Source organism: Pantoea sp. BL1 (genome assembly GCF_000963985.1).
Taxonomy (GTDB): Bacteria; Pseudomonadota; Gammaproteobacteria; order Enterobacterales; family Enterobacteriaceae; genus Pantoea; species Pantoea rwandensis_B.
Map to the genome: position 1 here is coordinate 1 of NZ_JZRH01000016.1, position 57671 is coordinate 57671.

50 protein-coding genes (1 of these 50 running past the window's edge) are annotated in these 57671 nt (G+C 54.5%); 29 read left to right on the forward strand and 21 right to left on the reverse strand.

From position 1 onward, the window contains the following. The first annotated feature begins 108 nt into the window (after positions 1-108). The 15 genes from murE (at position 109) to mutT (ending at position 18472) form a co-directional block, all read left to right on the forward strand. On the forward strand, positions 109-1596 hold the full coding sequence (gene murE, locus VH86_RS09340; protein ID WP_045832748.1) for a UDP-N-acetylmuramoyl-L-alanyl-D-glutamate--2,6-diaminopimelate ligase: 1488 nt from the start codon (positions 109-111) through the stop codon (positions 1594-1596). Further along, the gene (gene murF, locus VH86_RS09345; RefSeq protein ID WP_045832749.1) at positions 1593-2954 is read left to right on the forward strand and encodes a UDP-N-acetylmuramoyl-tripeptide--D-alanyl-D-alanine ligase; all 1362 of its coding nucleotides are present in this window, start codon (positions 1593-1595) and stop codon (positions 2952-2954) included. Before murE ends, murF begins: the two co-directional genes overlap by 4 nt. Continuing rightward, positions 2948-4030: a phospho-N-acetylmuramoyl-pentapeptide-transferase gene (mraY, locus tag VH86_RS09350; protein WP_034829683.1), complete on the forward strand. Its 1083-nt coding sequence runs from the start codon at positions 2948-2950 to the stop codon at positions 4028-4030. The genes murF and mraY overlap by 7 nt, the downstream gene beginning before the upstream one ends. Positions 4031-4032: 2 nt before the next feature. Next, positions 4033-5349, forward strand: coding sequence for a UDP-N-acetylmuramoyl-L-alanine--D-glutamate ligase (gene murD, locus VH86_RS09355; protein WP_045832750.1), 1317 nt, complete (start codon positions 4033-4035; stop codon positions 5347-5349). After that, positions 5349-6563 carry a cell division protein FtsW gene (gene ftsW, locus VH86_RS09360; protein WP_038649075.1) on the forward strand — a complete coding sequence of 405 codons (1215 nt, stop codon included), beginning with the start codon at positions 5349-5351 and terminating at the stop codon, positions 6561-6563. Before murD ends, ftsW begins: the two co-directional genes overlap by 1 nt. Beyond that, a complete protein-coding gene (gene murG / locus VH86_RS09365; protein WP_045832751.1) occupies positions 6560-7618 on the forward strand; it encodes an undecaprenyldiphospho-muramoylpentapeptide beta-N-acetylglucosaminyltransferase in 1059 nt (352 codons plus the stop codon). The genes ftsW and murG overlap by 4 nt, the downstream gene beginning before the upstream one ends. Before the next feature lie 69 nt (positions 7619-7687). After that, positions 7688-9163: a UDP-N-acetylmuramate--L-alanine ligase gene (murC, locus tag VH86_RS09370; RefSeq protein WP_045832752.1), complete on the forward strand. Its 1476-nt coding sequence runs from the start codon at positions 7688-7690 to the stop codon at positions 9161-9163. Next, the gene (locus VH86_RS09375) at positions 9156-10076 is read left to right on the forward strand and encodes a D-alanine--D-alanine ligase (protein ID WP_038649068.1); all 921 of its coding nucleotides are present in this window, start codon (positions 9156-9158) and stop codon (positions 10074-10076) included. The genes murC and VH86_RS09375 overlap by 8 nt, the downstream gene beginning before the upstream one ends. 1 nt (position 10077) lies before the next feature. After that, the gene (gene ftsQ, locus VH86_RS09380) at positions 10078-10917 is read left to right on the forward strand and encodes a cell division protein FtsQ (protein ID WP_045816937.1); all 840 of its coding nucleotides are present in this window, start codon (positions 10078-10080) and stop codon (positions 10915-10917) included. Further along, positions 10914-12170 (forward strand): cell division protein FtsA, encoded by a 1257-nt coding sequence (gene ftsA / locus VH86_RS09385; RefSeq protein WP_013507861.1) that lies wholly within the window; start codon positions 10914-10916, stop codon positions 12168-12170. The genes ftsQ and ftsA overlap by 4 nt, the downstream gene beginning before the upstream one ends. Positions 12171-12241: 71 nt before the next feature. Beyond that, positions 12242-13396: a cell division protein FtsZ gene (gene ftsZ, locus VH86_RS09390; protein ID WP_034829667.1), complete on the forward strand. Its 1155-nt coding sequence runs from the start codon at positions 12242-12244 to the stop codon at positions 13394-13396. Positions 13397-13497: 101 nt separating this feature from the next. Next, positions 13498-14415 (forward strand): UDP-3-O-acyl-N-acetylglucosamine deacetylase, encoded by a 918-nt coding sequence (gene lpxC, locus VH86_RS09395; protein ID WP_034829665.1) that lies wholly within the window; start codon positions 13498-13500, stop codon positions 14413-14415. A 268-nt stretch (positions 14416-14683) separates the two neighbouring features. Then, on the forward strand, positions 14684-15184 hold the full coding sequence (gene secM / locus VH86_RS09400) for a secA translation cis-regulator SecM (RefSeq protein ID WP_197080208.1): 501 nt from the start codon (positions 14684-14686) through the stop codon (positions 15182-15184). A gap of 75 nt (positions 15185-15259) precedes the next feature. Continuing rightward, positions 15260-17965, forward strand: coding sequence for a preprotein translocase subunit SecA (gene secA / locus VH86_RS09405; protein ID WP_045816935.1), 2706 nt, complete (start codon positions 15260-15262; stop codon positions 17963-17965). A gap of 111 nt (positions 17966-18076) precedes the next feature. Further along, complete coding sequence (gene mutT, locus VH86_RS09410; protein WP_034829661.1) at positions 18077-18472, forward strand: 8-oxo-dGTP diphosphatase MutT; 396 nt, start codon at positions 18077-18079, stop codon at positions 18470-18472. A gap of 29 nt (positions 18473-18501) precedes the next feature. Here mutT and yacG read toward each other — a convergent pair whose 3' ends face one another. The 3 genes from yacG to coaE are packed head-to-tail and all read right to left on the reverse strand — an operon-like array spanning position 18502 to position 20063. Next, positions 18502-18699, reverse strand: a complete 198-nt coding sequence (yacG, locus tag VH86_RS09415; RefSeq protein ID WP_034829659.1) for a DNA gyrase inhibitor YacG — start codon at positions 18697-18699, stop codon at positions 18502-18504. 7 nt (positions 18700-18706) lie between these two features. After that, entirely contained in the window at positions 18707-19450 is a 744-nt protein-coding gene (zapD, locus tag VH86_RS09420; RefSeq protein ID WP_045832754.1) for a cell division protein ZapD, read from the reverse strand. 4 nt (positions 19451-19454) lie between these two features. Beyond that, the gene (gene coaE, locus VH86_RS09425; protein ID WP_045832755.1) at positions 19455-20063 is read right to left on the reverse strand and encodes a dephospho-CoA kinase; all 609 of its coding nucleotides are present in this window, start codon (positions 20061-20063) and stop codon (positions 19455-19457) included. A 219-nt stretch (positions 20064-20282) separates the two neighbouring features. On the opposite strand from coaE, the gene VH86_RS09430 reads away from it, so the two are divergent. Then, entirely contained in the window at positions 20283-21323 is a 1041-nt protein-coding gene (locus VH86_RS09430; RefSeq protein ID WP_045832756.1) for a GMP reductase, read from the forward strand. Between the two features lie 124 nt (positions 21324-21447). Here the strand turns inward: VH86_RS09430 and hofC are convergent, their stop codons facing one another. From hofC to nadC, 4 genes are all read right to left on the reverse strand, one after another. Beyond that, positions 21448-22647 (reverse strand): protein transport protein HofC, encoded by a 1200-nt coding sequence (gene hofC / locus VH86_RS09435; protein WP_045832757.1) that lies wholly within the window; start codon positions 22645-22647, stop codon positions 21448-21450. Next, positions 22640-24028: a type II secretion system protein GspE gene (gspE, locus tag VH86_RS09440; RefSeq protein ID WP_045832758.1), complete on the reverse strand. Its 1389-nt coding sequence runs from the start codon at positions 24026-24028 to the stop codon at positions 22640-22642. The genes hofC and gspE overlap by 8 nt, the downstream gene beginning before the upstream one ends. Further along, a complete protein-coding gene (ppdD, locus tag VH86_RS09445; RefSeq protein WP_045832759.1) occupies positions 24028-24471 on the reverse strand; it encodes a prepilin peptidase-dependent pilin in 444 nt (147 codons plus the stop codon). The genes gspE and ppdD overlap by 1 nt, the downstream gene beginning before the upstream one ends. Before the next feature lie 178 nt (positions 24472-24649). After that, complete coding sequence (gene nadC / locus VH86_RS09450; protein ID WP_045832760.1) at positions 24650-25546, reverse strand: carboxylating nicotinate-nucleotide diphosphorylase; 897 nt, start codon at positions 25544-25546, stop codon at positions 24650-24652. Positions 25547-25727: 181 nt separating this feature from the next. Between nadC and ampD the strand changes: the two genes are divergently transcribed. Continuing rightward, positions 25728-26279 (forward strand): 1,6-anhydro-N-acetylmuramyl-L-alanine amidase AmpD, encoded by a 552-nt coding sequence (gene ampD / locus VH86_RS09455; protein WP_045816802.1) that lies wholly within the window; start codon positions 25728-25730, stop codon positions 26277-26279. A gap of 16 nt (positions 26280-26295) precedes the next feature. Next, the gene (ampE, locus tag VH86_RS09460; RefSeq protein WP_034829634.1) at positions 26296-27150 is read left to right on the forward strand and encodes a beta-lactamase regulator AmpE; all 855 of its coding nucleotides are present in this window, start codon (positions 26296-26298) and stop codon (positions 27148-27150) included. Here ampE and VH86_RS09465 read toward each other — a convergent pair. The 3 genes from VH86_RS09465 to aroP form a co-directional block, all read right to left on the reverse strand. Next, positions 27132-28085, reverse strand: a complete 954-nt coding sequence (locus tag VH86_RS09465) for a family 43 glycosylhydrolase (protein ID WP_045832761.1) — start codon at positions 28083-28085, stop codon at positions 27132-27134. The two genes, ampE and VH86_RS09465, sit on opposite strands and share 19 nt — an antisense overlap. Then, on the reverse strand, positions 28082-29488 hold the full coding sequence (locus VH86_RS09470; RefSeq protein WP_045832762.1) for a glycoside-pentoside-hexuronide (GPH):cation symporter: 1407 nt from the start codon (positions 29486-29488) through the stop codon (positions 28082-28084). Before VH86_RS09470 ends, VH86_RS09465 begins: the two co-directional genes overlap by 4 nt. Positions 29489-29650: 162 nt before the next feature. Next, positions 29651-31006, reverse strand: coding sequence for an aromatic amino acid transporter AroP (gene aroP, locus VH86_RS09475; RefSeq protein WP_045832763.1), 1356 nt, complete (start codon positions 31004-31006; stop codon positions 29651-29653). A gap of 513 nt (positions 31007-31519) precedes the next feature. On the opposite strand from aroP, the gene pdhR reads away from it, so the two are divergent. The 4 genes from pdhR (at position 31520) to lpdA (ending at position 38580) form a co-directional block, all read left to right on the forward strand. Continuing rightward, positions 31520-32284, forward strand: coding sequence for a pyruvate dehydrogenase complex transcriptional repressor PdhR (gene pdhR, locus VH86_RS09480; protein ID WP_034829622.1), 765 nt, complete (start codon positions 31520-31522; stop codon positions 32282-32284). 128 nt (positions 32285-32412) lie between these two features. Further along, positions 32413-35079, forward strand: a complete 2667-nt coding sequence (gene aceE, locus VH86_RS09485; protein WP_034829620.1) for a pyruvate dehydrogenase (acetyl-transferring), homodimeric type — start codon at positions 32413-32415, stop codon at positions 35077-35079. Positions 35080-35093: 14 nt separating this feature from the next. After that, on the forward strand, positions 35094-36980 hold the full coding sequence (gene aceF, locus VH86_RS09490; protein WP_045832764.1) for a pyruvate dehydrogenase complex dihydrolipoyllysine-residue acetyltransferase: 1887 nt from the start codon (positions 35094-35096) through the stop codon (positions 36978-36980). Between the two features lie 175 nt (positions 36981-37155). Then, positions 37156-38580 carry a dihydrolipoyl dehydrogenase gene (gene lpdA, locus VH86_RS09495; RefSeq protein ID WP_038650261.1) on the forward strand — a complete coding sequence of 475 codons (1425 nt, stop codon included), beginning with the start codon at positions 37156-37158 and terminating at the stop codon, positions 38578-38580. A gap of 145 nt (positions 38581-38725) precedes the next feature. Here the strand turns inward: lpdA and VH86_RS26340 are convergent, their stop codons facing one another. Together VH86_RS26340 and VH86_RS09500 are read right to left on the reverse strand one after the other, a co-directional pair. After that, positions 38726-38872 carry a Hok/Gef family protein gene (locus VH86_RS26340; protein WP_139810742.1) on the reverse strand — a complete coding sequence of 49 codons (147 nt, stop codon included), beginning with the start codon at positions 38870-38872 and terminating at the stop codon, positions 38726-38728. A 271-nt stretch (positions 38873-39143) separates the two neighbouring features. After that, positions 39144-40052 carry a LysR family transcriptional regulator gene (locus VH86_RS09500; RefSeq protein WP_045832765.1) on the reverse strand — a complete coding sequence of 303 codons (909 nt, stop codon included), beginning with the start codon at positions 40050-40052 and terminating at the stop codon, positions 39144-39146. 98 nt (positions 40053-40150) lie between these two features. Between VH86_RS09500 and VH86_RS09505 the strand changes: the two genes are divergently transcribed. The 3 genes from VH86_RS09505 to yacL all read left to right on the forward strand — a co-directional run bounded on the left by VH86_RS09505 (position 40151) and on the right by yacL (position 44518). After that, on the forward strand, positions 40151-41146 hold the full coding sequence (locus VH86_RS09505) for an aldo/keto reductase (RefSeq protein WP_038649032.1): 996 nt from the start codon (positions 40151-40153) through the stop codon (positions 41144-41146). 237 nt (positions 41147-41383) lie between these two features. Continuing rightward, a complete protein-coding gene (acnB, locus tag VH86_RS09510) occupies positions 41384-43981 on the forward strand; it encodes a bifunctional aconitate hydratase 2/2-methylisocitrate dehydratase (RefSeq protein WP_072050598.1) in 2598 nt (865 codons plus the stop codon). Between the two features lie 174 nt (positions 43982-44155). Then, positions 44156-44518, forward strand: a complete 363-nt coding sequence (yacL, locus tag VH86_RS09515) for a protein YacL (RefSeq protein ID WP_038649027.1) — start codon at positions 44156-44158, stop codon at positions 44516-44518. 289 nt (positions 44519-44807) lie between these two features. Here yacL and VH86_RS09520 read toward each other — a convergent pair whose 3' ends face one another. The 6 genes from VH86_RS09520 to VH86_RS09545 form a co-directional block, all read right to left on the reverse strand. After that, on the reverse strand, positions 44808-45851 hold the full coding sequence (locus tag VH86_RS09520; protein ID WP_045832767.1) for a cyclase family protein: 1044 nt from the start codon (positions 45849-45851) through the stop codon (positions 44808-44810). Then, a complete protein-coding gene (locus VH86_RS09525) occupies positions 45848-47185 on the reverse strand; it encodes an MFS transporter (RefSeq protein WP_045832768.1) in 1338 nt (445 codons plus the stop codon). Before VH86_RS09525 ends, VH86_RS09520 begins: the two co-directional genes overlap by 4 nt. 70 nt (positions 47186-47255) lie before the next feature. Next, positions 47256-48575, reverse strand: a complete 1320-nt coding sequence (locus VH86_RS09530; protein ID WP_045832769.1) for an MFS transporter — start codon at positions 48573-48575, stop codon at positions 47256-47258. Between the two features lie 150 nt (positions 48576-48725). Continuing rightward, the gene (locus VH86_RS09535; RefSeq protein ID WP_045832770.1) at positions 48726-49679 is read right to left on the reverse strand and encodes a phosphoglycerate dehydrogenase; all 954 of its coding nucleotides are present in this window, start codon (positions 49677-49679) and stop codon (positions 48726-48728) included. Between the two features lie 54 nt (positions 49680-49733). Beyond that, positions 49734-50618, reverse strand: a complete 885-nt coding sequence (locus tag VH86_RS09540; RefSeq protein ID WP_045816812.1) for a dihydrodipicolinate synthase family protein — start codon at positions 50616-50618, stop codon at positions 49734-49736. A 17-nt stretch (positions 50619-50635) separates the two neighbouring features. After that, positions 50636-51784 (reverse strand): iron-containing alcohol dehydrogenase, encoded by a 1149-nt coding sequence (locus VH86_RS09545; protein WP_045832771.1) that lies wholly within the window; start codon positions 51782-51784, stop codon positions 50636-50638. 189 nt (positions 51785-51973) lie between these two features. Here VH86_RS09545 and VH86_RS09550 point away from each other — a divergent pair, with 189 nt between their 5' ends. Genes VH86_RS09550 through VH86_RS09560 form a run of 3 tightly spaced genes read left to right on the forward strand, consistent with a single transcriptional unit; the run spans position 51974 to position 54986 of the window. Continuing rightward, positions 51974-53245, forward strand: coding sequence for a four-carbon acid sugar kinase family protein (locus tag VH86_RS09550; RefSeq protein WP_045832772.1), 1272 nt, complete (start codon positions 51974-51976; stop codon positions 53243-53245). Then, positions 53238-54218 (forward strand): D-threonate 4-phosphate dehydrogenase, encoded by a 981-nt coding sequence (locus VH86_RS09555; protein ID WP_045832773.1) that lies wholly within the window; start codon positions 53238-53240, stop codon positions 54216-54218. The genes VH86_RS09550 and VH86_RS09555 overlap by 8 nt, the downstream gene beginning before the upstream one ends. 6 nt (positions 54219-54224) lie before the next feature. Further along, positions 54225-54986 carry a DeoR/GlpR family DNA-binding transcription regulator gene (locus VH86_RS09560; protein ID WP_038649008.1) on the forward strand — a complete coding sequence of 254 codons (762 nt, stop codon included), beginning with the start codon at positions 54225-54227 and terminating at the stop codon, positions 54984-54986. Positions 54987-55098: 112 nt separating this feature from the next. Here VH86_RS09560 and speD read toward each other — a convergent pair whose 3' ends face one another. The 3 genes from speD to VH86_RS09575 form a co-directional block, all read right to left on the reverse strand. After that, complete coding sequence (gene speD / locus VH86_RS09565; RefSeq protein WP_038649007.1) at positions 55099-55908, reverse strand: adenosylmethionine decarboxylase; 810 nt, start codon at positions 55906-55908, stop codon at positions 55099-55101. A 5-nt stretch (positions 55909-55913) separates the two neighbouring features. Continuing rightward, positions 55914-56777: a polyamine aminopropyltransferase gene (gene speE, locus VH86_RS09570; protein WP_038649005.1), complete on the reverse strand. Its 864-nt coding sequence runs from the start codon at positions 56775-56777 to the stop codon at positions 55914-55916. Positions 56778-56885: 108 nt separating this feature from the next. Then, positions 56886-57233 (reverse strand): YacC family pilotin-like protein, encoded by a 348-nt coding sequence (locus tag VH86_RS09575; protein WP_045832774.1) that lies wholly within the window; start codon positions 57231-57233, stop codon positions 56886-56888. 177 nt (positions 57234-57410) lie between these two features. Between VH86_RS09575 and cueO the strand changes: the two genes are divergently transcribed. Continuing rightward, on the forward strand, positions 57411-57671 hold the start of the coding sequence (cueO, locus tag VH86_RS09580) for a multicopper oxidase CueO (RefSeq protein ID WP_045832775.1). The gene runs 1362 nt beyond the window's last position; only the first 261 of its 1623 coding nucleotides appear in the window; it begins with the start codon at positions 57411-57413; its stop codon lies off the right edge, out of view.

Consider the following 57671-nt stretch of genomic DNA (forward strand, 5'->3'; position numbering starts at 1 on the left):
TGTTTGGCGCCATCATGGGCGGTGTATTACGCACCATGAATATTGAACCGGATGCGCTGCCGACAATTGATAAAGACGAGTTGGTGAAGAACAGAAGTGAGGAACCAAGTGACCGATCGTAACCTGCGCGATTTACTGGCCCCGTGGGTGCCGGGCGCGCCGGCGCGTCCACTCCGTGACATGACACTGGATAGCCGCGCTGCGGCTGCTGGCGATCTGTTTATCGCCGTGGCGGGCCATCATGCTGATGGACGTCGTTTTATTCCGCAGGCTATTGCTCAGGGCGTCGCGGCAGTGATTGCCGAAGCCGAAGGCGAAGCCAGCGATGGAGATATCCGCGAGATGCACGGCGTCCCGGTTATCTACCTGGCGCAGTTGCAGCAGCGTCTCTCTGCACTGGCCGGGCGCTTTTATCAGCAGCCTGCGGAAAAACTCAAATTAATCGGTGTCACCGGCACCAACGGAAAAACCACCACCACGCAGCTAATGGCGCAGTGGGCCAATCTGCTGGGTGAAACCGGTGCCGTGATGGGCACCGTGGGTAATGGCTTATATGGCCAACTGGTGGCCACCGAAAACACCACCGGTTCCGCAGTGGATGTACAACATGTATTGAATGATCTGGTGGAGCAGGGTGCCACGCTGGCCGCGATGGAAGTCTCTTCTCACGGCCTGGTGCAGCATCGCGTGGCGGCATTGCCCTTCGCGGCTGCCGTGTTCACCAATCTGAGCCGCGATCACCTGGATTATCACGGTGATATGCAGGGCTACGAAGCCGCCAAATGGCTGCTGTTCTCTGAGCATCAGGTTGGCGAAGCCATTATCAACGCCGATGACGAGGTCGGACGCCGGTGGCTGGAAAAACTGCCAGATGCCGTTGCCGTCACCATGAATGACAACTTGCAGCCTGGCTGTCGTGGGCGCTGGCTGAAAGCCACAGCGGTGAATTATCACGATGGCGGTGCGCACATCCAGTTCAGCTCCAGCTGGGGCAACGGTGAATTTGATAGCCGTTTGATGGGCGCATTCAATGTCAGCAATCTGCTGCTGGCACTGGCCACCTTGCTGACGCTCGATTATCCGCTGGAGGCACTGGTATCAAGCGCTGCACAGCTGCAACCGGTATGTGGCCGTATGGAAGTGTTCACGGCACCAGAAAAACCCACAGTGGTGGTGGATTATGCCCACACCCCTGATGCGCTGGAAAAAGCGCTGGAAGCCGCGCGCTTGCACTGCAAAGGCAAGCTGTGGTGCGTATTCGGCTGTGGCGGTGATCGCGACAAAGGCAAACGTCCACTGATGGGCGCGATAGCTGAACAGTTCTCTGACATCGTGGTGATCACTGATGACAATCCGCGCAGCGAAGAGCCGAGCGCGATTGTGAATGACATTCTGACTGGCTTGCTCGATCCCGGCCGCGCCCGCGTGGTTGCAGGACGTGCGCAAGCGGTCACTAACGCTGTGATGCAGGCCAATGCTGATGACATCGTGCTGGTGGCGGGTAAAGGCCATGAAGATTATCAAATCATTGGTAACCGTCGTCTGGATTACTCCGATCGCGACACCGTCGCCCGTTTACTGGGGGTGATGGCATGATTCCGGTTTCTTTGAAAACATTGGCTGAAATCAGCGGCGGTCAACTGCATGGCGTTGATTTGACACTGAATGATGTGACCAGCGACACGCGCAAAGTTGCTGATGGCAGCCTGTTTGTCGCACTGGTCGGTGAGCGTTTTGATGCGCATGACTTTGCTCAGGATGCTATTGCCAAGGGTGCCAAAGCGCTGCTGGTGAGTAAGTACTTGCCTTTAGATGTGCCACAAGTGGTGGTCGCTGATACGCGTATCGCCTTTGGTCAGCTCGGCGCCTGGGTGCGCCAGCAATCGAAGGCGCGCGTGGTAGCCCTGACCGGTTCATCCGGTAAAACCTCCGTCAAAGAGATGACCGCTGCCATTTTGCGTCAGTGTGGTGAAACCCTCTATACCGCTGGCAACCTGAACAACGACTTCGGCGTGCCGATGACGTTGCTGCGTCTGACTCCAGAACACGAGTTCGCGGTGATTGAGCTGGGTGCCAATCATCAGGGCGAAATTGCGTACACCACCGATTTAGTGCGTCCCGAAACGGCCCTGGTGAATAACCTGGCTGCAGCGCATCTGGAAGGCTTTGGTTCACTGGCCGGTGTGGCGAAAGCGAAAGGTGAAATTTTTGGCGGGCTACCGGTACACGGCACTGCCATCGTCAATGCGGACAGCAACGACCTCGCTAACTGGCAGTCACAGTTTGTCGATAAAACGCTGTGGCGCTTCTCACCCCAGCCGATGGCGGATGCAGAATTCCGTGCCAGTGAAATCGTGCTGCGCGCTGATGCCACGCTGTTTACTTTGCATACGCCGCGCGGGGATATCGATGTTGCGCTGCCGCTGCCAGGCCGCCACAACATCGCGAACGCACTTGCTGCTGCGGCGCTGGCACTGTCTGTTGATGCCCCGCTAAGCGCGATCCAAACCGGTTTGAAAACATTGCAGCCCGTAGCGGGCCGTCTGTTCCCGATACGTCTGGCAGATAACCAACTGCTGCTGGATGACAGCTATAACGCCAACGTCGGCTCGATGACGGCGGCCGCACAGGTACTGGGCGATATGCCGGGGTTCCGCGTGATGGTAGTCGGTGATATGGCCGAACTGGGCGATGAAGCGGAAGCTTGCCATCAGCAGGTGGGTGAAGCCGCCAGGGCAGCAGGTATTGATTGTGTTCTGAGTACCGGCACTTTGAGTCGGTTGATCGGTGAAAGTAGCGGCAAAGGCGAGCATTTCGCCACGAAAGCCGAGCTGACTGAACGTTTACGCGCATTGCTGTCCCAACATCAGGACATCACTATTTTGGTTAAAGGCTCACGTAGCGCCGCCATGGAGCAGGTCGTCGAGAGCTTACAGGAGAAAGGAACATGCTAGTCTGGCTGGCCGAACATTTGGTCGCACTTTATTCCGGCTTTAACGTCTTCTCGTATTTGACGTTTCGCGCCATTGTCAGCCTGCTGACCGCCCTGTTCCTGTCACTCTGGATGGGCCCACGTCTGATCGCCTGGCTGCAGAAGCTGCAGATTGGCCAGGTGGTGCGTAACGACGGTCCTGAATCGCACTTTAGTAAGCGCGGTACGCCAACCATGGGCGGCATCATGATCCTCACTTCCATCACCGTATCGGTGTTGATGTGGGCGTATCCATCCAACCCTTATGTGTGGTGCGTGCTGGCGGTGCTGATTGGTTTCGGCATCATCGGTTTTGTGGATGACTATCGCAAAGTGGTGCGCAAAGACACCAAAGGCCTGATTGCCCGCTGGAAATACTTCTGGATGTCGGTGATTTCCCTTGGCGTGGCTTTTGCGCTTTACGCTGCGGGTAAAGGTACACCGGCCACACAGTTGGTGGTGCCGTTCTTTAAAGACATCATGCCGCAGCTTGGATTGTTCTATGTGCTGCTGGCTTACTTTGTGATTGTCGGCACCGGTAATGCGGTCAACCTGACTGATGGTCTGGATGGCCTGGCGATTATGCCTACCGTCTTCGTGGCAGCAGGTTTTGCGCTGGTGGCATGGGCGACCGGTAACGTGAAGTTTGCTGAGTATCTGCATATTCCGTATCTGCGCCATGCCGGTGAATTAGTGATTGTCTGTACCGCGATTGTCGGTGCAGGTCTTGGCTTCCTGTGGTTCAACACCTACCCGGCTCAGGTCTTTATGGGCGATGTGGGTTCACTGGCACTGGGTGGCGCGCTAGGTACCATCGCCGTGCTGCTGCGCCAGGAATTTTTGCTGGTGATCATGGGCGGCGTGTTTGTGGTTGAAACGCTGTCGGTGATCCTGCAGGTGGGATCGTTCAAGCTGCGCGGCCAACGCATTTTCCGCATGGCGCCGATTCACCACCACTATGAATTGAAGGGCTGGCCGGAGCCGCGCGTCATTGTGCGCTTCTGGATTATTTCACTGATGCTGGTGCTGATTGGCCTGGCAACGCTGAAGGTACGTTAATCATGGCTGACTATCGGGGCAGAAAAGTCGTCATCATTGGACTCGGCATCACTGGCCTGTCCTGTGTTGATTTCTTCCTCGCGCAGGGCGTGACGCCTCGCGTGATGGATACCCGTGTGTCTCCGCCTGGCCTCGACAAGTTGCCTGAGGCGGTTGAACGCTATGTGGGCGGTATCAACAGCGACTGGTTGCTGGCGTCTGATTTGATCGTTGCCAGTCCAGGCATCGCGCTGGCGCACCCTGCATTAAGTGAAGCTGCGGATGCCGGTATCGAAATCGTCGGTGATATCGAACTGTTCTGCCGTGAAGCTCAGGCTCCGATTGTCGCGATCACCGGCTCGAACGGTAAAAGCACTGTCACCACGCTGGTGGGTGAAATGGCCCGTGCAGCAGGTTGGCAGGTTGGCGTGGGTGGTAACATCGGTTTACCGGCGTTAACCCTGCTGAAGTCTCCGGCACAGTTGTATGTGCTGGAACTTTCCAGCTTCCAACTTGAAACCACCTACAGTCTGCAAGCAGCGGCTGCCACCATTCTCAACGTGACGGAAGATCATATGGATCGCTATCCGCTGGGCATGCAGCAATACCGTGCCGCCAAACTGCGCATTTATGAAAATGCCCGCGTCTGTGTGGTCAATGCCGATGATGGTATGACCATGCCCGTGCGTGGTGTTGATGCACGATGTGTCAGTTTTGGCATTAATCTGGGTGATTATCACCTGACCCAGCAGCAAGGCAGCACCTGGCTGCGGGCGCAGGGCGAAAGAGTGCTAAACACTGATGAAATGACTCTGGTGGGCCAGCACAACTACACCAACGCACTGGCGGCGCTGGCGCTGGCAGATGCGGTGAATATCCCGCGCGCTTCCAGTCTGAAAGCGTTCACCACTTTCACTGGCCTGGCGCACCGTTTTCAGCTGGTGCATGAGGCGAACGGTGTGCGCTGGATCAATGACTCCAAAGCCACCAACGTCGGCAGCACTGAAGCGGCACTCAATGGTTTGCAGGTGAAAGGCACCTTATGGCTGCTGATGGGCGGCGATGGCAAATCTGCTGATTTCAGTTCGCTGACGCGCTTTTTGCAGGGCGACAACGTACGTCTCTATTGCTTTGGCCGCGACGGCGATGCGCTCGCTGCATTGCGCCCTGAGATCGCTACGCGTACAGAAACGATGCAGCAAGCCATGGAGCAGATTGCCCCTCAGGCGAAGGCGGGCGACATGGTGCTGCTGTCACCGGCCTGCGCCAGCCTCGATCAGTTCCGTAATTTTGAACAGCGCGGCGATATCTTCGCGCAACTGGCGAAGGAGCTGAGCTGATGCGCATTCCGGGTGCCAGTATTGCCAGCTTCCTCTCCGTGCGTTTACGCGATTGGGTGATGGGTGGCCGCGAAAATGATGATGCGCCAGTGGTGCTGTATGACCGCACGCTGCTGTGGCTGACCTTTGGTTTGGCGATTATCGGCTTTGTGATGGTGACTTCAGCGTCGATGCCGGTCGGCCAGCGTCTTAACGAAGATCCGTTCTACTTCGCTAAACGCGACGCTTTTTATATTGCCCTGGCGGTAGGTATGGCGCTGGTGACATTGCGCGTGCCAATGGATTTCTGGCAGCGCTACAGCAACGTGATGCTGATGGCGTCTGTGGCAATGCTGCTGATTGTCTTGGTGGTGGGCAGCTCGGTTAACGGTGCATCGCGCTGGATTGCCTTGGGCCCATTACGTATTCAGCCGGCTGAATTATCCAAACTGTCCCTGTTTTGCTATCTCGCCAGCTATCTGGTGCGCAAAGTAGAAGAAGTGCGTAACAACTTCTGGGGCTTCTGTAAGCCGATGGGTGTGATGGTGGTGCTGGCCGTTCTGCTACTGGCGCAACCGGACCTTGGTACGGTGGTAGTGCTGTTCGTCACAACGCTGGCGATGTTGTTCCTCGCGGGCGCCAAAATGTGGCAGTTCCTGGCGATCATCGGCTCCGGTATTTTTGCCGTGGTGTTGCTGATTATCGCTGAACCCTATCGTATGCGCCGTGTGACCTCTTTCTGGAACCCATGGGAAGATCCCTTTGGCAGCGGCTACCAGCTGACCCAGTCTCTGATGGCCTTTGGCCGTGGCGAATTCTGGGGGCAGGGCCTCGGCAACTCGGTGCAAAAACTTGAGTATCTGCCCGAGGCGCATACCGACTTTATCTTCTCCATCATTGGTGAAGAGTTGGGTTATGTCGGTGTGGTTTTGGCGCTGTTAATGGTATTCTTCGTGGCTTTTCGCGCGATGTCGATTGGTCGCCGTGCTCTGGAGATCGATCAGCGCTTTTCTGGCTTCCTCGCTTGCTCAATTGGCGTGTGGTTTAGCTTCCAGGCGCTGGTTAACGTCGGTGCGGCCGCAGGCATGCTGCCGACCAAAGGTCTGACACTGCCGCTGATCAGTTACGGTGGCTCAAGTCTGATCATCATGTCGACCGCCATCGTGTTTTTATTGCGCATTGATTATGAAACGCGTCTGGCAAAAGCGCAGGCGTTTACCCGAGGTGCTCGATGAGTAGTAAGCGGCTGATGGTGATGGCCGGTGGAACCGGTGGGCACGTGTTCCCTGGTCTGGCGGTGGCACACCATCTGATCGAACAGGGCTGGCAGGTGCGCTGGCTCGGAACCGCTGACCGAATGGAAGCGGATTTGGTGCCGAAGCATGGCATTGAGATCGATTTTATCCGCATCAGTGGTTTGCGCGGTAAAGGTGTCAAAGCACAGTTACTGGCACCCGTACGTATTTTCAATGCATGGCGCCAGGCGCGTCGCATTATGAAGCACTGGCAGCCGGACGTGGTGCTCGGCATGGGCGGATATGTTTCCGGCCCGGGTGGATTAGCCGCCTGGAGTTGCGGTATCCCGGTGGTGCTGCATGAGCAGAACGGCATTGCCGGGCTGACCAACAAATGGCTGGCGAAAATTGCCACCAAAGTGATGCAGGCGTTTCCGGGTGCATTCCCGAAAGCCGATGTGGTTGGCAATCCCGTGCGTACCGATGTGTTGGCCCTGCCGCTGCCGGCTGAACGCCTGAGTGGACGCAGCGGCGCGATTCGTGTGCTGGTGGTCGGTGGAAGCCAGGGCGCACGCATATTGAATCAAACGGTGCCGCAGGTGGCCGCGGAACTGGGTGATGCCATCACGATTTGGCATCAAAGCGGCAAAGGTGCGCTTGAGATGGTGCAGCAGGCTTATCGCGATGCCGGACAGCCGCAGCACAAGGTCACCGAGTTTATCGATGATATGGCGGAAGCCTATGCCTGGGCGGATGTGGTGGTGTGTCGTTCGGGTGCCTTAACGGTGAGCGAAGTCGCCGCCGCAGGTTTACCGGCGATCTTTGTGCCGTTTCAGCATAAAGACCGCCAGCAGTACTGGAATGCGTTGCCGCTGGAGCAAGCGGGCGCAGCCAAAATTTTCGAGCAGCCGCAATTTACCGCGACTGCAGTAGCGGACACGTTGCGCCACTGGGATCGCACAACGCTGCTGGCGATGGCTGAGAAAGCGCGCCAGGTTGCGATTCCTGATGCAACCGATCGGGTTGCGCAGGAAGTGGCACGCGTCGCGAAGTAATTAATAGGTCGGTTTGACCGGCTGTACCTGAATGCAGGTACACATGAGATCAACAGGTAATCGAGACAGATGAATACACAACAATTGGCAAAACTGCGTTCTATTGTGCCCGAGATGCGTCGCGTCCGGCACATTCACTTTGTCGGCATCGGTGGTGCTGGCATGGGCGGTATTGCCGAGGTGTTGGCGAACGAAGGTTATCACATCAGCGGTTCGGATCTGGCGCCTAATCCGGTGACCCAGCATCTGGCCTCGTTAGGTGCGACCATTTATTTCAACCATCGCCCGGAAAACGTGACGGATGCGAGCGTGGTGGTGGTGTCGACAGCGGTGGCACAGGACAATCCGGAACTGGTCGCGGCCCGCGAGCAGCGTATCCCGGTGATCCGCCGTGCAGAGATGCTGGCTGAGCTGATGCGCTTCCGTCATGGTATCGCGGTTGCCGGTACGCACGGCAAAACCACCACGACAGCGATGGTCACCAGTATTTATGCCGAAGGTGGACTGGATCCGACATTCGTGAATGGCGGCCTGGTGAAAGCGGCGGGCACCCATGCGCGTTTGGGCACCAGTCGTTACCTGATTGCGGAAGCGGATGAGAGTGACGCGTCGTTCCTGCATCTGCAGCCGATGGTGGCGATTGTCACCAATATCGAAGCGGACCATATGGACACCTATCAGGGCGACTTCGAGAACCTGAAGCAGACGTTCATTAACTTCCTGCATAACCTGCCGTTCTATGGACGTGCTGTGATGTGTGTGGATGATGTGGTGATCCGCGATTTGATCCCACGCGTGGGCCGTCAGGTCACCACGTACGGCTTCAGCGATGACGCCGATGTGCGCATCGAAAACTATGAACAACGTGGCGCGCAGGGGCACTTTACCCTGATTCGTCAGGACAAGCCGGTGCTGAAAGTGACCCTGAATGCGCCGGGTCGTCACAATGCCTTAAACGCAGCCGCCGCTGTTGCAGTGGCGACGGAAGAAGGCATTGAAGATAACGCGATTTTGGCCGCGCTGGAGAGCTTCCAGGGCACTGGACGCCGCTTTGATGTGCTGGGCGAATTTGATACCGCAGTGGTCAATGGCAATCCAGGCAGCGCGATGCTGGTAGATGATTACGGTCATCACCCAACGGAAGTCGACGTCACCATCAAAGCCGCCCGTGCCGGCTGGCCAAATAAGAAACTGGTGATGGTGTTCCAGCCGCACCGTTACACGCGAACTCGTGATCTTTTCGATGACTTCGCTAACGTGCTGTCACAGGTTGATGTATTGCTGATGCTGGATGTTTATCCGGCCGGTGAAGCGCCGATTCCAGGCGCAGATAGCCGTTCACTGTGCCGCGCGATTCGCCATCGTGGCAAGGTTGACCCGATTCTGGTCTCTGAGCACGATGCGTTGCCGGAAGCGCTGGCCCCGTTGTTGTCAGGTGACGATCTGGTCATCGTGCAGGGCGCCGGCAATATCGGCAAAATCGCCCGCAAACTGGCTGAGCTTGAGTTGCAGCCAGCTGCGAAAACGGAGGTGCGCCATGGCTGAGAAAGTCGCCGTCCTGATGGGCGGAACCTCTGCAGAGCGTGATGTATCGCTAATGTCGGGCAGTGCCGTGTTGGCAGGATTGCGTGAGATGGGCATTGATGCACACGGCGTGGATACCCGTGATGTGTCAGTGCTGGACCTTAAAGCGCAGGGCTTTGAAAAAACCTTTATCGCCCTGCATGGTCGTGGCGGTGAAGATGGCACGCTGCAGGCGGTATTGGAGTTCCTCCAGTTGCCGTATACCGGCAGCGGCGTGATGGCTTCGGCGATCACCATGGATAAACTGCGCAGCAAATTGCTGTGGCAGGGCAGGGGACTGCCATCAGGAAAATTTGTTTGGTTAACGCGCCAGCAGCGGGAATTGGGTTTAGATGCACAAACCCAGGCTGCAATCGATGCGCTCGGCCTGCCGCTGTTTGTGAAACCAAGCTGTGAAGGTTCAAGTGTCGGCATCAGCCGAGTGAACACGTTAGAAGCACTGCCTGCTGCGTTGGATGAAGCGTTTCGCCATGACAATGATGTCTTGATTGAGGCCTTCCTGAGCGGTGCGGAATATACCGTTGGCATTCTGGGTGATGAAATTCTGCCTTCTATCAGAATAAAAACCGCCAGCGAGTTCTATGACTATGAAGCGAAATACATTTCTGACGATACTGAATACTTCTGCCCAAGCGGTTTGAGTGCAGAGCAGGAAGCAGAATTGAAGACGTTAGTATGGGCAGCCTGGCGTGCACTGGGATGCAGCGGCTGGGGGCGTGTCGATGTGATGACGGATGCTGAGGGTAAATTCCAGTTGCTGGAAGTGAATACCTCACCGGGCATGACCAGCCACAGTCTGGTGCCGATGGCCGCGAAGCAGGCAGGATACAGTTTCCCGCAGCTGGTGGCGCGTATTCTGGAACTGGCTGACTGATATGTCTCAGGCGGCGATACGTGTACGAAATCGCGAACCCCAGGAGCGTGCGCGCACCGGGCGTAGCAACGGTGCCCGACTGTTTGGCGTCGTATTCCTGCTGATTGTGTTGGGCATCATGGCCGCCGGTGGGCTGGTGGTGCTGAAGTGGATGAATGATGCGTCGCGTTTACCGCTGTCGAAGCTGGTGGTGACCGGGGAAACGCATTACACCACGCATGATGACATTCGCCAGGCCATTTTGTCGCTCGGTGCGCCTGGCACGTTTATGTCGCAAAACGTGGACATCATCCAGCAACAGATTGAGCGTTTACCCTGGATCAAACAGGTCAGTGTGCGTAAGCAGTGGCCTGATGAGCTGAAGATTAACCTGGTGGAGTACGTTCCGGTGGCTCGCTGGAATGACTCACACATGGTAGACGCCGATGGCGTCTCCTTCAGCGTCCCGGCCAGTCACATCGGTAAAGAAACATTGCCGATGTTATATGGCCCGGAAGGCAGTGAAACAGAGGTGTTGGCGGGCTATCACACCATGAGTGATGTGCTCAAAGCCGGCAAGTTTACCCTGAAGGTCGCGTCGATGACGGCGCGGCGCTCGTGGCAGTTAGTGACCAGCGACGATGTGCGCATCGAACTGGGACGCAGCGACACCATGAAGCGTCTGAACCGTTTTATTGAGCTCTATCCGGAGCTGCTGCAGCAAGGCCAGAGTCAGAACAAGCGCATTACCTATGTCGATTTGCGCTACGACTCCGGCGCCGCAGTAGGCTGGGCAGCGGCCCCGCTGGAGCCACAGGACAGTAATCAGCAACAAAACCAGGCACAGGCTAAACCACAATGATCAAGGCAACGGACAGAAAACTGGTAGTAGGACTTGAAATCGGCACCGCAAAGGTTGCCGCCCTGGTTGGGGAAATTCTGCCTGATGGTATGGTCAACATTATTGGGGTGGGCAGCTGCCCGTCTCGCGGTATGGATAAAGGCGGCGTAAATGACCTTGAGTCGGTGGTGAAATGCGTTCAACGCGCCATCGACCAGGCTGAACTGATGGCTGATTGCCAGATTTCGTCGGTTTACCTTGCTTTATCGGGCAAACATATCAGTTGTCAGAACGAAATCGGGATGGTTCCGATTTCGGAAGAGGAAGTGACTCAGGATGATGTAGAGAACGTGGTACATACGGCGAAATCCGTACGCGTACGCGATGAACATCGTATCCTGCATGTTATTCCTCAGGAATATGCCATTGATTATCAGGAAGGCATCAAGAATCCGGTGGGACTTTCCGGCGTGCGTATGCAGGCGAAAGTGCACTTGATTACCTGCCACAATGATATGGCGAAAAATATTGTTAAAGCCGTTGAACGTTGCGGCCTGAAAGTTGACCAACTGATTTTTGCCGGACTGGCATCCAGTTTCTCGGTTCTGACTGAAGATGAACGTGAGCTGGGCGTCTGTGTTGTTGACATCGGTGGCGGTACAATGGATATCGCGGTTTACACCGGCGGCGCACTGCGTCACACCAAAGTGATCCCTTATGCAGGCAATGTGGTGACCAGTGATATCGCCTATGCCTTCGGCACACCGCCAACCGATGCGGAAGCGATCAAAGTACGCCATGGTTGTGCGCTGGGTTCGATTGTTGGCAAAGATGAAAACGTCGAAGTGCCGAGCGTCGGTGGACGTCCACCGCGCAGTCTGCAACGCCAAACGCTGGCAGAAGTGATTGAGCCGCGTTACACCGAATTGCTGAATCTGGTGAATGACGAGATTCTGCAACTGCAGGAGCAACTGCGCCAGCAGGGCGTGAAACACCACCTGGCAGCAGGCATCGTGCTGACCGGTGGCGCAGCACAGATTGAAGGTTTGGCCGCTTGCGCCCAGCGTGTGTTCCATACGCAGGTGCGTATTGGTCAGCCACTTAACATCACCGGCCTGACGGATTATGCGCAGGAGCCGTATTACTCAACTGCAGTCGGTCTGCTGCATTACGGCAAAGAGTCACACATGAACGGTGATGCAGAAACGGAAAAACGTGCTTCAGTGGGCAACTGGTTTAAACGTATCAATAGCTGGCTGAAGAAAGAGTTTTAATTTTTGAAAAAGGAGATCATGCAGGCAATGTTTATGATCTCCAGGCGACAGGCACATAACGGAGAGAAATCATGTTTGAACCTATGGAATTAACCAATGACGCGGTGATTAAAGTCATCGGCGTCGGCGGCGGCGGTGGCAACGCCGTAGAGCACATGGTACGCGAGCGTATCGAAGGTGTAGAATTCTTCGCTGTAAACACCGACGCGCAAGCGTTGCGTAAGACAGCGGTTGGCCAGACGATCCAGATCGGGACCGGTATCACCAAGGGTCTCGGTGCGGGTGCAAACCCGGAAGTGGGTCGTACCTCAGCTGAGGAAGATCGTGAAGCACTGCGTTCTGCACTGGAAGGGGCAGACATGGTGTTTATCGCTGCAGGCATGGGCGGCGGTACCGGTACCGGTGCAGCGCCAGTCGTGGCAGAAGTAGCAAAAGATTTGGGTATCCTGACCGTTGCGGTGGTGACCAAGCCCTTCAACTTCGAAGGCAAAAAGCGTATGGCTTTTGCTGAACAGGGTATCGCTGAGCTGTCTAAGCATGTCGATTCACTGATCACCATCCCGAACGACAAGCTGTTAAAAGTGCTGGGTCGCGGTATCTCTCTGCTGGATGCCTTTGGTGCAGCCAACGACGTACTGAAAGGTGCGGTGCAGGGTATCGCCGAGCTGATTACTCGCCCAGGCTTGATGAACGTTGACTTCGCGGACGTGCGTACCGTGATGTCAGAAATGGGTTACGCCATGATGGGCTCCGGCGTGGCATGCGGTGAAGACCGTGCCGAAGAAGCAGCCGAAATGGCGATCTCCAGCCCACTGCTGGAAGATATCGATCTGTCTGGTGCTCGCGGTGTGCTGGTCAACATCACGGCGGGCTTCGACCTGCGTCTGGATGAGTTCGAAACCGTGGGTAACACTATCCGCGCCTTCGCCTCTGACAACGCGACCGTGGTAATCGGTACTTCTCTGGACCCAGAGATGAACGACGAACTGCGCGTGACCGTCGTTGCTACCGGTATTGGCATGGACAAGCGTCCAGAAATTACGCTGGTGACCAACAAACCGGCTTCGCAGCCAGTGATGGATCATCGCTACCAGCAGCACGGCATGGCGCCGTTGCCGCAGGAGCAGAAGCCGGCAGCGAAAGTGGTCAACGACCAGCCAGCATCGTCCAATAAAGAGCCAGATTATCTTGATATTCCAGCCTTCCTGCGTAAGCAGGCAGACTAAGAATATCCTGAGAATTGGGATTCTCCGCTCTTTGTGCTAAAGTATTCGCCCGCTGGTAATTTATACTGGCGGTCGGATGGGTAATATTGCGAGATAATGCGATGATCAAACAAAGGACATTAAAACGTATTGTTCAGGCGACTGGTGTCGGTTTACATACCGGCAAGAAAGTCACGCTGACCTTACGCCCTGCGTCGGCTAATACCGGGGTCATCTATCGTCGCACTGACTTGAATCCACCGGTTGATTTCCCGGCTGATGCAAAATACGTGCGCGACACCATGCTGAGTACCTGCCTGGTGAATGATGAAGGCGTACGTATATCGACGGTTGAACACCTGAATGCTGCATTGGCTGGCTTGGGTATCGACAACATCATTGTTGAAGTCGATGCGCCCGAAATCCCGATTATGGATGGCAGTGCCGCGCCTTTTGTCTACTTGCTGATGGATGCAGGCGTCGAAGAGCTGAACAGTGCGAAGAAATTCGTACGCGTTAAGCAGACGGTGCGTGTTGAAGATGGCGATAAGTGGGCCGAGATCAAACCCTATAACGGTTTCTCACTCGACTTTACTATCGATTTCAAACATCCGGCAATTGACTCAAGCTCGCAGCGTTACCAGCTGAACTTCTCGGCTGAGGCGTTTGTTCGCCAAATCAGTCGTGCGCGCACCTTTGGTTTTATGCGGGAAATCGAATATCTGCAGTCTAAAGGCCTGTGCCTGGGCGGTAGCTTAGATTGTGCGATTGGTCTTGATGATTTCCGCGTACTCAACGAAGACGGTCTGCGCTTTGAAGATGAGTTCGTTCGTCACAAAATGCTGGACGCGATCGGCGATCTGTTTATGTGTGGCCACAACGTGATTGGCGCTTTCTCTGCGTTTAAATCTGGTCATGCTTTAAACAATAAATTGCTGCAAGCGGTACTGGCGAAGCAGGAAGCCTGGGAATGGGCAACCTTCGAAGACGAAGCTGAACTGCCACTGGCATTCAAAGCACCAAATTTAGTCCTGGCGTAAGTCAGTCATAAAAACGGCAGTTTCCCTGACACCCTCTCCGGTCAGTGGAAGCTGCCGTTTTTTATTGCCTGTTTTTTATTCCTGCAAGACCGCTCTCAATTCTCTGCTATCACTGGCGAAAGCCTGTACAAATAAACGTGAAATCCCCCGTAAGCCCTTTAATCACTGGTGTCCTGGCCCCACATAAGTGCTATTATCTGGCGCTCATATGAGCAGGTTCGCGGATAACCGCAACGGCTTCATTATTTTATTTAACTGTGGACAGGTTGTGATCGGGATTTTCTCACGCTGGCGACAATTAGGCAGACGCTACTTCTGGCCTCATCTCTTATTAGGGATGGTGGCGGCCAGTTTGGGCTTGCCTGCCTGTGCGCAAAGTGCGGAGTCCACGGCGACAGACTCGCCCATCAGCAGCCTGTTTGTCGGCAATGTTGTTCATTTCGATCATTTAATCCGTCTGCAGGAAAGTGCGCGTCGACCTAATTTCAATGTCGATTACTGGCATCAGCATGCCATTCGCACGGTCATTCGCCACCTCTCATTTAGCATGACGCCACCTGCAGAAGCGGAAGAGAGTCATACAGTCCCGCTAGCGGCACAAAAGCTGGCGTTAATCGATTCGCTGCAGGCGCTACTCACATCGCCAGCTCAACCCGCTATTGCATTAGAGCCGCAGGAAACGCTGCGTCATCGCGAACCTCAAATTCACACTTCTGCTGACTGGCAGGCTGCTATTCATGGCATCCGCGCCGGGCCTGCCATTGCTTAACAGCTAACGATTTTCCACATCCTGTTTTAGATTTTCCAGACCGCATGAATGCGGCTGAATTGAGAAAAATTTATCATGTTAATCAAATTGTTAACCAAAGTCTTTGGCAGCAGTAACGATCGTACCCTGCGCCGTATGCGCAAAATTGTCGATGTCATCAATAAGATGGAGCCGGATTTCGTCAAGCTCTCGGATGACGAACTGAAAGCTAAAACCGACCTGTTCCGTGAACGCCTGAAGAAAGGTGAAAGCCTTGAAAGCCTGATTCCTGAAGCCTTTGCTACGGTACGTGAAGCCAGTAAACGTGTGTTTGGTATGCGCCACTTCGATGTACAGCTGATTGGCGGCATGGTGCTGAATGAGCGTTGCATCGCCGAGATGCGTACCGGTGAAGGTAAAACCCTGACGGCAACACTGCCGGCTTACCTTAACGCACTGAGCGGTAAAGGCGTGCACGTGGTCACGGTGAACGACTACCTGGCACAGCGTGATGCCGAAAACAATCGCGCACTGTTCGAGTTCCTGGGTCTGTCTATCGGTATCAACCTGCCAAACATGCCCGCGGTGGCCAAACGCGCAGCCTATGCTGCGGATATCACCTACGGTACTAACAACGAATACGGCTTCGACTACCTGCGCGACAACATGGCGTTCAGCCCGGAAGAACGCGTCCAGCGTAAACTGCACTACGCGTTGGTGGATGAAGTGGACTCCATCCTGATCGATGAAGCGCGTACGCCGTTAATCATCTCCGGTCCTGCCGAAGACAGCTCTGAGCTGTACACCAAAGTGAATAAAATCATTCCTCACCTGGTGCGCCAGGAGAAGGAAGATTCAGAAACCTTCCAGGGTGAAGGTGACTTCTGGGTCGATGAGAAAGCACGTCAGGCTCACATGAGCGAGCGTGGTCTGGTAAAAGTTGAAGAGCTGCTGGTGAACCAGGGCATCATGGAAGAAGGTGAGTCACTTTACTCGCCAACCAACATCATGCTGATGCATCACGTGACGGCTGCACTGCGTGCGCATGCGCTGTTTACTCGCGATGTCGATTACATCGTGAAAGATGGCGAAGTGATCATCGTCGATGAGCACACCGGCCGTACCATGCAGGGCCGTCGCTGGTCTGATGGTTTGCATCAGGCTGTTGAAGCCAAAGAAGGCGTGGAAATCCAGAACGAGAACCAGACGCTGGCTTCCATCACCTTCCAGAACTACTTCCGTATTTACGAAAAACTGGCCGGTATGACCGGTACTGCTGATACCGAAGCGTTTGAATTCAGCTCGATCTATAAACTCGATACCATCGTGGTGCCAACTAACCGTCCGATGGTGCGTAAAGATATGGCTGACCTGGTCTATATGACCGAGAAAGAGAAGATCGACGCGATCATCGAAGACATCCGTGCCTGTACCGCCAACGGTCAACCGGTGCTGGTGGGTACCATCTCGATTGAAAAATCAGAAGTGGTCTCTAACGAACTGACGCGCGCGGGTATCAAACACAGCGTACTGAACGCCAAGTTCCACGCCAGCGAAGCGGATATCGTGGCACAGGCGGGTCAACCAGCTGCAGTCACCATCGCAACCAACATGGCAGGTCGTGGTACCGATATCGTGTTGGGCGGTAGCTGGCAGGCCGAAGTGGCAGCGCTGGATGAACCTTCAGAAGAGCAGATTCAGGCCATCAAAGAAGCCTGGAAACTGCGCCATGATGCGGTGCTGGCTTCGGGCGGTCTGCACATCATTGGTACTGAACGCCACGAATCGCGCCGTATCGATAACCAGTTGCGCGGCCGTGCGGGTCGTCAGGGTGATGCCGGTTCATCCCGCTTCTATCTGTCGATGGAAGATGCATTGATGCGTATCTTCGCCTCGGATCGCGTATCTAACATGATGCGTAAACTGGGCATGAAACCAGGCGAAGCGATTGAGCATCCGTGGGTCACCAAAGCGATTGCCAACGCACAGCGTAAAGTGGAAAGCCGTAACTTCGACATCCGTAAGCAGCTGTTGGAATACGATGATGTGGCGAACGATCAGCGCCGCGCCATCTACAGCCAGCGTAATGAACTGCTGGACGTGTCTGATGTGTCTGAAACCATCAACAGCATCCGTGAAGATGTGTTCAAAGCCACCATCGACACCTACATTCCGCCGCAGTCGCTGGAAGAAATGTGGGATGTTCCTGGTTTGGAAGAGCGCCTGCGTAACGATTTCGATCTGGATCTGCCGATTGCAGAATGGCTGGATAAAGAGCCGGACCTGCATGAAGAAACGCTGCGTGAACGTATCATGAGCCGCGCGCATGAAAACTATGCGTCGAAAGAAGAAGTGGTTGGCGCTGAAATGATGCGTAACTTCGAAAAAGGCGTGATGCTGCAAACCCTGGATTCATTGTGGAAAGAGCATCTGGCGGCGATGGATTATCTGCGTCAGGGCATCCATCTGCGCGGTTATGCGCAGAAAGATCCGAAGCAGGAATACAAGCGCGAGTCCTTCTCAATGTTCGCGGCGATGCTGGAGTCACTGAAGTATGAAGTGATCAGCACCCTGAGCAAAGTACAGGTGCGCATGCCGGAGGAAGTCGAAGCGATGGAACAGCAACGCCGTGAAGAGGCTGAGCGTCTGGCACAACAGCAACAGCTGAGCCACGTTGATGACGAAACCGCTGCGGCCGCCGCGCTGGCTGCGCAGGGTGGGGAGCGCAAAGTAGGGCGCAACGATTTGTGCCCATGCGGTTCCGGTAAGAAATACAAACAGTGTCATGGCCGCCTGGCCTGATAAACGAGGAGCCTTCGGGCTCCTTTTTCTTTTGGCCGTCGCCACAGAGTTAACATTGCCTGGCGACTGCATTACTATCAGCGCTCATTAATTAAAAGCGGAATTCAGCTTATGAAACACCTGCAAGTCGCAGTGGGCATCATTCGCAATGCCAGCCGTCAGATCTTCCTTGCCCAGCGTGCGGCAAGTTCCTACATGGCGAATAAATGGGAGTTTCCTGGCGGAAAAATTGAACAGGATGAAACCGCTGAACAAGCGTTAAAACGCGAGTTGATGGAAGAGACCGGCATTGAGGTGACAGCCGCGAAGGCGATTGGTCTGGCCGATCATAGCTATGACGATCTGCGCGTCACATTGCACTTCTTCCTGGTGGAAGGATGGAACGGTGAGCCGTACGGCCGTGAAGGACAGCCTCAGCGTTGGGTGGAACAGCGTGATTTAGTCGCGGAAGAGTTTCCTCCTGCCAACCACGAACTTATCGCTCGCCTAGTGGCTGACGAAATTTAAGCGAAGGGGCGTAAGCCCCTTATCTCTTATTAATGCTGTTCTTCGCTCCAGTCATCGCTGTCGGTCAGATCGCTATCGCTGGGAATGCGCTTCTCTTCAGCGGCCCATTCGCCCAAATCAATCAGCTGGCAGCGCTTGCTGCAGAACGGACGCCACGGACTCAGTTCATCCCACATCACATCTTTACCGCAGTTGGGACAAGGTACGGTAATCATCTCTTCCTGCATAACAACCTCAACAACACGCTAATTCAAAATTCAATCGGGCTGGCACTTCACCGCGCTCGCTGTCCAGTGGCAGGAATCGAATGGCATAACGGCTTTTATGGCCTGAAACCTGCGGGTACAGCGCATCTTCGAGGGGGAGCTGGAGACGCAACAAATCCGAACCTTCGGCATTATCCTGGTAAAAACCGTTCAGGCTGGTTTGATGGCGAAATACGCCTGACTGACGCACCAGATCGAGGATCATGGTCAGACTATTGCGCAGAGGAACCAGTGACGCCAGCCAGCCGTTAACCTGCGAATCCCGCTGGGACTGCTGCTGGTGCAGCCAGATATGCAGGCTCGGCAAATCAAAACTGCAGCAGCCACCAGGAATGCTCAATCGCTGGCGTACCAATCCAATCAACCGATCTTCGCGCAACTGCTGACCCATACGTGGTGCCGCATTCAGCTCGCTGGATTGCTGTTTTAATCGATCACGCAGGCTGCTGACGGTGTGTTCGTCCACACCAGGCACATCAAGCCAGGCGCGAAGTTTCTGCTGCTGGCGCTCCAGCTCTTTCAATAGCTCGGTACGCATATCACCGCGCTCAAAGATATCTAACAGATCACCAATGATGCGAAATACCCCTAATGCAGAGACGGAATTCACCACAGGCACCGTTTCATGCAGTTGGTTAAGTAATGACTCCACGCGCAGCCAGGTGCGCATCTTCTCATTCAGCGGGTGTTCAAACAGAACGACTGTACTCATGATGTTAATCCTGTCCGGTTGCTGCCAGGCGTAAATAACGCTGGTGAAGTTCAGCAACGCGCGGCAACGCCTGCTCGGGCGTACCACTGTTATCGATGAGGTCATCCGCACAGGCCAGACGCTGCTCGCGGCTGGCCTGTGCGGCAAGAATATTTTTTGCCTGGCTAAGTGTGATGCCATCACGCTGCTGAGTACGCCGCAACTGCGTAGCTTCATCCACATCAACCACCAGAACCCGGTCAGCCTGATGCTGTAACCCGTTTTCCACCAATAGCGGCACCACCCATAACACATAGGGTGACGTTGCCAATAATTTTAGCTGCTGCGTACGGGCATTGATAAGAGGATGAAGCAGCTGATTTAGCCAGTTTTTTTCTTTCGGCTGCTGAAAAATAATCTCGCGCAGTCGTGCCCGATACAACGCTCCTTCGGCGGTCAATATTGACTCACCATGGCGTTTAACGATCGCCTGCAGGGCGGGTGAACCAGGTTCAACCACTTCTCGTGCAATCACATCAGCATCAATAATATCAACGCCTAGCGCGGCGAAAGCATTGGCAATGGTGCTTTTACCACTGCCAATTCCTCCGGTGAGCGCAACGGTAAAAGGCATAGCGTTCTCTCAGAATTGTCTTCATTGGGCGACCATCAGCCGCAATAAGATGAGAGCATGATCACAATCAATTTTCTCAGCTAAATTTAAGGGATTGTAGCTTAAATAAAGTGAAATTCGCAGTCTTGTCGCGGAACGAATGGCGCGTATGATAACGACACTGGAGCCGTGAGCGCTACCCGAACTGCGGTTCGTCGTCACTAACCAGGACACTCAGCTATGCGTATTGAAGAAGATTTAAAACTGGGCTTTAAAGATGTTTTGATCCGCCCCAAACGCTCCACCCTGAAAAGCCGTTCTGAGGTTGAACTCGAACGCACCTACACTTTCAAGCATTCAGGTCTGAACTGGACCGGCGTTCCGGTGATTGCCGCCAATATGGACACCGTGGGCACATTCACCATGGCCGAAGCGCTGGCGGGCTTCAATGTTCTGACAGCAGTGCATAAACACTACAGCGTGGAAGCCTGGCAGGCATTTATCCAGCGCGTACCGGCTGCAGTGCTCGGGCATGTGATGGTGTCATCCGGTACCTCCGAAGCCGATTTCAGTAAACTCACTGCGATTCTCGCCCTATCGTCACAGCTCAATTTCATCTGCATTGATGTTGCCAATGGTTACTCCGAGCACTTTGTTGAGTTCCTGCAACGAGTGCGTGAAAGTTTCCCAGGCAAAACCATCTGCGCGGGTAATGTGGTGACCGGTGAAATGGTCGAGGAGTTGATTCTCTCTGGCGCAGATATCGTCAAAGTCGGCATTGGCCCCGGTTCCGTTTGCACTACACGTGTCAAAACCGGCGTCGGCTACCCGCAGTTGTCTGCGGTGATTGAGTGTGCAGATGCGGCGCATGGCCTCGGCGGCCAGATCGTCAGCGATGGCGGCTGTTCGGTGCCGGGTGATATTGCGAAAGCTTTCGGCGGCGGGGCAGATTTTGTCATGCTCGGCGGCATGCTGGCGGCGCACGATGAGTGCGAGGGGAACGTCGTCGAAGAGCAGGGCGAGCAGTTTATGTTGTTCTATGGTATGAGCTCTGAATCCGCGATGAAACGCCATGTCGGCGGTGTTGCCCAGTATCGTGCTGCAGAAGGGAAAACCGTTCGTCTGCCACTGCGTGGCCCGGTGGAGGACACCGTGAAGGATATCCTCGGCGGCCTGCGTTCGGCCTGCACTTACGTAGGGGCAGCACGCCTTAAAGAACTGACAAAGCGCACCACGTTTATTCGTGTGGCGGAACAGGAAAATCGGGTATTCACGCGCTGATGGCTGATGGCTGATGGCTGATGGCTGATGGCTGATGGCTGATGGCTGATGGTCAATTATCGAAGGTTGAAGGTTGAAGGTTGAAGGGTGAAAGTTGAAGACAGATGCGCACCGCGCGCATCTGTCAACGAATCGCATCGCCTAAGCCAAATACCGGCAGATACATGGCAATCACTAACGTCCCGACAATTCCACCGATCACAATCATCATCAAGGGCTCGAGCGAAGCCGCCAGTGCATAAGCCCTCATCAGCGTTTGTGCTTCATGCCACTCCGCTAATCGTGCCAGCATGACATCCAGCGCCCCCGCTTCCTCACCGACCCGGATCAGTTGTGCACAGAGTGCGGTGAAAAGCAGATGATGCTGCATAGCCTGATGCAATGGTGAGCCGCCAGCGATATGCCGCTGTAACGCGATAATCGCTTCACGCCACAGTGGCGATCCCAGCGTGACCTCAACGGCTTGCAGGCTTTGTAATAAAGTGAGTCCGGCCTGCTGCGTTAATTGCAGGACGGCGTAAATCTGGCTGAGCTGACCACCGCGCCAGAGTGTTGAAAGTAACGGCAGACGCAATAGCCAGCGATGAACACGTATTTGCCAGTGCACGGAACCACGGTAAAGCCACCTTGCGCCGAACAATATGCACATTATCGTTAGCGCCAGGGGGATCGCCGCCTGTTGTAAAAACGCTGACAGACTCATCACGGCGGCGGTGAAGGCGGGAAGGGGGGCATCAAAACTGGCATACACGGAGACAAATTCGGGCAGCACAAATAGCAACATGCCCACACTCACCGCCAGCGCCACCAGCAAGATAAACAGTGGATAGCGCAGAGCTTTAACCACTTTCTGTCTCAAGTGCTGTTGCTTGCTTTGCTGTACCGCCAACTGGCGACAGCATTCATCGAGCTGACCGGTGAGTTCACCCACTTCCATTAATGCCGGAAACAGCGCAGGGAAGATCTGCGGCCAGGCGCGAAGTGCAGATGAAAATGCCTCTCCGGCCATGACCCGACGTTGCAATTCATTAAGCAGTTCGCGCCAGCCAGCATGCGGGTGCCCCTCAGCCAGCAAGGTCAAACTCTCCGCCAGCGGCAATCCTGCCTTGAGCAAGGTAGCCAACTGACGAACAAGGTCAATTTTGTGCTGCCACTTCCAGTCACGCGTGCGCCAGCATTGTCCACGCTGCCAGCTAACCGGCAGCATACCGCGATCTGAGAGTTGTTGCAGGAGCACTTCCTGACTGGCAACTAATGAGGTTCCTTGCCGTAACGCACCCTGGGTGTCCAGCGCCTGCCAGCGATAATGGTAGAGATTAGCCATCCTCCAATCCCACAACCCGCTGAACTTCTTCAAAGGAGGTGTCACCGCGACTCACAGCCTCCAACCCGGCGGCGAGCAGGGTTTTCATCCCGCCTTCACTGGCCAGTGAGATAATGTGCTCCAGCGGCATATCAGCTGAAATCGCGTTTTGTAATTTGTTACTCATCGGCAGCACCTCAAATAACGCCAGACGCCCGTAATAGCCCGAGAAGCAGTGGTCACAGCCTGGGGCGCGCCAGGTTTGTAAGGTGCCAGGCCAAATGTCGTGTGGCAGATGTGCCAGGGCCTGTGCTGGCTGGCGGCAGTGCTCGCAGAGCCGTCGTACCAGACGCTGCGCGATGACTAACTGTAAGGCCGGGCCGAGCAAGTAACCGGGAATATCCATCTGTCGCAGACGAGTGAGTGTTTCCGCCGTCGAATTGGTGTGCAATGTTGATAGCACCAGGTGCCCGGTCTGCGCCGCTTTAACGGCAATGCTGGCCGTTTCGGCATCGCGGATTTCACCCACCATAATCACATCCGGATCCTGTCGCAGCAGAGCCCGCAGTACACGGTTAAAATCGAGCCCGCTACGCGGTTGGATTTGCGTCTGGTTAATGCCCTCCAAAGGAATTTCAACGGGATCCTCTACACTGCAGACATTTTTATCCGGCACATTCAGAGCGCTTAATCCGCTGTAGAGAGTGAAGGTTTTACCGCTGCCGGTAGGCCCGGTGACCAGTATCAGTCCCTGAGGTTTAGCCAGCGCGTGCTTCAGTAACCGGAGTTGGGCAACCGGCATGCCGAGTTTATCCAGTGTGATCGCGCTGTTTTCACTTTGCAGCAGTCTCACCACGGCTTTCTCACCGTGACTAATGGGTAAAGTAGAGAGGCGAAATGCGGCCTGTTGATCGTCAAGGTTCAGTGTGAATTGCCCATCTTGTGGCAAGCGACGCTCGGCGATATCCAGCCCGCCGAGGATTTTCAGTCTGGCAAGCACCGCAGCCGTTGGTGCATCTGGCAAATGTGACAGCTTGTGCAAAACACCATCAATACGAAATCGGACGCGTAACCCCTGCTGCTGAGGTTCAAAATGCACGTCAGAAGCACGGCGTTGGATCGCCTGACGCAAAATCTGTTCAACGGCATTAATCGCTGTTTCGGTGGCGGCCGGTTCATGCAACGTCGCCGAGTCATCAGGGTTGTGCAGGAGTTGCTCCAGTCGTGCCGCAGGCCAGCACTCGACTTCGACTTTGCACTGGCTGGCGAATTGCAGGGCTTCCAGCAGCAGCGGATCGGGCGTCTCGGCCACTGCGACGCGCAGTGATGTCGCGTCATGCTGAAGCATCACAGCCTGGTAACGTGCACATAATATCTGTAGTGGGGTGTTGGGCTGTGGCATCAGCGCGTGTCCTTATCGGTGAAGCGGAACTGTTCAAGGCAACTGTCACGCAGGCTGGCATTGGTACTGGTGCAACTGCGTTGCCAGTCCAGAGTGCCTTCCGTGGTGTTCCATATTGGTGTCATTTCCACACTCAACTCGGTAAGACTCTCCTGACCCGTTAAGGTGATTGCGCCATTCACGACGCTGAGCGAGGCCACATAGCGCGAACCTTTGGCAGCAGGAATCCCGCCCGTACCCGCCTGGCATTGAGTGGGGCCGCCACGTTCAATTGCGCAGAGTTCCACGGCGGTTTTATAAGGCACCATGGTTTGCAGCATGTCAGTCAGCGCGGCGCGTTGTAGATAATTTTGGTAGCTAGGCAGGCCAATAGCACTAAGAATGGCCACAATGCCAATCACTATCATCAATTCGATGAGGGTAAAACCTTGTTGTCTATCCATTATTCAGCTCCTGGTTGTGGAGCGGCTAAGGTAGAAAACGGCGTCAGAAAGCGATAGTGAGACTGTTTAACGCTGGAAGGCAGGATGTAATGAATCGCAGCGTTTGCAGAAGAAGTAACAGTAAACGGGAAGATAACTCACAAACCGCCGCGCAGAGGCGGCGGTAAGAGGAGGGAAATTAGTGTTCTCGAAAACGCATGGAGAGATCCATAGCGCGCACATGCTTGGTCAAAGCGCCCACCGAAACGAAGTCGACGCCCGTTTTAGCTATCTGCGGCAGTGTTGCTTCCGTGACGTTACCGGAAACTTCCAGCAGGGCACGTTTGTCGGTGAGAAGGACGGCTTCATGCATCATCTCGAAGCTAAAGTTATCCAGCATGATAATGTCGGCACCGGCATCAATCGCATCCTGCAGTTCTTGCAGGCTCTCTACCTCAACTTCAACCGGCACATCGGGATCCAGCCACAGCGCTTTCTCAACGGCTTTGCGAACCGAACCGCTGGCGATAATATGGTTTTCTTTGATCAGGAAGGCATCGGAAAGACCTAGCCGATGGTTACTGCCGCCGCCGCACAATACGGCATATTTCAGCGCTGTACGCAGGCCTGGCAAGGTTTTGCGTGTATCCAGCAATTGCGTTTCGCTGCCATCGAGCAACTCGACATAATGACTGACTTCTGTGGCTACGCCGGAAAGCGTTTGTACGAAGTTCAGTGCGGTCCGCTCAGCGGTTAAGAGCAGACGAGCCGGGCCTTTTAATTCGAACAGCAGCTGATCAGCCACCACGGGCTGGCCGTCTTCAACATGCCAGATAATCGCGACTTTGTTACCCAGTTGGATGAACACTTCTTGTACCCAGCGTTTACCACAAAAAACACCGGGTTCACGCGTGATGATCTGTGCTTCGGCCTGTTTATCTTCCGGCAAGAGTAGGGCGGTGATGTCACGGTTAGCATCCACCTCACCACCTAAATCCTCCTGAAGTGCGCGCGCAACGGCTTCGGGGATGTCCTGTTCAATACGCTTAATCAGTTCCTGACGACGATGATCGGGATCGTAACGACGCGATGCCATGCTTATGCCACTCCATTAATCGGATTTAACTGCGCTCACCTTAGCCTGATTTATGGCCTAATGCCAGTCGTGATAGCTGAAATGTTTAGTATCCTTAACACCTGTCGCCGTTCGCATTAAGTCACAAGCCGAAAAGGGGAAACATGTTATTCTCAGCCTGATTTTGCCTGGGATTTAGAGCATGAAACTGGAAGATGGCTGGATCACCAGCGCGCGCAAAGTGCCCTCGCCGCACTTTAATCAACGACCGGAAAATGAAATTCCCTCGTTGCTGATTATTCATAACATCAGTTTGCCTCCGGGTGAATTTGGCGGCCCGTGGATTGATCAATTGTTTACCGGGACCTTGCCGCCGGATGCCCACCCCTATTTTGCCGATATCGCGCAGCTGCGCGTGGCGGCACACTGCCTGATTCGTCGTGATGGTGAGTTGGTGCAGTATGTTTCGTTTGATCAGCGTGCATGGCATGCCGGTGTGTCGCAATTTGCCGGGCGAGAAAACTGTAATGATTTCTCGATGGGCATTGAGCTGGAAGGCACGGATACGTTGCCGTACACCGACGCGCAGTATAAGACCTTAAAAAAGGTCACGGCCTTGTTGCTTAAGCACTATCCGCTGACGCTGGAACGCATCACCGGACACAGCGATATCGCGCCACAGCGCAAAACCGATCCAGGCCCCGCATTTGACTGGATACGCTATAAAGAGTCTATCAGGCAGGAGAATCCCTGAAACAGCAGGAGCAGGTATGACGTTGTTTAGCTTGTTATTAGTGTTAGGTTGGGAACGCCTGTTTAAATTGGGTGAGCATTGGCAACTGGATCATCGTCTGGAGCCGCTGTTTCGCGGACGCCAGCGATTTTCACTGCTGCGCACGTTAGTGATGACCCTCATCGCGATGCTGATTGTCTGGCTGCTGGTGTGGAGCCTGAAAGGCATTCTGTTTGGCGTGGCACAACTGGCATTCTGGATTGTGGTGGGCTTGTTGTGTATCGGCGCAGGTTCTGTGCGTCTGCACTATCATCGCTACCTGAAAGCCGCCAGCCACGATGATGAAGCGGCGCATCAGGCCATGGCAGCGGAACTGACACTGATTCATGGTGTGCCCGTTGAGTGCAGTGAGCGTGAGTTTTTGCGTGAGCTACAAAATGCGCTGATTTGGATTAACTTCCGCTTTTACCTCGCGCCACTGTTTTGGTTTGTGGTGGGAGGGCCTTATGGCCCTGTGCTGCTGGTGGGTTATGCCTTCCTGCGCGCCTGGCAGAGTTGGCTGGCAAAACACCATTCTCCACTGGAGCGCGCGCAGTCAGGTGTAGACAGCATACTGCACGTGCTGGACTGGATACCGGTGCGTCTGGCAGGTGTGGCTTATGCGCTGTTAGGCCATGGTGAGCGGGCATTGCCTGCGTGGTTTGCCTCGCTAAGCGATCGGCATCGTTCGCAATATCAGGTGCTGACCAGTCTGGCGCAGTTCTCGCTGGCGCGCGATCCGCATATGGATAAAGTGGAAACGCCACGGGTGGCCGTGGCGCTGGCGAAGCGGATATCGTTAGTGCTGGTGGTCGTGGTCGCGCTGCTGACCATTTACGGCACGCTGGTGTGATCGGCTGGCGGTACACCGAAATCCGGTGTGCCGTCTTCACGCCATTCGATGTACTTCAGTCGTGTATGACGGTTCGGATCCCATAACGGATCGCCTTCAATTTCAGTGTAATTCCGTGCGTGATACACCAGCACATCCCTGCCTTTTTCGTCCCGCGTAAAGCTGTTATGCCCCGGCCCAAACTGTTGATTTTCCCAACTGGTGGTGAAGACTGGACGCGCAGATTTCTGCCAGGCAGTGCTGTCGAGGGGATCGGCCATCACGTCGATGCTGAGTATTCCCAGACAGTAATTCTCATCAGTTGCGCTGGCGGAATAGGTGACAAACAGCCGATCGCCGTGCTGAATAACCGCTGGGCCCTCATTGACGCTAAAGCCTGCGCACTCCCACTCATACTCCGGCCGGCTGAGCATCACCGGTGCGCTTTTCAGCGTCCAGGGATTCAGCAATTCCGCGAGATAGAGATTGGAATTGCCCGGAATAGCGGGATCCTTCTGTGCCCACAGATACCAGTTTTTGCCCTGATGCACGAAATGCGTCGCATCGAGCGAGAAAGAGTCGATTGGGGTAAACACACGGCGAACAGGTTGCCAGTGGCCGGAAAGCGGATCGTTGTCATCACATACCAGCGCATACATGCGATGCTGAAACAGACCATCTTTGATGTCGCGCGTTGGGGCAGCAGCAAAGTAAATCACCCATTGCCCATTGATATGATGCAGTTCGGGTGCCCAAATCAACGCACTGAACGGTCCGGTATCGGGTTTACGCCACACCGTCACCGCTTCGGCCTCAATCAGGCCGTTCAGCGTGTCAGCGTGACGAATTTCGAGTCGGTCATACTCTGGCACCGATGCCACGAAGTAGTAGCCTTCGCCATGACGCAGGATAAATGGATCGGCGCGTTGGGTAATAAAGGGATTTGGCCAGCTCATTTGATCTCTCCAGGTTGCGGGGTGACAGTCAGTGAGGCAGGGGATAATTCACGTGCGTTGGCACGGCGTAGCGCAAGATCATCCTGAATGATGCGCATGAGTTTGCGATCCACCTTCAGCAAGCGCACCACACCGGCGGTGATCAGATAGCCGACACCGGGAATCACGGTAAACAGCAGCATGATGCCGTTGATGGCCGAAGGCTGTTGCTGTTGAGCGCTTGCGTCATACCCATAGATAAAGAGCAGGAAACCGACCATCGCGCCAGCCACAGCCAGGCCGACTTTCAGGAAGAACAGATTGCCGGAAAAGCTCATGCCGGTGATACGTTTCCCCGTTTTCCATTCGCCATAATCATCGACATCCGCCATCAGCGACCAATGCAGTGGCGACGGGATTTGATGCAGGATATTAAGCAGGAAGTAAGCGACAACCACTGCCACAGTCGCGTGAGGATCAATCCAATAGAAACCGCAGGAGAAGAGTGCCAGCGCGATATTGGTCCAGAAAAACACCTTCAGCTTGCACCAGCGGTCGGTGAGGATTTTTGCCAGCGTACTGCCGAACATCATGCCAATCACACCCAGGCTAATAAACAGCGTGGCAAAATGCGTGGATTGCCCCATCACCCAGGTAACGTAATACATGGTGGCGGCCATGCGGATAAAGCCGGGACAAACATTGCAGAAGGTGAGGAGGAGAATGCGCACCCATTGATCGTTCTTCCAGACGTCACGCAGGTCTTTCTTCAAATCATCATTACTGGGCGCGGCTGGACGAATCCGTTCGCGTACCGTGGCAAAACAGAACAGGAACATCACCAGACCTATCAGCGCCAGCACGCTCATCGCCATCTGATACCCGCGCGCTTTATTGTCACCGCCAAACCACTCGGCCATCGGTAGCAGTGATAGCGAGAGAATCAGTGTCGCCACGCCAACCATCACAAAGCGGTAAGATTGGCAGGAGACGCGTTCACCGGGATCGTTGGTAATCACACCGCCCAACGAGCAGTAAGGAATATTGATAGCGGTGTAGGTGAGCGACATCAGGAAGTAGGTGACAAAGGCCCAGATAACTTTGTTGTCATAACTCCAGTCTGGGGTGGTGAACATCAACACGCTGAACAGCACATAGGGTACGGAAACCCAAAGTAGCCACGGGCGGAATCGTCCCCAGCGGCTTTGAGTACGATCGGCGATGGCGCCCATAATCGGATCGGTGACCGCATCCAGCACGCGAACAGAAAGTAGCAGTGTACCGACCAGCGCAGGCGCAAGGCCAAACACATCGGTGTAAAAATAGTTAAGGAAAAGCATGATCGCGCCGCCGATCATATTACATCCGGCATCGCCCATGCCGTATCCCAGTTTCTCTCTGAATGAGAGTGCTGCGCCTTTCATTGTTCGTCTCCAGCGACAAGGTGAGACGAAATTATCAGCGTTAAATCAGTAACCTGCTGGGGAACAATTGGTCACGTAGATGGACAAAACAGGTGGGCGCAGAAAAGTGTGAGGCAGATCAGAAGTGTTGCCCGGCGACGGCGCGCCGGGCAAGGGCATACATTAGGCTTTTTGCACTTTATTTTTGATGGTGTAACCCACTGCCAGGATAATGATCCAGACAGGAATCAGCCACACAGAAATCGCCATACCTGGTGTGATCGCCATGATCACCAGTACTGCCGCCATGAAGGCCAGGCAGAGCCAGTTACCAAATGGATAGAGCACCGCTTTAAAGCGCGTAGTCACACCCTGCTGGTCTTTCTTCTTGCGGAATTTCATGTGTGCCAGGCTGATCATCGCCCAGTTGATCACCAGCGCAGAAACCACCAGTGACATCAGCAGGCCAAACGCTTCACCCGGCATCAGGTAGTTGATCAGGACGCACAGCGCTGTGGCGACTGCAGACACCAGAATCGTAGCAACTGGCACGCCGCGTTTATCAACTTTGAGCAGCGCTTTTGGCGCATTGCCCTGCTGCGCTAAGCCGAACAGCATACGGCTGTTGCAATACACGCAACTGTTATAGACCGACAGCGCGGCTGTCAGGATCACCACGTTCAGGGCATTCGCCACCAGTGCATCACCCAATTCATGGAAGATTAGCACGAACGGGCTGGTCTCTTCGGTGACGCGCGTCCATGGCATCAATGACAGCAACACTGCCAGTGAACCAATATAGAAAATCAGGATACGCCACAGTACCTGGTTAGTGGCTTTCGGGATGCTCTCTTGCGGATTGTCAGCCTCAGCCGCCGTGATACCTACCAGCTCAAGACCGCCAAACGAGAACATAATGATCGCCATCATCATCACCAGGCCGGTCATACCGTGTGGCAGGAAACCACCCTGGCTCCATAGGTTGGTTACACTGGCCTGCGGGCCGGCGTTGCCGCTGAACAGCAGCCAGCCGCCAAACAGGATCATGCCGATAACCGCGAAAACCTTGATGATCGCGAACCAGAACTCCATTTCCCCGAACACTTTAACGTTGGTCAGGTTGATGGCGTTAATGACGACGAAGAAGATCGCCGCACTGGCCCAGGTAGGGAATTCGGGATACCAGAATTGGATGTATTTACCGACGGCACTCAGTTCGGCCATCGCGACCAAAACGTACAGCACCCAGTAGTTCCAGCCTGAGGCAAAACCGGCAAAGTTGCCCCAGTATTTGTAAGCGAAGTGGCTGAAGCTGCCGGCGACCGGCTCTTCCACTACCATTTCACCTAACTGGCGCATAATCAGAAAGGCAATAAATCCTGCAATTGCATAACCGAGAATCACGGCCGGGCCGGCCGATTTAATCACTGATGCGCTGCCCAGAAACAGGCCAGTACCCACGGCACCGCCCAGCGCAATCAGCTGAATATGGCGATTTTTCAGGCCGCGGTGCAGCGATTCGCCATGCTGTTGTTCCATACAAACCTCGTGATGTTGTTATTGTGCACCTGCAGTGCGCGCACTGTAAGGCTGTTTTACGCAATGTATTCTTTTCTTTACGGTATTTGGCGTGCTGTGTGCATGCTGAAACTACCATGGCGACCAGAATAGTGATAAGCGCGCCGCTTTGCACCTGCTTTTGCTTTTTGTGCTGAGAGATGGCTGAAAAAGCAGCACTATCCACTAGGTATCGCTCGCGCTATTTCTGACATGAAAAATCAATAAACACGAATAGCTTTCCCTTATGGTTGCCTGTCAGGCTTAGGGCTAACTCAGTGTAAGGTTTGGTAAAAGTGAAATCTGTTAACAATTCACTTACGTAGCAAATATATGCCTTTATTACGGTAAGTTAGCGCGCTGTAACAGCGATATACCCCGGAAGTGTGATGCCTGCCATATAGACACAAGGTGAATACTTTGTTACTTTACGGGCACCATTTTTCAATTGGTATTACCAATTTACTCCGGACGTTTTCACAATAAGAAGGGAAGATGGCTTACAGTAAAATTCGCCAACCCAAGCTCTCCGATGCGATCGAGCAACAGTTGGAGTCTCTCATTATGGAAGGGACGCTCCAGCCAGGTGAAAAGCTTCTCCCCGAGCGCGAACTGGCGAAACAGTTTGATGTCTCACGTCCATCCCTGCGCGAAGCGATTCAGAGCCTGGAAGCCAAAGGCCTGCTGCTACGCCGTCAGGGCGGTGGTACCTTCGTGCAAACAAATCTCTGGCAAAGCATGAGCGATCCCTTAGTCAGCCTGCTTGCCGAACATCCAGAATCCCAGTTTGACCTGCTGGAAACCCGTCACGCACTGGAAGGTGTTGCTGCCTATTATGCGGCGCTGCGTGGCACGGATGAAGACTTGCAGCGTATCCGCGACTGCCATGTTCACATCCAACAGGCGCAGGACAGCGGCGATCTGGATGCCGAAGCAGATGCAGTGATGAAGTATCAGATCGCTGTCACAGAAGCCGCCCATAATGTGGTGCTTTTACATTTGCTGCGTTCCATGGGCCCTATGCTGGAACAAAACGTCCGTCAGAATTTCGAATTGCTTTACGCTCGCCGGGAAATGCTGGCGAAAGTGAGCGGTCACCGCGCCAGTATCTTTGAGGCGATTGTGGCTCGTGAGCCAGAACAAGCACGCGAGGCATCCCATCGTCACCTGGCGTTTATTGAGGAAATCTTGCTGGATAGAAGTCGGGAGCAGAGCCGTCGTGAACGCTCCCTGCGTCGTTTACAGCAACGTAAGGAATAACGCACGGCAACGAACGTGCGGACATAAACGACGGGCCTGTCTTACTTGTGCTGTGAACCAGAAGCAAAGCACAAGCAGACAGGCTCCTGATAATTCAACGTATTAGACACAGATAAGGAACACACCCCATGTCAGAACGTTTACAGAATGACGTGGATCCGATCGAAACTCGTGACTGGCTACAGGCGATCGAATCGGTCATCCGTGAAGAAGGTGTTGAGCGCGCGCAGTATCTGCTTGATCAGGTATTGAACGCAGCACGCAAAGGTGGCGTGAAAGTGGCTGGCGGTGCGTCGGCTATCAGTAACTACATCAACTCTATTGCTGTTGAAGATGAACCGGACTATCCGGGCAACACCTCTCTTGAACGTCGTATCCGTTCCGCAATTCGCTGGAACGCCATTATGTCGGTCCTGCGTGCATCGAAGAAAGATCTGGAGCTGGGTGGTCACCTCTCATCTTTCCAGTCTTCTGCCACCATTTATGAAGTGTGCTTCAACCACTTCTTCCGTGCGCGCAGTGATAAAGACGGCGGCGATCTGGTTTACTTCCAGGGCCATATCTCTCCAGGCATCTACTCACGTGCTTTCCTTGAAGGCCGTCTGACCGAAGAGCAGATGAACAACTTCCGTCAGGAAGTGCACGGTAAAGGTCTCTCGTCTTACCCGCACCCGAAACTGATGCCTGACTTCTGGCAGTTCCCAACCGTTTCTATGGGGCTGGGTCCACTGAACGCGATCTATCAGGCGAAGTTCCTGAAATACCTGGAACACCGCGGCCTGAAAGACACCTCAAACCAGACCGTTTACGCCTTCCTCGGTGATGGCGAGATGGATGAGCCAGAATCTAAAGGTGCGATCACCATCGCCACCCGTGAGAAGCTGGACAACCTGGTGTTCATCATTAACTGTAACCTGCAGCGCCTTGATGGCCCGGTTACCGGTAATGGCAAAATCATCAACGAGCTGGAAGGCATCTTTGCCGGTGCTGGCTGGAACGTGATCAAAGTGATCTGGGGCGCGCGTTGGGATGAACTGCTGAAGCAGGACACCAGCGGTAAGCTGATCCAACTGATGAACGAAACCGTTGATGGCGACTACCAAACCTTCAAATCCCGTGATGGCGCTTACGTGCGTGAGCACTTCTTCGGTAAATACCCGGAGACCGCAGCACTGGTGAAAGACTGGTCAGACGAAGAGATCTTCGCCCTGAACCGTGGTGGTCACGATCCGAAGAAAATCTACGCGGCACTGAAAAAAGCGCAGGACACCAAAGGTCAGCCGACCCTGATCCTGGCACATACCATCAAAGGTTATGGTATGGGTGACACTGCGGAAGGTAAAAACATCGCGCACCAGGTGAAGAAGATGAACATGGATGGCGTTCGCTACATCCGTGATCGCTTCAACGTGCCAGTGGCTGACGATCAGATCGAAAGCCTGCCGTATGTGACCTTCGAGAAAGGTTCTGACGAATATAACTACCTGCACGGTCAGCGTGAGAAGCTGGGTGGCTACCTGCCAACCCGTCAGGCAGAGTTCAGCGAGAAGCTGGAAATGCCAACGCTGGAAGAGTTCAAACCGTTGCTGGAAGAGCAGAACAAAGAGATCTCGACCACCATCGCGTTTGTACGTGCCCTGAACGTGATGCTGAAGAACAAGTCGATCAAAGATCGTCTGGTGCCAATCCTTGCGGATGAAGCGCGTACCTTCGGTATGGAAGGTCTGTTCCGTCAGATCGGTATTTACAGCCCGAACGGCCAGCAATACACCCCGCAGGACCGTGAGCAGGTTGCTTACTATAAAGAAGACGAGAAAGGCCAGATTCTGCAGGAAGGGATCAACGAGCTGGGCGCAGGTTCATCCTGGCTGGCGGCGGCGACCTCTTACAGCACCAACAACCTGCCGATGATTCCGTTCTACATCTATTACTCAATGTTCGGTTTCCAGCGTATCGGCGATCTGATGTGGCTGGCGGGCGACCAACAGGCGCGCGGCTTCCTGGTCGGCGGTACCTCAGGTCGTACGACGCTGAACGGTGAAGGTCTGCAGCACGAAGATGGCCATAGCCACATTCAGTCGCTGACTATCCCGAACTGTATCTCTTACGATCCGTCTTACGCGTACGAAGTTGCAGTCATCATGCAAGATGGTCTGGTGCGTATGTACGGCGAAGCGCAGGAAAACATCTACTACTACATCACCACGCTGAACGAAAACTACCACATGCCTGCGATGCCGCAGGGTGCGGAAGAGGGTATCCGTAAGGGTATCTACAAGCTGGAAACTGTAGACGGTAGCAAAGGCAAAGTGCAGCTGCTGGGTTCAGGTTCTATCCTGCGCCACGTGCGCGAAGCCGCACAGATCCTGGCGAAAGACTACGGCATCGGTTCTGACGTTTACAGCGTCACCTCGTTCACTGAACTGGCGCGTGATGGCCAGGATTGTGAGCGCTGGAACATGCTGCACCCAACTGAAGCGCCTCGCGTGCCGTACATCGCTCAGGTAATGAACGAAGCGCCAGCTGTTGCCTCAACGGACTACATGAAGCTGTTCGCAGAACAGGTTCGCAGCTACGTACCTTCAAGCGATTATCGCGTACTGGGTACCGATGGCTTCGGTCGTTCAGACAGCCGCGAAAACCTGCGTCACCACTTCGAAGTGGATGCATCGTATGTTGTGGTTGCAGCGCTGGGTGAGCTGGCTAAACGCGGCGAAATCGATAAGAAAGTGGTGGCAGAAGCGATCACCAAATTCAGCATCGATGCCGATAAAGTTAACCCGCGTCTGGCTTAAGAGGTAAGAGAGTAATGGCTATCGAAATTAACGTACCGGATATCGGGTCAGACGAAGTTGAAGTCACCGAAATCCTGGTGAAGGTGGGCGACAAAGTTGAAGCTGAACAGTCGCTGATCACCGTGGAAGGCGATAAAGCCTCAATGGAAGTGCCTTCGCCACAAGCGGGCGTCGTCAAAGAGATCAAGATCGCGACCGGTGACAAAGTGAATACCGGTTCACTGATCATGATCTTCGACGCTGAAGGCGCGGCCGCTGCCCCTGCAGCAGAAGAGAAAAAAGCCGAAGCCGCTCCGGCGCCTGCTGCTGCGGCAGTAAGCAAAGAAGTGAACGTGCCTGATATCGGCGGTGATGAAGTTGAAGTCACCGAGATTCTGGTGAAAGTCGGCGATAAAGTTGAAGCTGAACAATCTCTGCTTACCGTTGAAGGCGATAAGGCTTCAATGGAAGTGCCAGCACCGTTCGCGGGCGTGGTGAAAGAGATCAAAATCGCTACTGGCGATAAAGTGAATACCGGCTCGCTGATCATGATCTTCGAAGCCGAAGGTGCTGCACCGGCTGCGGCCCCAGCCGCGAAGCAGGAAGCGGCTCCCGCTGCGGCCCCGGCTGCTGCGGGTGGCGCGAAAGACGTCAACGTGCCAGACATTGGCGGCGATGAAGTTGAAGTCACCGAAGTGCTGGTCAAAGTGGGCGACAAAGTCACCGCTGAGCAGTCACTGATCGTGGTTGAAGGCGACAAAGCGTCAATGGAAGTGCCTGCGCCATTCGCCGGTACCGTGAAAGAGCTGAAAGTGTCTACCGGCGATAAAGTCAGCACCGGTTCACTGATCATGGTGTTTGAAGTAGAAGGCGCTGCGCCTGCTACTGCGGCACCTGCGGCGAAACAGGAAGCGGCTCCAGCGCCGGCGGCAGCGAAACCTGCCGCTGCACCAGCAGCAAAAGCTGACGCGAAAGGTGAGTTTGCTGAGAACGACGCTTACGTTCACGCGACCCCGGTGATCCGTCGCCTGGCGCGTGAGTTCGGTGTGAATCTGGCGAAAGTCAAAGGCACTGGCCGTAAAGGTCGCATCCTGAAAGAAGACGTGCAGTCTTACGTGAAAGATGCGGTGAAACGTGCGGAAGCCGCTCCGGCTGCTGCAGCGAGCGGCGGAAGCCTGCCGGGTCTGCTGCCTTGGCCGAAAGTGGACTTCAGCAAGTTTGGTGAAGTCGAAGAAGTGGAACTGGGTCGCATCCAGAAAATCTCGGGCGCTAACCTGAGCCGTAACTGGGTGGTTATCCCACACGTTACGCACTTCGATAAAACCGATATCACCGATCTGGAAGCGTTCCGTAAGCAGCAAAACGCCGAAGCGGAAAAACGTAAGCTGGATGTGAAGTTCACCCCTGTGGTGTTCATCATGAAAGCCGTTGCCGCTGCGCTGGAACAGATGCCGCGTTTCAACAGTTCACTGTCTGAAGATGCACAACGACTGACGCTGAAGAAATACATCAACATCGGTGTGGCGGTTGATACGCCAAACGGTCTGGTGGTTCCAGTGTTCAAAGATGTGAACAAGAAAGGCATCACTGAACTGTCACGTGAGCTGATGGCGATTTCTAAGAAAGCGCGTGATGGCAAGCTGACCGCTGGCGATATGCAGGGCGGTTGCTTCACCATCTCCAGCCTTGGTGGCCTGGGCACCACGCACTTCGCACCTATCGTGAATGCGCCAGAAGTGGCGATCCTCGGTGTGTCTAAGTCTGCGATGGAGCCGGTGTGGAACGGTAAAGAGTTTGAACCGCGTCTGATGATGCCAATCTCACTCTCCTTCGACCACCGCGTGATCGACGGTGCTGATGGTGCGCGCTTTATCACCATCATCAACAACACACTGTCCGACATTCGCCGTCTGGTGATGTGAAGTTAACCAAGGCCGGCAAATGCCGGCCTTGTTGTAAGCATTCGGAGTTGCCGCGGTTGGCAGTTTATTAACAATTCTGTAAACTCTTGCGGTGAAATGTCCCGGTGGATTTAGGGCATGCAGAGCCTGGGATAGGCTCTACGTCTGGCCGCCGGCAATCTAATAAGAGGTCATGATGAGTACAGAGATTAAAACTCAAGTCGTGGTACTTGGGGCAGGTCCTGCAGGTTACTCTGCAGCCTTCCGTTGCGCTGATTTAGGTCTGGAAACCGTAATCGTTGAGCGTTACAGCACCCTCGGTGGTGTTTGTCTGAACGTGGGCTGTATCCCGTCAAAAGCGCTGCTTCATGTTGCGAAAGTGATCGAAGAAGCCAAAGCACTGGAAGAGCACGGCATCGTGTTTGGCCAGCCGCAAACTGACATCAACAAGATTCGTACCTGGAAAGAGAAGGTCATCACTCAACTGACTGGCGGTCTGGCCGGTATGGCGAAAGGCCGTAAAGTGAAAGTGGTTACCGGTCTGGGTAAATTTACCGGCGCGAACACCCTGGTGGTGGAAGGTGAGGGTGGCGCAACCACCATCAACTTCGATAACGCGATCATCGCTGCCGGCTCTCGCCCAATCGAACTGCCTTTCATTCCACACAACGATCCACGCGTGTGGGACTCTACAGACGCGCTGGAACTGAAAGAAGTGCCTAAGCGTTTGCTGGTTATGGGCGGCGGCATCATCGGTCTGGAAATGGCCACCGTGTATAACGCGCTGGGTTCAGAGATCGACGTGGTTGAGATGTTCGACCAGGTTATCCCTGCTGCTGATAAAGACGTGGTGAAAGTCTTCACCAAACGCATCAGCAAGAAATTCAACCTGATGCTGGAAACCAAAGTGACCGCTGTTGAAGCGAAAGACGATGGTATCTACGTATCAATGGAAGGTAAAAAAGCCCCGGCTGAAGCACAGCGTTATGACGCAGTGCTGGTAGCAATCGGCCGTGTGCCAAATGGCAAAGGTCTGGATGCGGGCAAAGCGGGCGTGGAAGTGGACGACCGTGGTTTCATCCGCGTCGACAAGCAACTGCGTACCAATGTGCCGCACATCTTCGCTATCGGCGATATCGTCGGTCAGCCAATGCTGGCGCACAAAGGTGTGCATGAAGGCCATGTGGCGGCAGAAGTGATTTCTGGTCTGAAGCACTACTTCGACCCGAAAGTGATCCCTTCTATTGCCTATACCGAGCCAGAAGTTGCCTGGGTTGGTCTGACCGAGAAAGAAGCCAAAGAGAAAGGCATCAGCTATGAAGTTTCCACCTTCCCGTGGGCCGCTTCTGGTCGTGCAATCGCTTCTGACTGCGCAGACGGCATGACTAAACTGATCTTCGACAAAGAGACTCACCGTGTGATCGGTGGTGCGATTGTCGGTACCAACGGCGGCGAGCTGCTGGGTGAAATCGGTCTGGCGATCGAGATGGGCTGTGATGCAGAAGACATCGCACTGACCATTCACGCGCACCCAACCTTGCATGAGTCAGTGGGTCTGGCGGCTGAAGTGTTTGAAGGTAGCATCACTGACCTGCCAAACCCGAAAGCGAAAAAGAAATAATTTTTCGTGCTAAATAAAGAAACGGCTCCTTAATGGAGCCGTTTTTTATTACGGGTTCTATTTAATTAAAACGATAAATAAGGCGCTGGAGCTAACGCATAAGCCCTGCCGGAAATAGCAGGGGCGACCCCCTGCTATTGAAGTTTTACTGCTTAACTTCGTAAGCCATTACCGCAGATAATTCAGCAGCGAATATCTTAAATCGTAACTCACAAAGTGTATTACGATTCACCAGGCACAACACTAATAACATGAGCCCGCCGATAATCAGCTTGCTGAATGATAACTTCATAATCACTTACTCCTTGCATTAGCACGAGCAAGCAACTACCCTAACATTGCTTAGGTGTTTCGGGTAGTTGCCTGCTCGTGCGGTTGATGAAAATTGACCGCATGAGTTTCTCCTTCCACAACCCACCTCAATTGATAATGCTTGAGGCAGATTGCCTCAAGCGCCCGCAGGCAGTCTACGCGATTTCCTTTTTATTTCACGTTTAAATTATCTTTAATTTCAATTAAATTTATCGGTTTTATTATTCGCCTTTAGTTAAAGGTGTTAGGTGTTACCTTAATTTATTTTCAATATTTTTAATCCAGTCAATAAAATGCCTGAGCGGTGCGGAAAGGTATTTCCTGCTGGGATAATAGAGCCAGAATCCTTCCTCAACCTGGGTATAATTAGCCAGTATTTCAACTAATTCCCCTTTGGCTAAAGCCGTGTGGACGGCATCCTGATGCAAAAAGGCGATACCTAATCCGGCGCGAGCCGCTTGCAGAATGCGCTCGTTATTATCCAGCACCAGTGAGCCTTTTACCGCCACTTCCTGTTTGCGCCCATCCTGCCAAAATTCCCAACGATAACGACGTCCGCTGGGAAAGCGTCTTTCAATGCAGGGAAACTGCAATAACTCTGCCGGTAACTGCGGAACGCCATATTGCGCAAGAAAAGCCGGGCTGGCCACCGCCAGTGCCCGCATTGGCTTGCCAAAGGGCAGGGCGATCATATCCTGCGCTAGCACATCGCCATAGCGCACGCCCGCATCAAAACCGCTCTCAACGATATCGACCAGTGCGTCATTGCTGTCGATCTCTAGCGTAATCTCCGGGTAGCGTTGCACAAACGGCAGTATCAGGGACTGAAAAAACAGCGCCTCCGCGGAACGCGGCATGCTGATGCGCAACACACCACGAGGATCGCTACGCCAGTCATTCAGTTCATCCACCGCTTGTGAAAGATCGGCCAATGCAGGCTGGATGCGCAGCAAAAATCGCTCGCCGGCTTCAGTCAGTGCCACCTTGCGCGTGGTGCGATGTAACAGCCTTACTCCTAAACGCGCTTCAAAATTGCGCATGGCGTGGCTCAGGCTGGAGGGCGTCACGTTACGCTCCTCGGCGGCTTTGCGAAAACTCAGATGCTGCGCGATAGCGGCAAACATCTCCAGTTCCTGCATTGATGCACGGTAGTTTTTCATTGCTGAGTTCCATTCACTAAATCAACGAAAATCGCACAATTGTTGCTGCGATTGCTGAGGTTTATAACATTAACACCGTAAGCGAAGAGGATAAATCAATGCAACAGCGTCAATTAGGCAGTCAGGGATTACAGGTTTCAGCGTTAGGATTAGGCTGCATGGGCATGAGCTTTGCCTATGGTCAGAATGATGAGAAGCAGGCGTTGAATACGCTGGCACGCGCGTTTGATCTCGGTGTCAATTTCCTCGATACCGCTGAAGTTTATGGTCCCTTCACCAATGAAACGTTGCTGGCTAAAGCGATCAAAGGCCGCAGTGATATCAAGGTCGCCACCAAGTTTGGTTTCCGCATCACCGATCATGGTGAGGGCTGGGAGCGTATTACCGGTGCCAATAGCGAACCGGCGCATATCCGCCGCGCCGTGGAAGGTTCACTCCAGCGACTCGGTGTCGAAACCATTGAATTGCTGTATCAGCATCGTCTTGATCCGGCCGTGCCGATAGAGGATGTGGTAGGCGTGATGGCGGATCTGGTGCGTGAAGGGAAGGTGAAGTATCTCGGCTTATCCGAAGTTTCATCAGCCACTTTACGCCGCGCGCAGGCGGTGCATCCGATCTCCGCCCTGCAGAGTGAATACTCATTGTGGACGCGCGATCCAGAGCAAGAGCTTCTTGCGACCTGCCGTGAGCTGAATATCGGATTTGTCCCTTACAGTCCGTTAGGCCGAGGTTTCCTCACCGGCAAATTCCCGGCGGCGGCCACGCTGGCGGACGATGATTTTCGTCGCTCCCTGCCGCGTTTCCAGCAGGATGCACAGACGCATAACCAGAAGTTAGTGAATCAGCTCTCAGAGATGGCTGCAGGTTATGATGCGACGGCAGCACAACTGGCGCTGGCATGGGTGCTGGCGAAAGGTGAGGATATTGTGCCGATCCCTGGTGCCAGCAAAATCGCCAATCTCGAACAAAACTGTGCTGCGGCTGCTCTCACCATTCATTCGGCAGATATTCAGGCCCTGGATACGCTGTTCAATCCAGAAAACATTCAAGGTGAGCGCTACAACGAAAGCGAATTCACCCTGGTCGATCGCTAATTTTTAGCTCCTAAAACACAAAAAAGCAGGCTCAGGTGGCCTGCTTTTTTGTGTGACCGCGCTCAATCTCCAGATAAATCTGCTAAATAAAGCACGGATGTTGCTTTTTTGTAAACAGATTAACAATCAGCCGAAATGCTGCTATGCTGGCCGACGCGGAACCGGGCACCTCACCCTACTGTTTGACAGCTCAAGGGGTGTACCGGAAAGCTATACAATGAGAGCGAGGAGAACGTCGTGCTAGAAGAATACCGTAAGCACGTTGCCGAGCGTGCTGCCCAGGGAATCGTACCTAAGCCGTTAGATGCTTCCCAAATGGCCGCGCTGGTTGAACTGCTGAAAAACCCGCCAGCGGGTGAAGAAGAATTCCTGACCGATCTATTGGTCAACCGTGTACCCCCAGGTGTTGATGAAGCGGCTTATGTAAAAGCTGGTTTCCTGGCAGCTGTCACGAAGGGCGAAGCCCTCTCTCCTCTGGTTACTCGCGAAAAGGCAGTTGAACTGCTGGGCACCATGCAGGGTGGCTACAACATCCATGCCCTGATCGAAGCGCTTGACGATGAAGCACTGGCTCCGATTGCTGCTGAAGCCCTGTCCCACACGCTGCTGATGTTCGATAACTTCTACGATGTCGAAGAGAAAGCGAAAGCGGGTAACCCCCACGCGAAAAAAATTATCCAGTCCTGGGCCGATGCAGAGTGGTTCCTGAAGCGTCCTAAGCTGGCTGAAAAAATCACCACCACCGTGTTTAAAGTGACCGGCGAAACCAACACCGATGACCTCTCTCCGGCACCGGATGCATGGTCTCGCCCGGATATTCCACTGCACGCACTGGCGATGTTGAAAAACCCACGTGATGGTATCGAACCCGACGATGCCGGTAACATTGGGCCGATCAAACAGATCGAAGCACTGCAGAAAAAAGGCTTCCCACTGACCTACGTCGGTGATGTTGTGGGTACAGGTTCTTCCCGTAAATCCGCCACCAACTCGGTGTTGTGGTTCATGGGCGATGACATTCCGTACGTGCCAAATAAAAAGGGCGGCGGTCTTTGCCTCGGCGGTAAAATCGCACCGATCTTCTTCAACACCATGGAAGATGCGGGCGCACTGCCCATCGAAGTGGACGTTGATCGTCTAAACATGGGCGATGTGATTGACGTTTACCCATACAAAGGTGAAGTACGTAATCACGAAACCGACGAACTGCTGGCGACCTTCGAGCTGAAAACCGAAGTGCTGCTGGATGAAGTCCGTGCCGGTGGCCGTATTCCACTGATCATCGGTCGTGGCCTGACCACCAAAGCACGCGAAGCTCTCGGTCTGCCGCACAGCGATGTGTTTGTGCAGGCGAAAGACGTGGCTGCCAGCACCCGTGGTTACTCACTGGCGCAGAAAATGGTGGGCCGTGCTTGTGGCGTAGAAGGGATTCGTCCTGGCGCTTACTGCGAACCGAAGATGACGTCTGTGGGTTCTCAGGATACCACCGGTCCAATGACCCGTGATGAACTGAAAGACCTGGCGTGCCTGGGCTTCTCATCCGATTTGGTGATGCAGTCATTCTGTCACACCGCGGCCTATCCTAAACCGGTTGACGTGACCACGCACCACACCCTGCCAGACTTCATCATGAACCGTGGCGGTGTTTCACTGCGTCCGGGTGATGGCGTTATTCACAGCTGGCTGAACCGTATGCTGCTGCCAGATACCGTGGGTACCGGCGGCGATTCGCACACCCGTTTCCCAATCGGTATCTCCTTCCCGGCGGGTTCTGGTCTGGTGGCGTTTGCTGCTGCGACCGGCGTGATGCCACTGGATATGCCTGAGTCAGTGCTGGTGCGTTTCAAAGGCGAAATGCAGCCGGGCATCACCCTGCGCGATCTGGTTCACGCTATTCCGCTGTACGCGATCAAAGCGGGCCTGCTGACCGTTGAGAAGAAAGGGAAGAAAAACATCTTCTCTGGCCGCGTGCTGGAAATCGAAGGTCTGCCGAAACTGAAAGTTGAGCAGGCGTTTGAGCTGACCGATGCCTCTGCTGAGCGTTCTGCGGCGGGCTGTACCATCAAGCTGGATAAAGAGCCGATCATTGAGTATCTGAACTCAAACATCGTGCTGCTGAAGTGGATGATCTCCGAAGGTTACGGCGATCGTCGTACGCTGGAGCGCCGCGTTGAAGGCATGCAGAAATGGCTGGCGGATCCGCAACTGCTGGAAGGCGATGCGGATGCAGAGTATGCGGCAGTGATCGATATCGATCTCGCCGAAATCAAAGAGCCAATCCTGTGTGCGCCAAACGATCCGGATGATGCACGCTGGTTGTCTGATGTGCAGGGCGAGAAGATCGATGAAGTGTTCATCGGCTCTTGCATGACCAACATCGGTCACTTCCGTGCAGCCGGTAAACTGCTGGATGCGCACAAAGGCCAGCTGCCAACCCGTCTGTGGGTTGCGCCACCAACCAAGATGGATGCCGCACAGCTGACGGAAGAGGGCTACTACAGCGTCTTCGGTAAGAGCGGTGCGCGTATCGAGATCCCAGGCTGTTCACTCTGCATGGGTAACCAGGCGCGTGTGAAAGACGGTGCGACAGTGGTTTCCACGTCAACCCGTAACTTCCCGAACCGTCTGGGTACCGGCGCGAACGTGTTCCTGGCTTCGGCTGAGTTGGCTGCGGTGGCATCCCTGCTGGGTAAACTGCCAACGCCAGATGAGTATCAGCAGTTTATGGTTCAGGTTGATAAGACGGCGGCAGATACTTACCGCTATCTCAACTTTGACCAACTGGGTCAGTACACCGAGAAAGCTGACGGCGTGATCTTCCAGACCGCTGTTTAATCGGCGAGAAAAATGAGGAGGGGACGATGCGAATCGTCCCCTTTTTTATGCACTTTTTTCCTCAGGCATCACCTGGCATAATGCGAGCGCGATCCCACTTTATTCAGCGCGCTACGCACAAAATGCACCTAACCGGTGCTGCACGTCGCGCCATTAGCTACACGAGGCAAACCCATGGAGTATGAATTTCTGCGTGATTTGACCGGGCAGGTCAAAGTACGTATGTCGATGGACCACGAAGCGGTGGGGCACTGGTTCAATGAAGAGGTCAGCGATAATCTGGCCCTGCTGGATGAAGTGGAAGCGGCAGCGCGGGAAGTGAAGGGCACCATCAATCAGTGGCAGCGTGTCGGACATGAGTACACCATCTGGCTGGATGAAGAAGAGGTGATGATCCGTGCCAACCAGCTGGCGCTGGAAGATGATGGCATGGAAGAGGGCATGACCTATTACGACGAAGAGAGCCTGTCGTTTTGCGGTGTGGAAGATTTTCTGGCGGTGATTGCGGCTTATCGGCAGTTTCTCGCCGGTAAGTAAGTTGGATACACGTACATGTCGTAGTCAAAGTCTGTGACGCCAAGCTTTGCATTGTTTTCGTCGGGTGCGCATTTATGCGCACTTGGTAAATTGTGTTGCTGTTTTTTTGCTGCCGGGCTTGGTGCTCGATCCAGAAAATCCCCGCCCGTTCGCAAAGGAATCACGCATCCATGCTGATCGACCGCCACATCCATGTGGCGAACGCTTTGCTCTTCGGGCGAGGCTTCTCTGTCCTGTTGGATTGATCATCGCTTTATTTGGAGCGATCTGCCACAACTCTGCACACAACCTAAACCGTCGCCACCGGCGTGGCGGGCGAACCCACCGCGCCCGGTAAACGCAACGGTGGGGCGGTGAGCAGAAACGCATGGCGCTGGTGCTGCGCCAGCCAATCCGCCAGCGGACTGAGTAACATCAGCTCGCCGAGATACACCCCCAATCTGAACAGACATAAATCATGCAGCGGATGGGACGGATAAAAATCATCGTTCATTGGGCGTGCCGGTAAAATTTCCACCGCCGGATTATCGGCAATCAGCGCCACTACGCCGCTCTCGACGATCCAGTTGCGTAGCTGCTCATCACTGCCATCCAGACCCGCAAAGTGGCTGTTCAAAAACGTCATATCCGGCTCGCCCTGCATCGCCAGAATCGCTTCATCCATGCCGGTGCGGAAACACACCATGTCGCCCTGGCGCACCTCGATGCCATCTGCCTGGAGGATCTGCTGCAGATGCTGATAGCCAAAGGCAAACCGTTCAGTGCCGAAGTGACGTTTAATATCAATCATCACGGCGCGGCCTTGCATGCCGTGCTGCGCCACATTTTCGATGCCGAGTTTCTTCGCGCCCAAATGGCTGCCGTGATCGCAGCCGCAACCGCCGCGATAATCAGTTTCCCCAACGATATCCACATTGGCTTTATAGCCGTTGTAAAACACCATCTCTGGTTCGCCGTTGCCGTTGACGTCGAACCACTGCCCCATGTGTGCCAGGCTGTCCCACTGCGTCGAATATTGCAGTGCCAGCGTCACAGTATCATCACAGATCACATCGGTGAGCAGCGGGTTATCACGCGACAGCGGATAGGTCATATTGGCATGTTCGCCACGGCGTGTCGCATTGAGCTGAGGCGGCGGCCGACGTGGATTCATCGCCGTGCCGCCCGGTAGATCGAGCGGTAAACTCAGGCAGAAAGTTTGTCCGGTTTTTACCTCGGCTACGCCTTCCAGCACCTTTTGCGCGGTTAAAAGATTCAATCGACCGAGCTGATCGTCGGGACCAAAATCCCCCCAGGTCGCCTGTGCCGGGCGTTGCTTCCAGCGAGCATTCATACTTCTCTCCTTAAGTTGCCTTCCAGTGCTGCGGCAGATTCGGTGCCCATCGGCTGCACACGCGGCAGCCAGAAGGCGTAAATCAATGCCCCCACAACACCGATTACCCCGGCGATCTCCAGAGGGATAACAAAGGAGTGCGTGTATTGCATGATCACCCCGATCAGGATAGGCGAAATAATCCCGGCCAGATTGGCCGCCATGTTCTGGATACCGCCGATGGTGGCAACGTTAGCGCGGTTTGGCGCGACATCTGACGGCAGCGCCCACAGCGCGGCAGACGCAAAGGTGGCGGCGAAGTTGGCAAAGCAGAGTGCTGCCAGCGCCAGGCCAACAGTGGGGGAAAACGCCGCGAGACCGATGGTAGCGCTACCGAGCATGCCGCCGACCAGCGGGATCTTGCGCGCCACGCTCAGCGAGTAACCGCGACGCACCAGTGAATCGGACAGCAACCCGCCACACCAGCCGCCCACAATCGCCGCTAGTCCAGGCAGCATGCCGAGCAGGCCGAATTTCATCAGTGACAAGTGAAAGGTTTCCACCAGATAGGTTGGGAACCAGGTAAAGAAGAAGTAAGAAACGAAGTTAATGCAGATGAAGCCGGCCATCATCGCCTGTACGGCACGTTGGCCCAACAACTGGCGCACGCTCATTGGATCGCCGGTTTGTGGATCCTGGTTGGCCTCAATGAACTCCACTTCCTCACGCGTCACCGTTTTGTGATCGCGCGGATCGCGATACCACAAATACCACGCCAGCGCCCACACTACCGCCACCACGCCGGAGATGACGAAAGTCATACGCCAGCCGACCAGCGCAATCAGGAAGGAGATAATCGGAATCGCCAGCGTGCCGCCGATTTTACTGCCGTTGTTGAAAGTGGCCGCCGCGAAGCTGCGCTCCTGACGTGGGAACCAGCGTGTTACCGTTGAAGAACTGGCGGGATAACTGGGGGCTTCTACCGCGCCGAGCACAAAGCGGAAGCCCACCAGTGCGGCAATAGAACTGGCCAGGCCACAGGCGGCGGTGGCTAAACCCCAGCCAAGGCTGCTGACGGCAAAAGTGATGCGTGGACCGAGTTTATCGACCAGCCAGCCGCCGGGCAGCTGGAACAGTACATAGCTCCAGAAAAACGCCGAGAGCAATAAGCCGCTGTCTGTGGGCGAGAAGTGCAACTCCTGGCTCATAAACGGCATGGCGACACTCATGGCGGCGCGATCGATGTAGTTGATGGCGATGCCAACTGACAGCACCGTGAGAATGACGAAACGAAATTTCCCTTTCGCTTTACTTGCCTGAATTGCAGCAGGTGATCCATTGGAATTCAGCGACATGTCGCCTCCAATTGTTTTTTATTTTCTGTAGGGGAAACGCCGCATCAGGACGATGCGGCGAGTTTGGCACTTACGCGCCGCTTACCACGGAGTGTGGATGATGCGCCTGTTCCTCATCCACGATTGGTTCAACTTTACCCATCAGGAACAGGTAGTTAACAATACCGATAACCACTAATACAGCAGAGAACACCAGCGCCCAGGTGAAGTGGCCTGTCGCCCCGACGATAGCGCCGGTAATGATGGGACCCACGGCACCGCCCATGTTCGAAACGGTATTTTGCAGGCCCGCCACAATGGAGACGCTGTTCTGTGGTGCCACATCGCCTGGCAGCGCCCAGACCTGAGAAGCCGCAACGGTGGTACCCGATTTAGCGATACACAGCAGCAGCACGGTCATAAATACCGAGTCAGTGAACGGGGCAAAACCGATGCACAGTGCCATCAGCAGACCAATCGTCAGGAACAGCTTGCGCGTAGCGGTCAGCGACAGCACCTTGTTGTGCACCATGCGATCCGATGCCCAACCCGCCAGCACTTCAATCACCATGCCGCAAATCAACGGCAGTGCAGCGACCATCCCCATTTTGAGGAAATCCATGCCTTTATCTTTCACCAGGTAGGTCGGCAGCCAGGTGATAAAGAAGTATGAGGTGTAGTTGATGGTGAAGAAGCCAATGCACATTGCCCAGATATTGCGGTAGCGCAGCAACTTGTACCACTTCATCGGACGGACGCTTTTGTCGCCGTGTTTCTGCGCCTGACCATCACGGATAAAGCGCACTTCTTCATGGCTGATCGCTTTGTGATCTTCCGGGTTTTCCGAATAAATGAAGTACCAGGCAATGACCCAGAACACACCGAGTGAACCAATCACCAGGAAGGTGATGCGCCAGTCGAACATGGCGATCATAAACACGATCAGCGGCATGGCAACGGCACCGCCAAATTTCGATGCGCTGTCGAACAGGCCTGACACCGTGGCACGTTCGCGATCCGGGAACCAGCGCGCGGTGATACCCGCGTTGCTGGGGTACGCGGCGGCTTCACCGACGCCGAGCGCTAAACGCAGCGCCAGCAGTGATTTAAAGCCGGTTGCCAGGCCCATCGCCATGGTAGCAATTGACCACCAGGCTACCGCAATACCGAGACCTTTTTTCTGACCGAAGCGATCGGCGAACCAGCCCGCCGGGATCTGCAACAGCGCATAAGACCAGAAAAACGCTGCCATGATAAAGCCCATCATCTCGGGATTGATGTCGAGCTCTTTGATCAAATGCGGGGCAGCCGCAGAGAGTACGGTACGGTCAATATAGTTAATGGCGATTGCCAGCCACATCAGGCCAGCAATCCACCAGCGAATGCGGGTAGAGCGAGAGGTGTTGTTCATAATATTTTTTCACCTTCCCGGCGTCCTTCGTGCGATAGCGGCGATGACGGCCATCATTTATCCCACTCGTCGGGGGTAAATGACCTTATCACTGGCTACAGCATTCATGACTGGGGATTAAAATTTGGATTAAGTAGGGTTTTGAGAAAATTAATCCAGCCCGTTCATAACATTTGTCGGGCGCTCGCCCTGTTTAATGCACTGCACAATCTGCGCGACGCAGCGTTCACCAATCGCGCTGATGGCGCCGTCGGTGTAACCCGCGATATGCGAAGTGGGGATAAAGTTGCTGAGCGTGAACAGCGGATGTTCCGCCAGCGGTTCCTGCTCGAAGACATCGGCAGCGGCACCGGCGATGACGTTATCCAGCAGCGCCTGATACAAATCTTGTTCGTTGACGATGCCACCGCGAGAGGCATTGATCAGGAAAGCGCTCTTCTTCATGCGCTTGATACGCGCAGCATCGAACAGATTTTGGGTTTTATCGGTGAGCGGCTTGTGCAACGTGATGAAATCGCTGCTTTCGGTCAACTGATCGAGGCTGACGAATTCGATGCCATGTTCGGCGGCAAATTTTTCATCCGGATAAAAATCGAACGCAATCACGCGCATATTGAAGCCTTTGGCACGCAGCGCGACCTGTTTACCGATATTCCCGAGGCCGATAATACCCAGCGTTTTGCCATACACATCGGTGGCAAAGATGCGCGGCCAGTTGCCGGCACGGGTTTCAATGGCGGCCTGCGTGATCTGACGCGCGCTGTTGAGGATCAGGGCAAAGGCGAAATCGGCCACGGCATGTTTGTTGGCATCTGGCACATTGGTGACGTAAATGCCGCGTGCGCGGGTGGCATCCAGATTGATGTTGTCGACGCCGACGCCATGCTTACACACGATCTTCAGCTGAGGCGCTTGCGCCAGCAGTGCTTCGTTCACATCGGTGAAGGCAACGATCATCGCCACGGTCTCGGCCAGATGCGGTTCCAGCGCGCTGAGCGGTGCATCGGCGGGCAGCGTGATCAGCTCAAAACCATGCTGTTGCAGGGTGTTGATAGGTGCAGCGTCGTATTTGGCGAAAGACGGTGAAGTACAGATAACTTTCATAGCGTTTCCCAATCCTGGTGTTGGAGCGGGCAGCAAAGGCTGCCCAATCGGTCTTTACTGCAGATACTGATTCACGATCTGGCGGATCTTCTGCTCTTCTTCGGCAGAGAAGCTCACCGCATAGCGGCTGTTACCCACATCTGAACCCAGCAGTGAAACGGCTTTCTTCACGGTAGCGGGCGGGAAACCGACGCTGTAGAGATCGGTACGCAGGCCAGTAATGTTTTCCTGCGCCTGACGCGAGCCTTCAATATCACCCGCGTGGAAACGTGCCCAAATGGCGTTGATCTCTTTCGGTGCCACGTTGGCGAGACCCGAAATACAGGCGGTGCAGCCTTCTACAAAACCACGATGGATCAGCGAATCTGGACCGGTCAGCACGTTGAAGTTCTCCATGCCTTCCGCAGCCTTAAGGAAACCGCTCAGACTTTCATAGCTGCCCGCGCTGTCTTTAATGCCGATGATGTTGGGATGCGAAGCCAACGCACGCACGGTTTCCGGCTGCAAAGTGTTGCCGGTGCGCGCAGGGATGTTGTACAGATACAGCGGCACTTCAATCGCATCCGCTACCGCGCGGTAGTGCGCAATCAACTCTTCCTGCTTCAGCGGCACGAAATACGGGGTGATCACTGAAACCGCATCCACGCCCAGTTTGGCGACTTGCTTGCCGAGACGGATGGTTTCACGGGTGGAAATTTCACCGATGTGTGCCACCACTGGCGCCGCGCCGTTCACTTCGTCCACGCAGGTTTCAGTGACCGCTAATTTCTCCTGCTCGTTGAGCACAAAGAACTCACCGTTGGTGCCGCCGCAGAAGATGCCGTTGCCGGCGCTAAGCTGACGTTGTACCTGCAGGCGCTGAGCCGCGGGATTAAATGCACCTTCACTGTCAAAGGTGGTGACGATGGCGGTTAATACGCCCTGAATTTTCTTGCTCATGATGCCCTCATTAATCCTTAGTGATTCAAAGCCGGAAAGAGTGTCAGGTAGACGTTTCGTACGTCATCGGCGCTCACTTTCATCGGTACATTCTTCATCAGGCGCTGCACGTCGAGCGCGGCTTCAACCAGATACGGCAGATGATCCGGGCCGATGCCCAGTTCTTCGAGGCTGGCAGGCAGTTTGAGACGTTTCACCAGCGCGGCGAAATACTCCACCAGCGCGTGCGATTTCGCCTCTTCATCCAGTGAGGTATCGGCGTCCGGCAGCAGATCGTAGGCCTGCGCGAATTTGCTCACGGCAGCGGGGCGCACAAAGCGCATGCACGGTGCCAGCAAAATGGCGTTCGCCACACCGTGCGGCAGGTGATATTTGCCGCCCAGCGGATAGGACATCGCATGCACCAGATGGGTGCCTGCGTGGGCAATCGATGCGCCACCGTAATAAGAGGCCCACAGCATGTTGAGGCGCGCTTCGAGGTTGCCTGGTTCAGCAATCGTGGTTTCAAGGCTGGCAAACAGCTTTTTCATGCCGATCAGCGCATAGTTATCACTCACCGGATTGGACACGGTGGCGGTAAAGCACTCGATCAGATGACACAGTGCATCAATACCCGTCGAAGAGGCGATATGCGGCGGCATGCTGGTGGTCAGTTCGGGCACCAGTGCGACATAATCGGGCAGCATAATCGGAGTGATGATGCCGACTTTGGTCTCTTTCTCTGGGATCGCCAGGATCGCGTTCGGCGTGGCTTCGGAGCCCGTACCGGCAGTCGTCGGGATCAACAGTGACGTGGTGCGGGTCAGGGGTTTCTCACCGGCGAGCAGGGCATCCAGTATCGGCGCACCGTCAACGCACAGAATGGACAGCAGTTTGGCGACATCCAACACGCTGCCACCGCCCACGCCAATCACCAGATCAATGTCGGTTGAGGGTAACGCGGCCACAATGGCGGCGACATCGTGCTGGCTCGGCTCGGGTGGCACGCTGTTCACAATGCTCAAACTGCTGATCTGCTGCTTCAGCTGCGCGATCAGCGACTGAACCGCTGGAATGCCTTCGATATTTTTATCGGTTACCAGAAGCGCTTTTTCTTTACCCTGCAGCAAATAGCTGAGGTCATTAAGCGCCTGAAAGCCACTGATCACGGTGCTGTTGATATTCATTTCATACCCTTATCGCGGTTTTTTCGTACTAAATGATTAACTTTGCTCATTCAGTGCGGGTTCTGTCACTACAGTGCCTAAATTTATAGGGCAAATTGATTTCAAATAATTTGATCTTGCTCACATATAATCAATCGTGATTGAATATAATCAATCTCAACACGGCGTGCTGCCGGCAGAGGAGAGAGAATGACTTCACAGCCATGGAAAACACCCGTCTTAGTGATTGCGGATGATTTTACCGGTGCCAATGACGCTGGTAGCGGGTTGGCACGTGCGGGTGCAAAGGTGCATGTGTTGTTTGATAGCCGCACGCCATACGATGCTAACAGCGCCGATGTGCTGGTCATCAGCACCGACAGCCGTGCAGTCAGCGCGTCAGAAGCCGCGCATCGTACAACGCTAGCATTACAGCAGCATCAGGCGATTGCCCAGGATGGCTGGCTGTTCAAAAAGATTGATTCCACGCTACGTGGCAATCCGGGCGCAGAGATAGAAGCGGCGTTACACGCCAGCGGAAAAACCTTAGCGCTGGTGGTGCCCGCAGTGCCGAAACTGGGCCGCACCACGCGTGAAGGTGAAGTATGGATCAATATGCAGCGTCTGACGGACACCGAATTTGCCAGCGACCCGAAAACCCCGGTGACCAGTAGCCATGTGTTAACCCGCCTGCATATGCAGAGTGATCTGGCCGGTGAAACCCTGGATTTGGCGACGGTGCGCAGTGGCAAGCTGGCACAAGTGCTCGCCAGTAAGCAGGGCCTGGTGGTGCTGGATGCCGAGCAGGATGCTGACATTGCGGTGATCGTGGCGGCGGCGGCGAGTTTATCCACACGGCCCCTGCTGGCCGGCGCTTCCGGATTGGGTGATGCCCTGGGCGAATATCTGGCGGCGCGTCCGGCCAGGCCGGTGCTGGCAGTGGTGGGTTCCATGAGCGCCATCGCGCAGCAGCAAATCGCCCACCTTGCGAACCAACGTGACATTCGCATTATCGATATTGATATCCGTCAGCTGTTTGCTCAGCCCGCGTGGCCGCAGGCTGTCGAGTGGCAGCAGGCGATGCAACAGGCCCTATGCGACGGCGCACACTGCGTGGTGCGCACCACACAGCATGCAGAGCAACGCCATGAGATTGAACAGCTGTGTCAGCAACATCAGGTGTCACGCCAGGAGCTGGGAGAACGCATCTGCCACTTCCTCGCCCAATTGACCCAGAACGTTTGCCGCCAGGCCTTGCCTGCCGGGTTGTATCTTTCGGGCGGCGACGTGGCGATTGCCGTCGCACAGGCGCTCGGCGCCAGTGGTTTTCAGATTCAGGGCCTGGTGGCGGGCTGTGTGCCGCACGGGGTTCTGCTAAATAGCGAATTACACCTGCCGGTGATGACCAAAGCGGGTGGCTTTGGTGACGAAAACACCCTGGTAGAAGCCATCCGTTTCATTGAGGAGAAGTCGAGTGAATAAAATTATTGCGGTGACCATGGGCGATCCGGCGGGCATCAGCCCGGAGATTATCATTAAAGCGTTAGCGGAAGGCGACCTGGCGGGGATCCCGGCGGTGGTGGTCGGCTGTGCCAGCACGCTGCGTCGGGTGAGGGGATTGAACATTACGCCGCAGGCAGAATTACGCGTGCTGGATAACGTCAAAGACGCGCATTTCGCACCGGGCATCATCAACGTTATCGATGAACCGCTGGCCAATCCTGAAGCGTTAAAACCAGGCGTGGTGCAGAAAGAAGCCGGTGATTTGGCCTGGCGCTGTGTGAAACGCGCCACCGAACTGGCACTGGCCGGTGAAGTGCACGCGATCGCGACAGCTCCACTCAATAAAGAAGCACTGCACTCAGCAGGGCACATTTATCCGGGACACACCGAACTGCTGGCGCAACTGACCAACACGAAAAACTACGCCATGGTGCTGTACACCGATCATTTGAAGGTGATCCACGTCACGACGCATATCGCGCTGCGTAAGTTCCTCGACACCCTGAATGGCGATCGTATCCAGACGGTGATCGGCATGGCGGATACCTTCCTGCGCCGCGTCGGTTTCGACAAGCCGCGCATTGCCGTAGCCGGGGTGAATCCGCATGCGGGCGAAAATGGCCTGTTTGGTGACGAAGAGATCACCACCGTGGCACCGGCGATCAAAGTGATGAAAGAGCAGGGTATCGATGTTTATGGCCCGTGCCCGCCGGATACGGTGTTCCTGCAGTGTCAGCAAGGTCAGTACGATATGGTGGTGGCGATGTATCACGACCAGGGGCACATCCCTCTGAAATTGTTAGGCTTTTATGATGGCGTCAATATCACCGCTGGCCTGCCGTTTATCCGTACTTCCGCGGACCACGGTACGGCGTTTGATATCGCCTGGACAGGTAAAGCGAACTCTGCGAGCATGGCGATCTCCATTAAACTCGCGATGCAGCTAGCATAGGGAAATATGAAGGGACAAAGCCGTCTCGACCAGATTATGGACTATCTGAAAAGTCATAATCTGGTCACTGTAGAACAGCTGGTGAGTGCGATCTCGGCTTCACCGGCGACGATCCGCCGCGATCTGATCAAGCTCGACAAGGAAGGCGTCATTAGCCGCAGCCATGGCGGAGTGACGCTCAATCGTTTTATTCCTGCGCAGCCGACCACGCTGGAAAAAATGCAGCGTAATCTGGCAGAGAAGCAGGCCATCGCGCAGTTTGCCGCCAGCTATGTGCAGTCGGGTGACTCCGTCGTGCTGGATGCTGGCACCACCATGCTGGAACTGGCGCGCCAGCTCACGCATCTGCAACTGCGAGTCATCACCGCCGACCTGCATATCGCGCTGTTCCTGTCTGAATTCAAGCAGATTGAAACCACCATTATTGGTGGCCGTATTGATGACTCCAGTCAGTCTTGTATTGGTGAGCATGGCCGACGCCTGCTGCGCGGTATCAATCCGGATATCGCGTTTGTCAGCTGTAACTCGTGGAGTATCGAACGCGGTATTACCACGCCGACGGAAGATAAAGCCGGTCTGAAGATGGATCTGCTGGCGAATGCACGCCGCCGCATCTTGCTGGCGGACAGCAGTAAATACGGTTCCTGGTCGCTGTACTGCGCCGCGCCGATTGATAGTTTGACCGATGTGGTGACGGATGCGCGTCTCGACGACGCAGTTTGTCGCGCTTTGCGTGAGCGTGGCATTGGTTTGCAGCTGACAGCCTGATGCAACAAGGTCGCCATCAATGGCGACCCTTCAGCAAGAGATATAACCCAGTGCTAGCCCTGCAACGACACTTGCTTGCGCAGGCTGCGCATCGGGCGTTAATCGCCGCCCACTACGATAGCTTCAATCCCGTCGCCGGAATATTACGGCCGTAGTAGATTTCACGCATCTCTTTCCACAGCAGATTGGTGATGCGCTTGTGCTCCTGCGGGCTGAGCTCTTCAGGCCTGGTATTGAACAGGTAATATTTCAGGTCAAATTCCTTCAGTAACATCTTGGTGTGAAAGATATTTTCCTGATAGACGTTCACATCCACCATGTCGTACATCGACTTCATATCCTCGGACATAAAGTTCTGAATCGAATTGATCTCGTGATCGATAAAGTGCTTTAGGCCATTCACATCGCGGGTAAAACCACGCACACGATAATCAATGGTAACGATGTCAGATTCCAGTTGGTGAATCAGGTAATTCAGTGCCTTAAGCGGCGAAATCACTCCACAGGTGGAGACTTCGATATCGGCGCGGAAGGTGCACAATCCCCCCTCAGGATGGCTTTCTGGATAGGTGTGCACACAAATATGGCTTTTATCCAGATGCGCCACCACCGAATTGGGCAGCGGACCCGGATGCTCAGATTTGTCGATATCCTGCGGGTTGATCGGCTCTTCGCTGACCAGAATCGTGACGCTGGCACCCTGCGGTTCATAATCCTGACGCGCGATGTTCAGCACGTTGGCACCAATGATAGAGCAGGTTTCAGTCAGGATTTCGGTGAGGCGATTCGCATTATATTGCTCATCAATATAGGCGATGTAGCCATCACGTTCGGCTTCGCTGTTAGCGTAGCAAATATCGTAAATACAAAAACTCAGGCTCTTCGTCAGATTATTGAAGCCGTGTAGTTTCAGCTTTTGCAATTTCGTCACTCCTCACACGACAAGGCATTCAGCAGATATTGCGGTAAGGCAAAGCTACCGACATGAATCGCGGGATTGTAGTAGCGGCAGCGCAGGCCAGCGTCATCAAAGCGTGATTGCAGGGTGGCTGCATCCCACTGGCGTAGTGTCTCGTTGTCGCTTGCCCAGGCAAACGTCATGATACCGCCGTAATAGGTGGGGACCGCCGCCTGATAAAAGCTGACGTCAGAGAAGTAGTGGCTGAGTTTGCGATGGCTGTTGATCGCTTCTTCCTGCTGCAGGAAACAGACGCCGTTCTGTGCCACAAAGATTCCGCCGGGATTTAGCGCCTGTTTACAGCCCGCATAGAATTCGGAGGTAAACAGACTTTCGCCGGGACCGATGGGATCGGTGCAATCGGAAATAATGACGTCGAACTTATCTTGCGTCTGGGTGACGTAATTCACACCATCATCAATCACCAGGTTCAGACGCGGATCGTCATAGGCACCGGCGCTGTGATTGGGCAGATACGTCTTGCAAAAACTCACCACGCCGGCGTCGATCTCAACCATGGTGATCTGTTCAATCGTTTGGTGACGTGAGACCTCGCGCAGCATGGCGCCATCGCCACCGCCAATGATCAGCACGCGTTTCGCCTTGCCGTGCGCCAGGATTGGCACGTGGGTCATCATTTCGTGGTAGATGAACTCATCGCGCTCGGTGGTTTGCACTACACCGTCCAGCGCCATGACACGACCAAAAGCGGCATTTTCAAAGATCACCAGATCCTGATGCGCCGTTTTGTCGCGATAGAGCAGTTTATCTACCGTGAAATACTGTCCAAATCCGGCATGAAGCGTCTCATACCACATTTCATTCTGGGCCATGATGGGGCTCTCCTCGAATGTCATCGCCATGAAATTAGGGGAAAAAGCATAGCGAAATATGACCGTGGTTGCACGGTCAAATCTTCAGCAGCAGAGCGGGATGGCGGGCTATTTGACGTAAGCGAGCAGACTCAGCGAGTCACGTGCCAGCGACTTACACTTCTTGTCATTGGTAATGGCGATACCGCTCAAATCTTTGTAACTCTCTTCGCCGAGCGACTTCATGTTGTAGTTGCTGTAATTACTCAGATCCCAGCGGTTCTGCTGGGCAAAAAACACCAGCGCTTTGCGAATTTGCGCATCGGGCAGATCCTGATAGCCACAATCGTTCTTCAGGTAAACAAACACCGCGGTCAGATCGGCCAGATCTTCTGCTTCGGATTCGCTCAGGGCAAAACTGGTGGAGGAGAAGCCAAAGAGTCCCGCCAGCAGCAGGATCTTGATGCTTTTCGTCATAATCATTCTCAACAAGGGGCAGTGAATTGACGTTAGCACAGTTATTGCAGGGATTCCGCTAAATTTGCCTAAATGGGGCATTCCCACGGTTTTTATCAGCGCATTCTGTTAAGGGGCTTGACCCTCCCGCAGGGTAAAGGTTTACGCTGTGCCCTTATTCACGACAAGGATAAGAATATGCAACGTCGTCATTTTCTAAAGTTGACCGCCGCACTCAGCGCGGCAGGTGCGCTGCCGTTGTGGAGCCGTTCATTAATGGCGGCTACGCGCCCGCTGTTACCGATCCCCTCTATTTTGCAGCCCGATGCACGCGGAGCGTACACGCTTACCGCGATGAGTGGCACCAGCCAATGGAACGGCAAATCCGTCCCGACGTGGGGCTATAACGGCAGTCTGCTCGGCCCGGCACTGCGGTTGCCGCGCGAGAAAGCCGTTACG

Bases quoted from the DNA above. Each gene is read 5' to 3' on its own strand.
- mutT (WP_034829661.1), top strand. From the start codon at position 18,077: ATGAAACACCTGCAAGTCGCAGTGGGCATCATTCGCAATGCCAGCCGT.
- VH86_RS09375 (WP_038649068.1), top strand. From the start codon at position 9,156: ATGGCTGAGAAAGTCGCCGTCCTGATGGGCGGAACCTCTGCAGAGCGT.
- ppdD (WP_045832759.1), bottom strand. From the start codon at position 24,471: ATGGATAGACAACAAGGTTTTACCCTCATCGAATTGATGATAGTGATT.
- yacL (WP_038649027.1), top strand. From the start codon at position 44,156: ATGGAGTATGAATTTCTGCGTGATTTGACCGGGCAGGTCAAAGTACGT.
- murG (WP_045832751.1), top strand. From the start codon at position 6,560: ATGAGTAGTAAGCGGCTGATGGTGATGGCCGGTGGAACCGGTGGGCAC.
- ftsA (WP_013507861.1), top strand. From the start codon at position 10,914: ATGATCAAGGCAACGGACAGAAAACTGGTAGTAGGACTTGAAATCGGC.
- secA (WP_045816935.1), top strand. From the start codon at position 15,260: ATGTTAATCAAATTGTTAACCAAAGTCTTTGGCAGCAGTAACGATCGT.
- murF (WP_045832749.1), top strand. From the start codon at position 1,593: ATGATTCCGGTTTCTTTGAAAACATTGGCTGAAATCAGCGGCGGTCAA.
- VH86_RS09470 (WP_045832762.1), bottom strand. From the start codon at position 29,488: ATGAAAGGCGCAGCACTCTCATTCAGAGAGAAACTGGGATACGGCATG.
- VH86_RS09560 (WP_038649008.1), top strand. From the start codon at position 54,225: ATGAAGGGACAAAGCCGTCTCGACCAGATTATGGACTATCTGAAAAGT.
- VH86_RS09525 (WP_045832768.1), bottom strand. From the start codon at position 47,185: ATGTCGCTGAATTCCAATGGATCACCTGCTGCAATTCAGGCAAGTAAA.
- VH86_RS09530 (WP_045832769.1), bottom strand. From the start codon at position 48,575: ATGAACAACACCTCTCGCTCTACCCGCATTCGCTGGTGGATTGCTGGC.
- aceF (WP_045832764.1), top strand. From the start codon at position 35,094: ATGGCTATCGAAATTAACGTACCGGATATCGGGTCAGACGAAGTTGAA.
- zapD (WP_045832754.1), bottom strand. From the start codon at position 19,450: ATGAGTACAGTCGTTCTGTTTGAACACCCGCTGAATGAGAAGATGCGC.
- VH86_RS09505 (WP_038649032.1), top strand. From the start codon at position 40,151: ATGCAACAGCGTCAATTAGGCAGTCAGGGATTACAGGTTTCAGCGTTA.
- lpxC (WP_034829665.1), top strand. From the start codon at position 13,498: ATGATCAAACAAAGGACATTAAAACGTATTGTTCAGGCGACTGGTGTC.
- lpdA (WP_038650261.1), top strand. From the start codon at position 37,156: ATGAGTACAGAGATTAAAACTCAAGTCGTGGTACTTGGGGCAGGTCCT.
- murC (WP_045832752.1), top strand. From the start codon at position 7,688: ATGAATACACAACAATTGGCAAAACTGCGTTCTATTGTGCCCGAGATG.
- murD (WP_045832750.1), top strand. From the start codon at position 4,033: ATGGCTGACTATCGGGGCAGAAAAGTCGTCATCATTGGACTCGGCATC.
- VH86_RS09540 (WP_045816812.1), bottom strand. From the start codon at position 50,618: ATGAGCAAGAAAATTCAGGGCGTATTAACCGCCATCGTCACCACCTTT.
- VH86_RS09545 (WP_045832771.1), bottom strand. From the start codon at position 51,784: ATGAATATCAACAGCACCGTGATCAGTGGCTTTCAGGCGCTTAATGAC.
- VH86_RS09535 (WP_045832770.1), bottom strand. From the start codon at position 49,679: ATGAAAGTTATCTGTACTTCACCGTCTTTCGCCAAATACGACGCTGCA.
- VH86_RS09550 (WP_045832772.1), top strand. From the start codon at position 51,974: ATGACTTCACAGCCATGGAAAACACCCGTCTTAGTGATTGCGGATGAT.
- ampE (WP_034829634.1), top strand. From the start codon at position 26,296: ATGACGTTGTTTAGCTTGTTATTAGTGTTAGGTTGGGAACGCCTGTTT.
- VH86_RS09465 (WP_045832761.1), bottom strand. From the start codon at position 28,085: ATGAGCTGGCCAAATCCCTTTATTACCCAACGCGCCGATCCATTTATC.
- ampD (WP_045816802.1), top strand. From the start codon at position 25,728: ATGAAACTGGAAGATGGCTGGATCACCAGCGCGCGCAAAGTGCCCTCG.
- yacG (WP_034829659.1), bottom strand. From the start codon at position 18,699: ATGCAGGAAGAGATGATTACCGTACCTTGTCCCAACTGCGGTAAAGAT.
- nadC (WP_045832760.1), bottom strand. From the start codon at position 25,546: ATGGCATCGCGTCGTTACGATCCCGATCATCGTCGTCAGGAACTGATT.
- aceE (WP_034829620.1), top strand. From the start codon at position 32,413: ATGTCAGAACGTTTACAGAATGACGTGGATCCGATCGAAACTCGTGAC.
- coaE (WP_045832755.1), bottom strand. From the start codon at position 20,063: ATGCCTTTTACCGTTGCGCTCACCGGAGGAATTGGCAGTGGTAAAAGC.
- hofC (WP_045832757.1), bottom strand. From the start codon at position 22,647: ATGGCTAATCTCTACCATTATCGCTGGCAGGCGCTGGACACCCAGGGT.
- ftsQ (WP_045816937.1), top strand. From the start codon at position 10,078: ATGTCTCAGGCGGCGATACGTGTACGAAATCGCGAACCCCAGGAGCGT.
- speE (WP_038649005.1), bottom strand. From the start codon at position 56,777: ATGGCCCAGAATGAAATGTGGTATGAGACGCTTCATGCCGGATTTGGA.
- pdhR (WP_034829622.1), top strand. From the start codon at position 31,520: ATGGCTTACAGTAAAATTCGCCAACCCAAGCTCTCCGATGCGATCGAG.
- mraY (WP_034829683.1), top strand. From the start codon at position 2,948: ATGCTAGTCTGGCTGGCCGAACATTTGGTCGCACTTTATTCCGGCTTT.
- VH86_RS09500 (WP_045832765.1), bottom strand. From the start codon at position 40,052: ATGAAAAACTACCGTGCATCAATGCAGGAACTGGAGATGTTTGCCGCT.
- ftsZ (WP_034829667.1), top strand. From the start codon at position 12,242: ATGTTTGAACCTATGGAATTAACCAATGACGCGGTGATTAAAGTCATC.
- VH86_RS09520 (WP_045832767.1), bottom strand. From the start codon at position 45,851: ATGAATGCTCGCTGGAAGCAACGCCCGGCACAGGCGACCTGGGGGGAT.
- gspE (WP_045832758.1), bottom strand. From the start codon at position 24,028: ATGCCACAGCCCAACACCCCACTACAGATATTATGTGCACGTTACCAG.
- VH86_RS09430 (WP_045832756.1), top strand. From the start codon at position 20,283: ATGCGTATTGAAGAAGATTTAAAACTGGGCTTTAAAGATGTTTTGATC.
- aroP (WP_045832763.1), bottom strand. From the start codon at position 31,006: ATGGAACAACAGCATGGCGAATCGCTGCACCGCGGCCTGAAAAATCGC.
- VH86_RS09575 (WP_045832774.1), bottom strand. From the start codon at position 57,233: ATGACGAAAAGCATCAAGATCCTGCTGCTGGCGGGACTCTTTGGCTTC.
- VH86_RS26340 (WP_139810742.1), bottom strand. From the start codon at position 38,872: ATGAAGTTATCATTCAGCAAGCTGATTATCGGCGGGCTCATGTTATTA.
- ftsW (WP_038649075.1), top strand. From the start codon at position 5,349: ATGCGCATTCCGGGTGCCAGTATTGCCAGCTTCCTCTCCGTGCGTTTA.